Genomic DNA, 43,687 nt, shown 5'->3' with positions numbered 1-43,687 from the left:
AAAAAAGTAAAAAAACCGTTAAAATGGTAACTTTATTAGCTTAATAAATGAAATAAGAGAGATTATGGCACTATTAAATATACTAGTTTATCCCGATGAGCGCTTAAAAATTATTGCGAAACCGGTGGATGTTGTTGATGATAAAACACGTGAAATTATTGATGATATGTTTGAAACAATGTATCACCAAGAAGGTATTGGTTTGGCGGCAACGCAAGTAGATATTCATCAGCGAATCATTACAATTGATATTGAAGGTACAAAAGAAAATCAATATGTACTTATTAATCCTGAAATTGTTGAAAGTTGTGGTGAAACAGGTATTGAAGAGGGATGCTTATCGTTGCCGGGAATGCGTGGTTTTGTACCTCGTAAAGAGAAAGTAAAAGTGAAAGCATTAGATCGTCATGGTAAGGAATACACTTTAGAAGCTGATGGTTTGTTAGCAATTTGTATTCAACATGAAATTGATCACTTAAATGGAATCGTTTTTGCTGACTATTTATCACCATTAAAACGCCAACGCATAAAAGAAAAATTAATAAAATGGCAGAAGCAGCTCGCTAAACAAAAATAATTTTTTAGTAGCCCACGTTAAAAACGTGGGTGTTTTGATTCATAACGTAGAACATTATCCAATTTATCATGAAACCATTGAATATCATTTTTGCTGGAACACCTAATTTCGCGGCAAAACATTTGCAAGCCTTACTTGACTCTCATCATAATGTAGTTGCTGTGTACACTCAGCCAGATAAACCTGCTGGGCGTGGCAAAAAATTACAGGCTAGTGCTGTTAAGCAATTAGCCGAACAGTATCAACTACCTATTTATCAACCTAAATCACTGCGTAAATCTGAAGCGCAAGCTGAATTAGCTGAATTACATGCTGATGTAATGGTTGTTGTGGCTTATGGTTTAATTCTACCAAAGGTTGTTTTAGAAACGCCCCGTTTAGGTTGTTTAAACGTGCATGGTTCTTTGTTACCTCGTTGGCGTGGAGCGGCCCCCATTCAACGTGCTATCTGGGCGGGTGATACACAAACAGGTGTGACGATTATGCAAATGGATGAGGGGTTAGATACAGGTGACATGTTGCACAAAGTCTATTGTGATATCAGACCAGAGGAAACTTCAATTAGTTTATATAATAGATTGGCTGAGATTGCACCAAGTGCGCTTATTGATGTATTGGATCATTTAGAATCAGGTAAGTTTGTTGCAGAGAAGCAAGATGAGTTACAGTCGAATTATGCGGAGAAACTTTCTAAAGAAGAAGCGAAATTAGATTGGAGTCTATCAGCAAATATATTGGAACGTTGTATTCGTGCTTTTAATCCTTGGCCAATAAGTTATTTTTCTATAACAGATCAGCTTGGCAATGAGCAATTAATAAAAGTTTATCAAGCAGTCGTTTTACCACATGTTGATAAACCAGCAGGAACGATTTTAAGCGCAGATAAAAAAGGTATTCAAGTTGCCACCGCAGAAGGTGTGTTGAATTTATTGCGATTACAACCGGCAGGCAAGAAGTCGATGTCAGCACAGGAATTGTTGAATGGACGAGCTGAGTGGTTCACTGTAGGTAAGGTACTATAATGCAAAAGCGAGTAAAAACTGCTAAAAAACAGACCGCACTTTCAAGCCGTGCACTGGCAGCTCAAATCATCTTACAAGTTTTAGATCAAGGAAAATCATTATCCACGTTGTTGCCTGAGGTACAAAACCAAATCAAGCAGCAAGACTTACCTTTATTACAAGAAATTTGTTTTGGCATTTGCCGTGTATTACCTCGTTTAGAAAATATTATTAAGTTGATTGTTGATAAACCATTGAAGGGAAAAAAACGCATTGTACATTGCTTATTACTAGTTGGCTTATACCAATTACTTTATACCCGTATTCCTTCTCATGCAGCAGTTGATGAAGTGGTTAATGCAACGAGTACCCTTAAAGTCGAGGGGTTTCGAGGTCTAATTAATGCAGTATTACGTCGCTTTTTACGAGAGCAACAACATTTTTTAGCACAAGTCGATAAACATTGGCAGACATTACATCCTGAATGGATAGTAAATCGTTTGAAAAAAGCTTATCCAAATTGGCGTGATATTATTGAAGCCAATAATCAAAAGCCGCCAATGTGGATCCGTGTTAATCAGCAACAGAGTGATACAACAAGTTATCGTGCTTTATTAGCAGAACAGGGTATTGATACTTTTAGTGCAGATAATCCTTGCGCACTACGTTTGGCACAGCCTACCGCAGTCAATAATTTGCCTGCTTTCGCACAAGGGCATGTTAGCGTTCAAGATTTACATGCGCAGTGGTCTGCTATTTTATTGGCGCCACAGGACCATGAGTTGATTTTAGATGCTTGTGCCGCGCCAGGTGGTAAAACGACACATATTTTAGAACAAGCACCGAAAGCCCATGTTGTTGCTTTAGATATTGAAGAAAGCCGTTTGAAACGTGTACATGAAAATTTAGCGCGTATGCAACAGTCTGCGACAGTGATTTGCGGTGATGCTAGCCAGCCAGCACAATGGTTAGAACAGGTTGGCATTGTTGCGGGTAAAAGTGCGGTCCAATTTGACCGAATTTTATTAGATGCGCCTTGTTCTGCAACAGGCGTGATTCGTCGCCATCCTGATATTAAATGGTTGCGTCAAGAATCTGATATTGAACAGCTTGTGCTGCTACAAGCACAAATTTTACAAGCCCTTTGGGCAATATTAAAACCAAATGGAACTTTATTATATGCAACTTGCTCGGTGTTACCTGAGGAAAATGCATTACAAATTGGGCAATTTTTACAGGACAATGTAGATGCTAAATTAGAGCAATTGCCTTTTGCTTCTACAGAAAGCGCAGTTGGTTTTCAGTTTATTCCAACAGAAAACGGCGGCGATGGTTTTTATTATGCTAAATTAAGGAAGGTAGTTTAATTATGAATATCAATAAAGGGTCTTTTCCCAAAGTAGATGTGGTTATCTCTTGTTATAACGCAGAGAAAACGTTGATTCGAGCTGTTAATTCAGTATTAAACCAAAATGCGTTGAATCATCTTTGGATTGTAGATGATAATTCGACAGACAATACATTTAAACTGGCTAATCAAATTGCAGCACGATTTCCTGAGAAAGTCACCGTAGAAAAGCTATCACGCAATGGTGGGCTTGCGAAAGCGAGAAATTGGGGAGCATTACAAAGTAACGCAGAATTTATTGCTTTTTTAGACGCAGATGATGCTTATGAGCCAGAAGCACTAACGACAGCAAGTTGCGTATTTCATTTTCGACCAGAAACATCATTAGTAAGACTTGCTTTAAAACCAGTAGATTTAGCGGAACGTTATGCAGAACATCCTGATTTTAAGGACGCATGGGAAAATGTGCAGTTAGCATCTGCACGCAATGTGGTTTTTCGTCGCTTATTTTTATTAGCCTGTGGCGGTTTTCCACAAGAATCTTTGTTTCGCCGTTTAGGTGGTGATGATAGTGTTATTGGTAATGTCGTTGCAAAACTTGGTCGAGTTGCGACTTTATTTGAAGATGTTGGTGTTTTGCGTTATTGCGATGAAGGAATGCAAGAAGAGCGTTTGTTAGATGCCATATTATTTGGTAAAACACAAAGAACTGCAGGGCAAGATCATCTTGAAGTGGCAGAACAAATCACGGAAACCATTTGTGGTCAAGTTGAGCAGCTAAAACAGTATTTAAATACGCAAGAAGTCGGTGTTAAGCCATTGGTAATTGAGAGAACAGAATAATGAAAATCATCATTCTTGGTGCAGGGCAAGTTGGGACAACACTTGCTGAAAATTTAGTGAGTGAGGATAACGATATTACTTTGGTTGATAATCAATCACTACGTTTAGAAAATTTACAAAGTAAGCATGATTTACGTGTTGTGAATGGCTCGGCTTCTTCACCAAGAGTGTTACGCGAAGCAGGGGCGCAAGATGCGGATTTGCTAGTCGCGGTGACCAGTTCTGACGAAATTAATATGGTAGCGTGTCAGATTAGTTATACGTTATTTAATACGCCAACAAAAATTGCACGTATTCGTAATGCGGAATATTTACGAGAAAAAGATAAATTATTCCAGACGAATGTGTTGCCTATTGATCATATTATTTCACCAGAGAAATTAGTTACAGATGAGATTACGCGTTTGATTGATTATCCCGGTGCGTTGCAAGTAGCGCATTTTGCTGATGGGCGTATTAGTCTTGTGGTTGTAAAGGCATATTATGGTGGCCCATTAGTCGGTTATGCGATTTCTGCATTGAAAGATCATATGCCGCATATTGAGTGCCGTATTGTGTCTATTTTACGGCAAGATAAAGTGATTCGCCCACAGGGTTCAACTATCATTGAAGCAGGTGATGAAGTCACTTTTATTTGTGAAACAATTCACATTAAAGCGGTCATGAGCGAGTTACAACGTCTAGAAAAACCTTATAAGCGTATCATGATTGCTGGTGGAGGTAATATTGGTATCGGTGTCGCGAAACGTTTGGAGGGGCAATGCTCAGTAAAATTAATTGAACGTAATGCAGAGCGTGCAACCGCGTTAGCAGAAAAATTATCTAATACATTGATTTTTTGTGGTGATGCATCAGATCAATCTTTCCTCTTTGAAGAGCAGATTGAAAATATTGATGTTTTTTTATCATTAACCAGTGATGATGAAGCCAATATTATGTCTGCGTTATTAGCGAAACGCTTAGGTGCGAAAAAAGCAATGGTGCTTATTCAACGTATGGCATATATCAATCTTATTCAAGGTGGTACTATTGATATTGCAGTTTCACCACAACAGGCAACAATTTCAGCGTTATTAAGCCATGTACGTAAAGGAGATACTGTCAATGTTGCGTCATTACGACATGGTGTCGCAGAAGCACTCGAAATTATTGTTCATGGTGAAGAAGATTCATCACTCGTTATTGGTCGCAAAATTTCTGAGCTAAAATTACCTCAAGGGGCAATTATTGGTGCCGTTTTGCGTGGTAATGAAGTGATTATGGCAAAGAAAAATTTAGTGATTGAAGATAACGATCATGTCATTGTATATTTAAGCGATAAAAAATTTGTATCTGATATTGAAAAGCTATTTCAGCCAAGTGTATTTTTTATTTAAAGTAGAGTAAATACACTGTACAACAAATGAAAAGCTCCTATAATGCACGTTGATTCAAAGTAAAGTTTAGTGAGGAGTTTTTATGAGTTTTATTAAAGAGTTTCGCGAATTTGCGATGCGTGGTAATGTTGTTGATATGGCTGTCGGTGTGATCATTGGTGGTGCTTTTGGTAAAATTGTCAGTTCATTAGTTGGTGATGTTGTTATGCCAGTATTAGGTATTTTAACTGGTGGTGTTGATTTTAAAGATCTAAATATCGTATTAAAAGAAGCGGTAGGTGATGTACCCGCAGTGACGTTAAATTATGGTGCATTTATTCAAAACGTCTTTGATTTCATTATTATTGCTTTCGCCATTTTCCTAATGATTAAGGCATTGAATAAATTAAAACGTGAAACACCAGCAGAAGAAACGCCAGCTGAACCGCCAAAACCTTCAAATGAAGAAGTGTTATTAACAGAAATCCGTGATTTATTAAAAAAATAATTTCATTTACCGAGAAAAAATCTTCCCTTAGTGGAAGATTTTTTATTTTTACCACCAAATATCTTACCTTGTTTAGGCTACCCATTCCTTTTACAATAACGCCAATTCATTTCTAAGAGGCAAATTGATTATGACTGATTTACAAGTATTACAAGCTGAAACGCGCGAAATTATTACTGATTTATTAAATGATGGCAGTGATCCAAATGCGCTTTATATTATTGAACATCATATTGCACATCATGACTTTGATAAGTTAGAAAAAATAGCAGTAGAAGCATTTAAAGCAGGCTATGAAGTATCAGAAGCGGAAGAATTTGAAGATGATAATGGCAAAGTTATTTTCTGTTTTGATATTATTAGTGAAGTCGAATTAAAGCCCGAAATTATAGATGCTCAACAAAAAGAATTAATTCCATTAGTAGAAAAGTTTGCTGGTCTCTATGATGGGTGGGGAACTTATTTTGAAGATCCAAATGCGAGTGATGATGAATATGGCGATGATGGTGAATTTTTTGAGGAAGAAGATGACGCCTAAGCCTATCAAAATTTCATAAATTAAGACCGCACTTTTATACTTATTAAAAGTGCGGTTTTATTTTGGAACTATTTAGGGGTGATATTGCCTAATAAATGATTATTTTTAACTCTAATAAGGATATTTTATGAAATTAAAACATTTAACATTAGCATTATTAGCTTTACCTTTTGCCGTTTCTGCGAATGCAGAAAGTCAGCCAAGTAATATTGTGACTTTTAGTGCAGAAGTTGAAAGAGAAGTAAATCAAGATTTAATGCAAGTAGTCATGTTCACTCAAGAGGAAGGTAAAGACATTAGTTTATTAAATAAAAATGTGACAGAGCGTATTAATACCGCAATTGCTTTAGTGAAAAAGCAAAGTATTGTGCAAATTCAATCACAAGATCGTAATACACAAGTGCGCTATGGCAAAGATGGTAAACAAAATGGTTGGGTAAGCCGTGCTGAACTTGTTTTACAAAGTAAAGACTCTGTCGCACTTTCTAAATTGGTTTCAGAGTTAAACAACCAATTAATGATTGAAAAACTGTATGCTTCCGTTTCACCAGACACACTGACTGCATTGGAAAATGAAATGACAGAAGCGGTGTTACAAAAATTTGAGCAAAAAGCGAAAGTGATCCAAACCAGTTTAAAGAGTAAAGGCTATAAAGTCATCGAATTAAACATTGCTACGCCAGATCATTTTGTTCAATCACCACGTCCTTACTCTAATAAAATGATGCGTGCAAGTGCAGTCTCATATGCTGCAGATGAGATGGCACTTGAAGCGGGGAAAACCCAGATTCGCGCGCAAGTACAAGCGAAGATTGAATTAATCAATGATTAGCTTTCTAATGCTTCATATTTCTTATACAATAATCAAATTCATTTGTTAAAAAATCGGAGTAATAATGAAAGTTGCAAAAAATGTGGTGGTGAGTATTGCTTATCAAGTACGCACGGCAGATGGTGTATTAGTTGATGAGGCGCCAACAAACCAACCTTTAGAATATTTACAGGGTCATAATAATTTAGTCATTGGTTTAGAAAATGCATTAGAAGGCAAAGCAGTTGGTGATAAATTTGAGGTGCGTGTAAAACCAGAAGAAGGTTACGGCGAATATAATGAAAATATGGTGCAGCGTGTACCAAAAGATGTATTTCAAGGTGTAGATGAATTAGTCGTAGGAATGCGTTTTATTGCTGATACAGATATTGGTGCATTACCTGTCGTCATTACTGAAGTTGCAGAAAATGATGTTGTAGTAGATGGCAATCACATGTTAGCAGGTCAAGAATTGTTATTTACTGTTGAAGTAGTGGCAACTCGTGAGGCTACATTAGAAGAAATTTCGCATGGACATATTCATCAAGAAGGTGGCTGCTGTGGTGGACACCATCACGATAGTGATGAAGACGGACATGGTTGTGGTTGTGGCAGTCATCATCATGAACATCACCATCATGATCACGAAGGTTGCTGTGGTAATGGTGGATGTAAACACTAATTTTGACTCTGAAAAAAAAGAACCGCACATTAAGTGCGGTTCTTTTTTTAGCAATTTTGAGCAGTTTAGCTTTGCTTTTTCAATATGGCATAAAGCTCATCTTTCAAACGCAATTTCTCTTTTTTTAAATTTTCTACTTCTATCGGTGTACCAAGTTCAATATGGGATTCAATATTTTTAATCCGTTGATCCAACTCATTATGTTTATCAAATAAACGACTAAAATGGGCATCTTCAATTTTTAATTTAGAAATCAAATCACGAAATTCTGGAAACATAGGCGCTCCTTATAGCGTTGTAGTATAAAAAGTACTTACCTCCCCATTATCTTATCGAAATTTGCTCAAAATAAATGTGTTGAAGATCACAAATTTAAAGACAATGTGTGATACGTATTTTGTTTAATAGTGCATCACAGCATTGGTCTAAAAGTTGATAAGTTTGCGCAAAATTTTTGCTATACCAAGGATCAGGGATATGGTCATAGCCTAAATCAGGACAGAGATCAGTAATTTTGAATAATTTCTCTGGATGATGGCCAAACATGATCTCGAGATCCTGTAGATTGAGATCATCCATTGCAAGTAAATAATCGAAAAATTGCCAATTTTCTGACCGCACTTTTTTACTTCGAAAACCAGTGCTATCAATCTTATGTAGATCTAAGATCTCTGTGGTACCACAGTGCATATCTTCGCCACTATGCCAACCTGAGGTTCCTGCACTACTGGTTTTAATCGCATCTTGTAAGCCTACTCGTTTAATTTTCTCTCGCATGACAAACTCTGCCATTGGAGAGCGGCAGATATTACCTAAACATACAAATAATATATTGATTGTCATTCTACTTCCTTTATCTCTTTATAATTTGCCGCAGGCGTTTATTTTATTGCAATTAGAATATAATTCGGCTCTATTCAATCGAATAGAGCCGAATTTATTGTACTTTCTAGCAATAGTTAGCCATTACCATTGGTAGCCCGCACCAATACTTCCACCAAAGTCACCGCGAGAATTCGTATTACCTGTTAATTTAATGATAACTTTACCATTATCAGAAATACGTGACATACCTAGTGCAACCGCATTTTCACCTTTATAGGTACTAGTGGCGATAGCAACCATGCTCTTACCTGGAATATAAGCTTGTGGTAGACCAGCCACCGCATTCGCACCAGCAATACCTGCGCGGAGTTTTCTGTCTACATTATTAATACGCTTATCCAATGCATTGTAGTTATTGCCTTGTTGATTAATCTTCTGGCTAAGTTCATGTAACTGGCTGCCATTTACTGCATCTGTACTTGTTGCAGAAACGTCACCTTTCGCAAGCCCACTGATCTTATTACTTGTTGCATCAACTTTAATATTGCCAGCTTGTAAGCCTGATTCATTAATCGTGACACTTGGACCGACTTTAATTTCTTTGAACTCAACATTGTCTTTTGTTGCAACTTCATAGATCGTCTGCCCATTAGCCCCTAGGGTTGGCGTCACGGTCATGTTTTTGCCAGCAGAAACTTCATTGCGACTTGCTTTAATTGCATCACTAATATTGTTCTTACCTGTACCGCCAATATTCGCATTTGTATAAGTACCAGTTGTAGGATCATAGGTTGTATTGCCACCAATGATATTTTTCACACCTTCAGCTTGTGCAAATAATTGGCTACCATTAACGGCATCTTTACTATTTTGTGATACATCCCCATTTGCAACATTGGCTACTTTTTGGTTACCCGCATTAATACCTGTTTTACTGATGCTTGGGCTATTGTCAACTTTAGAGCCATCGTCATTGACGAAAGTTAAACCATTACTATCGATTTTCGTACCACCTGCAACAGCGCTATCGAATTTCACGTCTTTTTTGGTTGCAACCGTGTAAGTTTTGCTACCATCAGCCGCAGTTTCTGTAGTGACTTTAATATTATCACCTTCTACAACAGTTGTTTTAGAGGCTTTTGCTGTTGCATTAACTGCTTTGATTGCATCATGAATATTATTGGCACCAGTATCGCCAATATTTGTCATAGTTAAAGTGCCATTTTCAAATTTAGCATCACCACCCAGAACATTCGCAACTTGATCTACTGCTTTACTTAGCTGTTCTTCAGTTGCTGCCCTCCCTTTTTTGCCAAAATCTGGTGAGGTCAATTCTTTATTATCTAATCCAGTAATATCATTAGTATTTTTATCAATTAGTACACTGCCAACAGTAGTTTTATCAAAGTTGACTTCTTTAGCCGTGGCAACAGTGTATACTTTATTACCATCGGTTCCTACGGTTTCTGTAACAACGATGTTATTACCTTGAACCACTTCAGTTTTAGCGGCTTTTGCTGTGTTATTGACGGATTGAATAGCTTCATGGATAGTCCCTTTACCAGTACCACCAATGTTTGACATTGTTAATGTACCAGCAGTATCCCCTGTTTTAACAATTGCAGCATCTCCACCTAATACATTGGTGACTAAAGTATCACCAACATGCCCTAGTGTATTTAGCGCTAAATATAACTGACTACCGTTAATTGCATCGGTGCTATTTTGGGTGACACGACCTGCTGCAACATTAGTAATTGTACGTTCTGCACCTGCTTTACCAACACTTACCGTTGATGTAGGCGTAGTACCAGCAAAGCCAGAATAAGTAAAACCATTCACTGTTGCTTGGGTTGTTGCTATTGCATCGGCTGTTTGTGAGCCACTGCCAAGAGCTACTGCATCTTTATGATCTGCAATAGCATCTTGACCCAATGCTATTGAGCTTTGTTTTTTAGCTTTCGCCTTTTGTCCTAAAGCAATAGCCCCTGCACCGTCTGTTAAACTGCCGCCATCAAAGCCTGTTTCTGCTTCTGAACCAAATGCTAATGAAAAAGCCGCACGGGTATGAGCTTTCGTCCCAAGTGCAATAGAACTACCTGCGTTTTCAGTTGTTTTTGCTTCAGAACCAAAAGCAATGGCTTGATAGCCTTTTGCATTTGAATTATAACCAATAGATATTGCTTGTGCTTTGGTATCAGATTTAGCACCAGCTCCTAAAGCAATTGCGCTAGCATAATGTGCCTCAGCCTTTGTACCAATAGCAATAGCATCTTTCGGATTTTCATATTTGCCATTTTGAGCTTGTTGTGCAATAGCTTTGGCTTCAGTACCAATAACGATAGCTGAATATGCACCATATTTTTTGCCATCCGCACCAGTTAAGCTTGAAGCCTCTGCTTTTGTACCTAACACAATTGCACCGCTTGCATCTGCTTTAGCGCTATCACCAATTGCAATATTGGCTGTTTCGCCACCTATTGCTTGAGCGTTATAACCAATAGCCACCCCTTTGACTGCATTAACTTGAGATTTGTCACCGACAGCAACGGAACTAGTACTGATTGCTGTCGCGGAAGCTTCAGAACCTAACGCTGAACTACGATATCCCTGTGCATTACTTTTATAACCAAGAGCAGTTGTACCGCCAGCTGAGGCTTTAGAATATGTCCCTACAGAAATAGATGAGTCAGAAGAGCTTTTCGCGCCATCACCAATAGCGATTGATGATTTACCTGTTGCATGAGAGTCTTGACCGCCAGCAAAAGAATTTGAGCCGGAAGCTTCAGCTTTTTGACCAATCGCCGCTGAATTTACGCCATTTGCAGAACTATATGCACCAATTGCGACAGAGCCTAGACCCGTATCACTAATAGTTGTACTGCGACCAATAGCAATAGCATTGGTTGCTTGTGTTTTGGAATCTTGACCAATAGCGATACCATCATTTTGAGAAGCAAGTGCAGATTTACCTAATGCAATAGTATTATTGATTACTAGTTTTTGATTAGCATCTGTGCCACGACCTGCGTGTTTACCAATCGCAATATTGTTAACACCTTTAATGTTTTGCCCAGCTTCAATTAAGGCGGCAAAGTTATCGTGACCTTCCACATTTTGCCCCGCACGACTTGAGATGGCGATGTTTGTATTACCTTTGGTATTTTTACCTGCGCCATTACCAAAAGTAATATTTTCTGTACCAACAATTCCTTCACCAGAGTCTTTACCAATAGATACTTGCATACGATTGTTGTTTGATTTATAGCCAGCTTTATTACCGATAAAGACGGCGTCTGTCGCTGCAACGATAGCATCAGTTGTTTCTGTTGATAATTTCAGCACCCCAGAATTGTAACCAATAGCAATTGTTCCTTGTCCCGCTGCTTTAGCATTTCTACCAACTGCAACTGTATCTGACTTAGTAGCGTGTGCGCCATTACCCATCGCAATAGCATAATGATCAGAGGCGATTGTTTTAGTTGATTCTGTTGAATTCACAGTACCACCAATTGCTATTGAGGAAGTTCCAGTTGAAATGGAATTGCTACCAGTTGCGACAGAACCTGAACCGCTTGATTTAGCACCATTACCTGTTGCAATAGTTTGACTACCTAATGCTTTTGCTTGTTGTCCTATTGCCACAGCGGCTAGCTGAGTTGCTAATGCTCGATGACCTAATGCCACAGTATTGCTAGCATCGACATAATATTTGCCATCGTTATTTTGTTTTATATTAAATTGACTTGGCGTGAAACTTTTGTCTGCGGTTTTAGCTGATTGAACTGCTTCATCTGCATTAGCATAAGTACCCATGATCACATTATGTGTACCTGATAATCGTTCACCTGCACTAGTACCTAATGCGGTATTGTTATTTAATCCTTTACCACCTCTTAAAGCACCATCACCAATTGCAATATTTCTTCCTTGTTGAGCTACTTCAATTTGATTTGCGCCAGCTTGGCGACCAATCGAAATATCCCAATCACTATTAGCTGCTGCATCTTGACCTATAGCAATTGCTTGGTTGTCTAATGCTTTTGCATTTGCACCAATAGCTATCGAGGCAGTATTTTTTGTTTGGCTATTTATACCCATCGCAACATTACTTTCCCCTTCATTAGTTGCTTTGGAACCAATGACTACAGATTTAGCTGGTTTATTATCTATTTTATCAATGGTTTTTGTTGCTTCATCACCGCAAACAACACTTAGACTTGTTTTATCAAAAAAACAATAATTACCAACATCGCCAGTTATAGAATGTTTGTTACCTAGCACATCCACAGCTCCAACCTGTCCACTGACGAATAACAAAGATGCAGTAACTGTTGTCAAAGTAAGACTAACACCGCTTACTCCATTGACTAGTCCTGTTTTGGCTGATGCGCTTTTTCCACCAGATTTTGCTAATTCTGAGACAACGATCCAGCTTTGAGTAGCCGTGTTCCATAATGTACGATAGATTTTATTCATTTATTTCACCTGTGATTTCTATTAGATATATTGAGAATCGAAAAATTCTCATTTATCTAGTGGTTATAATCCCTATTTGGTACAGCTATGGAAACAAGGATGTGTAAAGTAAACTTGATTATTAATTTTACGATGGTTATTAATTAATCACTATCTTTGCTATGTAAAGTTGTGAAAAGATGTAATTAAATTGTTAAAATACCGTAAAGATCGTATTCATCTGCCTGCGTAATTTGGACTTGAACAAACTGTCCAACTTTAATCTCCATTTGCTCTGGGTTTTCAATATAAACAACACCATCAATTTCTGGCGCGTCTGCCATCGAACGTCCAATGATGTCTTCTTCATCAATTACATCGATTATTACAGTTAATATTTTGCCTACTTTTTGTTGTAGGCGTTGTGCTGAAATTTGTTGCTGTAATTGCATAAAGCGATGGAAGCGTTCTTCTTTGACCTCCTCTGCAACTTGATCTGGCATATCAGTAGCAACAGCACCTTCTACAGGGCTAAATTTAAAACAGCCCACGCGATCAAGTTGCGCTTGTTCTAAGAAGTCTAAGAGTAATTGGAAATCTTGTTCAGTTTCACCTGGGAAACCCACAATAAAAGTGGAACGTAACGTGAGATCTGGACAAATCTCGCGCCATTTTTTTATGCGTTCTAATGTGCGATCAATCGAACCTGGTCTTTTCATTGCTTTTAAGATTTTTGGGCTTGCATGTTGTAGCGGAATATCTAAATAAGGCAGAATTTTGCCTTCTGCCATGAGTGGGATCAGGTTATCAACATGCGGATAAGGATAGACATAATGTAAACGTACCCATACGCCTAATTTGCCAAGCTGTTCACATAGGCTAATTAAGTTGTTCTTAATTGGCATACCATTCCAGAAAACAGTTTTATTTTGATTTTCTTTGCTTTGGTCGAGTGAATAAGCAGAGGTGTCTTGCGAAACAATCAAAATTTCTTTTACGCCAGCATCGACAAGTCGTTTCGCTTCATCTAAAACTTGTGTAATGGAACGGCTATCTAAATCGCCACGCATAGAAGGAATAATGCAAAATGTACAACGATGATCACAGCCTTCAGCAATTTTTAAATAGGCATAATGTTTTGGGGTTAGCTTTACTCCTTGTTTAGGTACAAGATTAACATAAGGGTTGTAGTCTGGTTTCGGCACATACTTATGCACTTGTGTCATTACAGCCTCATAACTGTGGGGACCAGTTACTTCTAAGACTTTAGGATGGACTTCACGGATACGATCTTCTTTTGCGCCCAAGCAGCCTGTTACAATGACTTTGCCATTTTCTTCTAACGCTTCGCCAATCGCCTCAAGTGATTCCTGTACAGCACTATCAATAAAGCCGCAAGTATTAACAATGACTAAATCCGCGTTTTCATAACTTGGAATAATGTTATAACCATCTGCACGTAATTCGGTGAGAATGCGTTCAGAATCGACTAAATTTTTAGGGCAACCGAGGCTAATAAAACCAATATTTGGTAAAGAAGATGTCATAAAAAACTCTCAACATATTCATGAAATTGAAAAAATAAAACTATTGTACAGAATTTGCATACAAAAGGCGATAAAGTATCCAAAAAAAGCTTGAATTGTATAGAAAAAGAAGAAAAGCTAGTCAAAGTGCGGTCGATTTTTGCTAAATTTTGTCGACATAAAAAATGAAAAAAACGCTTGGTATTTAACCAAGCGTTTAGCAATGAAATAGTGATTTTTAAACCAGTAATGCTGCCGCTTTCACTACAACTTCAACAGCATTTTTTTCTACATTTTTTGCTGTTTCCTCATTTGGGATTTCTTGCTGTGTACGATTTACAATCGCACCTGCAACCATACCTGCACGCAAGCCTAAAGCAGAACACATAGTAAATAAAGTAGCAGATTCCATTTCAAAATTCATCACATTGAGATCTTGCCATTGTTGTAATGAACCTTGGAAGTGACGATAAACTTTACCGCTATAAGTATCGTAACGCTCTTGACCTGGGTAGAATGTATCTGAGGCTGCAGTAATACCTACATAGACTTTTTGATTGGCACATTCTATCGCTGCTTTGTAAAGTGCAGTAGTACATTCAAAGTTTGCGACGGCCGGATACTCCATTGGTGCAAAATGTAAGCTCGCACCATCTAAACGCACTGCACCAGTTGTGACTAAAATATCACCCACATTAATATGTGGTTGAATTGCCCCTGTAGTACCAATACGTAAGAAGGTGCGAACACCTAATTGTGCGAGTTCTTCAACTGCGATAGACACTGAAGGACCACCAATCCCTGTTGAACAAACTACAACTGCTTTATCTCCGATATAACCAAGCCAAGAGGTGAATTCACGTGTTGAAGCTAAAAATTTTGGACGTTCTAATAAACTGGCAATTTTTTCAACACGTTCTGGTGCACCAGGGGTGATGGCTAATGTTGCACCTTCTAACATAGCCTTGGTTAAACCTAGATGGAATACTTCTGACATAATCTCTCCTTATCATTATGCTAGGGTTTAATATCACGCAAAATGGGATTTTGCATTGAAATTAAGGTTTCAGTAGATTGGATTTCATCAATTAACTGAATTTTTGTGGCTAAGACAGAATGTAATTCTGCGATAGTGTGGGTCATGACTTTAATAAAAATAGAGTAGTTACCTGTAGTATAATAAGCTTCGACAACTTCGTCGAATCCTTCTAATTTTTTTATTACTTTCTCATAATCTTTTGCACTTTTCAGAATAATGCCAATGAAACAGCAAACATCATAACCCAATTTTCGTTCATTAATACGTACTTTAGTTCCTTCAATAATACCGGCTTGACGCATTTTCTCAACGCGCACATGAATCGTACCTGGACTCACGCCAAAGTTTTTTGCCATTTCAGCATAAGGTGTGCGTGCATCTTTAGTGAGTACACGTAAAATTTGCTGATCAAGATTATCAATGTTGTGCATAGTCTACCTTTTTAGAATTTATTTAAAAAAATGCATATTATATTTGATGAGATTTATATTATATCCCTTTTTTGCAAAAATGTATTGAGTTGTATGCCCATAATATTAAATAATATCCAACAATTTTGATGTAGATCTATTTTTAAGGTATCGAAAATGAAGAAATCATTTATTTTACAGCAACAAGAAATTAGCTTCGCGAAGAACACATTCACAGAAAAATTAGCAGAACATTTAGGTATTGTTGAAGTTCAAGGTCCTATCCTAAGTCAAGTTGGTAATGGTATTCAAGATAATCTTTCAGGTGCAGAGAAAGCAGTACAAGTAAATGTGAAACAGATCACAGATGCGACTTTTGAAGTGGTTCATTCGTTAGCCAAATGGAAGCGTCATACTCTTGCGCGTTTTAATTTTGCCGAAGGAGAAGGGTTATTTGTGCATATGACGGCATTACGTCCAGATGAAGATTCATTAGATCAAACCCATTCTGTTTATGTGGATCAGTGGGATTGGGAAAAAGTAATTTCTGAACAGCAGCGTAATATTGAATATTTAAAAGAAACGGTGAAATCAATTTATGCCGCAATGTTAGAAACAGAAGATGCAGTGAGTCAAAAATTTGGTTTGGCTAAGTTTTTACCCAAAGAAATTAAATTTGTACACAGTGAAGAATTAGTGCAACGTTTTCCAAATATGAATGACAAGGAGCGTGAAAATGCGATTTGTAAAGAGCATGGTGCGGTGTTCTTAATTGGCATTGGTGGTAAGTTATCAGATGGGAAACCACATGATATGCGAGCACCAGATTATGATGACTGGACCACGCCATCAGAAGGCGAATATAAAGGTTTAAACGGTGATATTTTAGTTTGGAACCCAGTTTTAGAACGTGCTTTTGAGCTTTCCTCTATGGGGATTCGTGTCGATGAAACAGCATTACGTAAGCAGCTTGCTTTAACGAAAAATGAAGATCGTCTTCAATTTGATTGGCACCAAGATTTAATTAACGGACGTTTACCATTGTCCATTGGTGGTGGTATTGGGCGTTCTCGTTTGGTGATGTTGCTACTACAGAAAAAGCATATTGGGGAAGTACAGTCCAGTGTTTGGCCGAAGTGGGTCATGGAAGAGTTTGAGAATATTCTGTAACCTATTAACTAGATGAGTAAAAGTGCGGTGGATTTTTTGAAAATTTTCACCGCACTTTTTGTTGAAGCACGTTGATTAAGCTAGGCTTCCACAAAGCTTAAAGCAGTTTCTACAACTTTTAAATCAGCTCCAGTTTTATGTGCATTTTCACTTAAATAGCGTCGCCATTGTCTTGCACCTTTGCAATGTTGAAATGCGCCAAGCATATGGCGGACAATGTGATTTAAATACACACCTTGACTTAATTGTTGTTCAATATAAGGAAACATTTTTTCTACCGCTTCTCTTGGCGTGACAATTGGGCTGGTTGGATCAAATAATGCTTGATCAATATGACCTAATAAGCTGGGATTTTGATAAGCTTCACGTCCTACCATCACCCCATCCATCTGCTGCAAGTGTTGTTGTATTTCTTCAATCGTTTTAATACCACCATTAATGCTCATAAATAAATGAGGAAAATCTCGTTTTAGCTGATAAACCCGTTCATAATCTAATGGTGGAATTTCGCGATTTTCTTTTGGACTTAGTCCTGATAACCAGGCTTTACGTGCATGAATAATTAATTCTTGGCAACCAGCTTTATGTACTTTTTGTACAAAGTCACATAAAAATTCATAGCTATCAAGATTATCAATGCCAATACGTGTTTTTACTGTAACAGGAATCTCTACTACTGCTTGCATCGCATTCACACATTCAGCAACTAAATCGGCTTTTGCCATTAAACAAGCACCAAACATGCCATTTTGAACGCGATCAGAAGGACAGCCTACATTTAAGTTGATTTCATGATAGCCTCGTGTTTCAGCAATTTTTGCACATTGTGCTAATTGGACGGGATCACTGCCACCTAATTGTAGTGCAACGGGATTTTCTGTGAGAGAAAATTCGAGATGGTCATATTTAGCATGAATAATTGCACCTGCTGTCACCATTTCTGTATACAGTAAGGCATGGCGACTAAATTGGCGGTGAAAATAGCGGCAGTGGCGTGTTGTCCAATCAAGCATTGGAGCAACAGAAAAGCGTCCACGATAAAAGTGCGGTTGATTTTGGCTCATTTTTGTTCTTCTTTGGTTTCTTCTTGAATTCGTTGGCGGAAACGTGCTGCCGCAAAATGATAAAAAGGTTTAGGATGAAATTGGCGTGAAATAATGGACGAAACTAAACAACAAATCAATAACCAAAATAACACGGGTTGGCAACCAGTCATTTCCATGACAACTACACTTGCCGTGACAGGTGATTGCGTAGCACCAGCTAAAAAGCTCGCCATACAGAGTAAAACTAATAGGCGTTGATCCACTATACCGCCAGTCAATGACCAGATTTGTGCACCAATTCCCGCACCTGTTGTTAAAGCCGGTGTGAAAATACCACCTGCGATACCAGTCCAATAAGTTGCTACAGTGGATAGTAGCTTTAACATGCCTAATTCAGTAGGTGTTTCAGCACCATCTAATGCATTGGCGACAACATCATAGCCTGTGCCATAGCTTTTACCTTGTGTGTAAGTGCCTAATGTAGCGAGTAACAAGCCTAGAAAAAGAGCAACATAAATTGGGTGACGACGAATCCAACCACGTATTTTCGTAGGTGATATTCCTGCTAAACCTTTGGCTAACAAACGAGCAAATACTCCACCGAGTATACCGCAAACAGAACCACAAAGTGCAACCCATAAAAACATATAAGGTACGCTAGTTTCGCCATGATACTGTGGGAAGTAGGGATTATTACCTTCTATTGCAACTAAGATAAAACCTGATGCTAATACGCCTAACAGTACACGGCGTTCCCAACGTAACAAAACACCTCGCCCTAGTTCTTCAATAGCAAAAATTACACCTGCAAGTGGCGCATTAAACGCAGCAGCTAAACCCCCTGCGGCACCTGTTGCCATTAATTCATTTGCACTGAGTCCATTGAATGCAACACCATGTTTACGACAAAAATTACCCCAAGCTAACATAACGGCAGCACCAACTTGGACAGAAGGTCCCTCACGCCCAACGGAAGCGCCAATCAACATGGCTAAAAATGTGAGTGGGATTTTCCACAGTGTTTGCCAAAATGAGATAAGACGACTTTTATTAGCACCATGAGGTAAACTTATTGAGGCAATGACTTGTGGGATACCACTACCTGCCACATAGGGCGTATATTTTGCCGTAAACCAAGTGAGTAATGCTAACCCACAAGGCAGCACAACCCAAACTGCTATTGGATATTGAGCAGACCAGTGGGCATTCCATTCCAGCCCAAGATCGGCAAATTTTGCAAATCCTAATGAAAATAGTGCAACTAATGCGGCACCAATTAATAAACAAGTAAACTCTAAACTTTTACGTGAAACACGATGGGTTTGGCGTAGTTTTTTGTGTAAAACATACCGCACTTTTGCTTTAAAACTGGTCAATGATGACATAGTTAATGTGGTGAAATAAGGAAAGGAAGTACAAATTATAACTTGAAATCATGCGTAACTGAATAGACTTTAAACATAAGCGCATGTCATCGATGTATGAGGGTAAAATATTCTTTGCAAACTATTTAAAGTGGATTTTCTTCATTATGATTGAGAAAAAGACTTGCAAAATGCGGTCGATTTCAGTAAAATTCGCGGGCTTTCTCACTGAGAAGCCGTTTAATGTAATCATTTATTAAACGAGTATTACTAAGTAATACATAAAATGTTTCCGATTGGGAAACTAAAACAGGTTAACTTGCACCCCTTTTCGTTTTTTGAAGTAAGAAAAGTGTTGGTGTTAGTTTTTTATTAGCTAAATTTTGATTGGAGCTCTGGTCTAATGCAGAACCAAAGAATCCGTATCCGCTTAAAAGCATTCGATCATCGTTTGATCGATCAGTCTACTGCGGAGATCGTAGAAACAGCTAAACGTACTGGTGCACAAGTTCGTGGTCCAATTCCGTTACCAACTCGTAAAGAGCGTTTCACTGTGTTGATTTCTCCACACGTGAACAAAGACGCGCGTGATCAATACGAAATTCGTACTCACAAACGTTTGGTTGATATTGTTGAGCCAACAGAAAAAACTGTTGATGCATTAATGCGTTTAGATCTAGCTGCCGGCGTTGACGTGCAGATTAGCCTAGGTTAATTAAGAGGTTATTACAATGATTGGTTTAGTCGGTCGTAAAGTTGGTATGACTCGTATCTTCAATGAAGATGGCGTTTCAATTCCAGTTACTGTTATCGAAATTGAAGCCAACCGTGTGACTCAAGTTAAAACTGTAGAAACAGATGGCTATTCTGCAATTCAAGTTACCACTGGCTCTAAAAAAGCAAGTCGTGTAACTAAGCCAGAAGCTGGTCATTTCGTGAAAGCAGGTGTTGAAGCTGGTCGCGGTTTATGGGAATTTCGTACTACTGAAGGTGAAGAATTCACTTTAGGTCAAGAAATTAATGTTGACATCTTCGCGGATGTTAAAAAAGTTGATGTTACTGGTACTTCTAAAGGTAAAGGTTTTGCTGGCGGTGTAAAACGTTGGAATTTCCGTACTCAAGATGCTACACACGGTAACTCTTTATCACATCGTGTACTTGGTTCTATTGGTCAAAACCAAACACCAGGTCGTGTGTTTAAAGGTAAAAAAATGGCTGGACACTTAGGGGCTGAGCGTGTAACCGTTCAATCACTTGAAGTTGTTCGTGTTGATGCTGAGCGTAAATTACTATTAGTGAAAGGTGCCGTTCCTGGTGCAACTAATAGTGATGTTATCGTTAAACCAGCAGTTAAAGCATAAGTCAGGAGATAGAGATGGAATTACAAGTTGTAGGTGCAAACGCACTAACTGTTTCTGAAACTACCTTCGGACGTGAGTTCAACGAAGCATTGATTCACCAAGTTGTTGTTGCTTATGCAGCAGGTGCTCGTCAAGGCTCTCGTGCACAAAAAACTCGTGCTGAAGTGTCTGGTTCAGGTAAAAAACCTTGGCGTCAAAAAGGTACAGGTCGTGCGCGTTCGGGTGATATCAAATCACCAATTTGGCGTTCAGGTGGTGTAACTTTCGCAGCGAAACCACAAGATCACAGCCAAAAAGTGAACAAAAAAATGTACCGCGGTGCAATCAAGAGCATTCTTTCTGAACTTGTTCGTCAAGATCGTTTAGTTGTTGTTGAGAAATTTGAAGTAGAAGCACCAAAAACGAAAGTTTTAGTACAAAAATTAAAAGAATTAGCACTTGAAGATGTGTTAATTATCACAGCAAACTTAGACGAGAACCTATTCTTAGCCGCACGTAACTTATACAAAGTCGATGTACGTGATGTGCAAGGTATCGATCCAGTCAGCTTAATCGCATTCGATAAAGTTGTTGTCACTGTTGATGCTGTGAAACAAATTGAGGAGATGTTAGCATGATTCAACAAGAACGTTTGCTAAAAGTGTTAAAAGCACCACATGTCTCTGAAAAAGCAACAAATAACGCTGAGAAGTCTAACACTATCGTTTTCAAAGTGGCTTTAGATGCAAATAAAGTTGAAATTGCTAATGCTGTTGAGCAATTATTTGAAGTGAAAGTGGATTCTGTTCGTACCGTTGTAGTGAAAGGTAAAACTAAACGTCACGGTGCAAGAATGGGACGTCGCAGTGACTGGAAAAAAGCTTATGTAACTCTTCAAGAAGGTCAATCACTTGACTTCGTTGAAGGTGCAGAGTAATTCGGAGGAGTAGAAGATAATGGCTATCGTTAAATGTAAGCCGACCTCCGCTGGTCGTCGTCACGTTGTTAAAATCGTGAACCCTGAATTACATAAAGGGAAACCTTACGCACCACTTTTAGATACTAAATCTAAAACCGGTGGACGTAATAATTTCGGACGTATTACTACTCGCCATATTGGTGGTGGTCATAAACAACATTACCGTTTAATCGATTTCAAACGTAACAAGTTAGATATTCCAGCGGTTGTTGAGCGTCTAGAATATGACCCTAACCGTTCTGCAAATATTGCTTTAGTGCTTTATAAAGATGGTGAACGTCGTTATATCTTAGCACCTAAAGGTTTATCTGCAGGCGATACGATCCAAGCTGGTGTAAATGCGCCTATTAAAGTTGGTAATGCATTACCAATGCGTAATATTCCAGTGGGTTCAACTGTACATAATGTTGAATTAAAACCTGGTAAAGGCGGTCAAATCGCGCGTTCTGCTGGTGCTTATGTACAAATTATCGCTCGTGAAGGTAACTATGTTACATTACGTCTTCGTTCAGGCGAAATGCGTAAAGTATTAGCTGAGTGTACAGCAACCATTGGTGAAGTTGGTAACTCAGAACATATGCTTCGCGTATTGGGTAAAGCAGGTGCTAACCGCTGGAGAGGCGTACGTCCAACAGTTCGTGGTACAGCAATGAACCCAGTAGATCACCCACACGGTGGTGGTGAAGGTCGTAACTTTGGTAAACACCCAGTAACACCTTGGGGCGTTCAAACTAAAGGTAAGAAAACTCGCCATAACAAACGTACTGATAAATTCATCGTACGTCGTCGTGGTAAATAATATTAATTAATAAAGAGGATAAGCCATGCCACGTTCTCTCAAGAAGGGTCCTTTCCTTGACCTACACTTGTTGAAGAAGGTAGAGAAGGCGGTGGAAAGCGGGGATAAAAAGCCAATTAAAACTTGGTCCCGTCGTTCAATGATCATTCCATCAATGATCGGATTGACCATCGCAGTCCATAATGGTCGTCAGCACGTTCCTGTTTATGTATCTGATGAAATGATCGGTCATAAATTAGGTGAATTTGCACCGACTCGTACTTACCGCGGTCACGCTGCGGATAAGAAAGCTAAGAAGTAAGGGGTAAAAGATGGAAACTATTGCAAAACATCGTTACGCTCGCACTTCAGCGCAAAAAGCTCGCTTAGTTGCGGATTTAATTCGTGGTAAGAAAGTTGCTCAAGCATTAGAAATTTTAACTTACACTAATAAAAAAGCTGCGGCTCTAGTGAAGAAAGTGCTTGAATCAGCAATTGCTAATGCAGAGCACAATGACGGTGCAGATATCGATGATCTTAAAGTAGCGAAGATTTTCGTAGATGAAGGTCCAAGCATGAAACGTGTTATGCCACGTGCTAAAGGTCGTGCAGATCGTATTTTAAAACGTACTAGCCACATTACAGTGGTTGTGTCAGATCGTTAATAAGTAGAGGAATAGCAATGGGTCAAAAAGTACATCCACATGGTATTCGCCTAGGTATCGTTAAGCCTTGGAGCTCTACTTGGTTCGCGAATACACAAGATTTCGCCGATAACTTGGATGGCGATTTCAAAGTACGTAAATTCTTAAATAAAGAATTAGCGAATGCTTCCGTTTCACGCATCACTATTGAGCGTCCAGCGAAAAGCATCCGTGTCACAATTCACACAGCTCGCCCAGGTATCGTTATCGGTAAAAAAGGCGAAGATGTTGAAAAATTACGTAACGCAGTTGCGGCTATCGCAGGCGTTCCAGCACAAATCAACATTGCTGAAGTGAAAAAACCTGAATTAGATGCAAAATTAGTTGCAGATAGCATCGCTTCTCAATTAGAACGCCGTGTCATGTTCCGTCGTGCGATGAAACGTGCAGTACAAAACGCAATGCGTTTAGGTGCTAAAGGTATCAAAGTTGAAGTAAGTGGTCGTTTAGGTGGTGCAGAAATTGCACGTTCAGAATGGTATCGTGAAGGTCGTGTGCCTCTACATACACTACGTGCGGACATCGACTATAACACTGCAGAGGCTCATACTACATACGGTGTAATCGGTATTAAAGTATGGATCTTTAAAGGTGAAATTCTCGGTGGAATGGCTGCAATCGCGCAACCAGAACAACAACCTGCTGACAAGCCTAAAAAGGCTACACGCGGCAAAGGTCGTAAGTAAGGAGAATCGCTAGATGTTGCAACCAAAACGTACAAAATTCCGCAAAGTCCACAAAGGTCGTAACCGTGGTATTGCAGCAGGTACAGAAGTAAGCTTCGGTACCTTCGGTTTGAAAGCAGTTGGTCGTGGTCGTTTAACAGCTCGCCAAATTGAGGCAGCACGTCGTGCGATGACTCGTGCAGTTAAACGTCAAGGTAAAATCTGGATCCGTGTATTCCCAGATAAACCAATTACTGAGAAACCATTAGAAGTCCGTATGGGTAAAGGTAAAGGTAACGTTGAGTACTGGGTAGCCTTGATCCAACCGGGTAAAGTACTATATGAAATGGATGGTGTGTCTGAAGAGATCGCAAGAAATGCATTTGCATTAGCAGCTGCTAAATTGCCAATTAAGACCACTTTCGTAACTAAGACGGTGATGTAATGAAAGCTCAAGAACTACGTAACAAAAATGTTGAAGAGCTGAATGCTGAGTTAGTGAACCTTTTAGGTGAGCAATTCAAATTGCGTATGCAAGCAGCCACCGGTCAGCTTCAACAAACCCATCAGTTAAAACAAGTGCGTCGTAGCATTGCGCAAGTAAAAACTGTACTAACCGAAAAGGCGGGTGAGTAATGACTGATAAAATTCGTAGCGTGCAAGGTAAAGTTGTAAGTGACAAAATGGACAAATCGTTCGTTGTTGCAATTGAACGCAAGGTTAAACACCCACTTTATGGTAAGTTTATCCGTCGCACAACAAAGTTACACGTGCATGACGAGAACAATGAAGCTCAAGTTGGTGATGTAGTAGAAGTGCGTGAATGCCGCCCTATCTCGAAAACTAAATCTTGGACTTTAGTTCGCGTTGTTGAAAAAGCAGTAATTTAATTATTGTAATTAATCGAAAAAGGCCGTACTTATAAAAGTGCGGTCTTTTTTTAGATAAAATTCTAAGCCTACCTAGGTTATTCTTAGCATTTTAATTCGTTTCCAGAAAATAGCGCTAAGAAAAAATGAATAATCTTTTTCATATTCAAAACTTAGGAATAATAGTGTGTTTGCTTTTATAAAAAGTTGTAAAAATTAGACCGCACTTTTACTGCAACTAGATGTTCTAGAGGTTGCTTTCATTATAGTGCGATGATAAACGGTCACTCTTATCTTTATCAACAAGGAGTTATTATGAAAAAATTAGTACTAACAACATTGTGTATTGCTGCGTTAGGGCTTACTGGCTGTGCAAACGAGGGTTCTCGTGTCGTTGCACCAACTTCAACACAGGCTGCTGCAACAGCAAGTACTTATCAAGGCGTAAAATCAGTCATTTCAGTAGGTAAATTTGATAATAAATCAAGTTTCCAAAATGGTGTTTTTTCAGATGGTCCAGATCAGTTAAGTAACCAATCTAAAACAATTTTGATTTCCCATTTACAACAAACAGGACGTTTTTCTGTTGTAGATCGCACTAATATGAGTGAAATTGCTTCTGAAGCAAAAATTAAGGGGCAGAGACAAAAATTAAAAGGGGCTGCTTATGTAGTTACGGGTGATGTGACTGAATTTGGTCGTAAAACAGTCGGTGATCATCAGCTATTTGGTATTTTAGGGCGTGGTAAAGAACAAATTGCATATGCAAAAGTGACTTTAAATGTAGTAAATGTAGTCACTTCAGAAGTAGTTTATTCAGTACAAGGTGCGGGAGAGTATAATTTATCTAACCGTGAAGTACTCGGTTTTGGTGGCACAGCCGGTTATGATGCAACTTTAAATGGCAAAGTGCTTAATTTAGCGATCCGTGAAGCTGTAAATAACTTGGTTAATGGTATTGAAGCAGGTCGTTGGTCCCCTGTTAACTAAGGAATAATGATGAAAAAGATTTATTTTGTCACTGTAATTTTAAGCGCTGTATTTTTAGCTGCCTGTTCTTCACCTAAAAAGCATGATTTGTATTACTGGGGTAACTATTCTGATGTTGTATACAGCCATTACAATGAGGAAGGGGACTTTGCAAAGCAAGAAGAAGCATTAAATCAGATTATTGCACAAGCAAAAGAAAAGAATAAACCTGTAGCGCCAGGGGTTTATGGGCATTTAGGATTAGCTTTACTAAAGCAAGGTAAACAAGCAGATGCAAGTGTTGCTTTCCAAGAGGAGCAACGTTTGTATCCAGAAAGTGCGACTTTTATGCAGTATTTACAACGTAAGAAATAGGGATAAGTAAAATGAAAAAATTAATAATTCTTCTTGCGAGTTTTATCCTATTAACAGGTTGTGCAAATGAGAAAGTCGCATCTTATGATTATACTGCGTTTAAACAGAGTAAACCAAAATCAATTTTGATGGTAATGCCTGTCAACAATTCAGTGGATGTAAAGGCTGATACCAGTGTATTAGCTCGTGCAACCTATCCATTAGCTGAACGTGGTTATTATGTTTACCCTGTTGCTTTAGTTGATGAAGTGTTTAAACAAAATGGATTAACTGATGGTAATTTAATTCGCAGCGCCCAATTGAAAAAAATGCATGAGATTTTTGGTGCAGATAGTATTTTTTATATCAATGTGAATGAATATGGTACGAGTTACAAATTAATTGATAGTGTGACTACAGTTTCCTTGGAGGGTAAATTAGTCGATTTAAAAACAGGTCAAACGCTTTGGGAAGGGATGGGATCTTATACACAAGGGGCAAGCAATAGTAATGATGGTCTTCTAGCTGCTTTAATTAAAGCCGCTGTGACTCAACTCATTGATACAACGAAAGATAAAGGGTATCAAGTTGCCTCTCCAGCCATGAGCAATCTTGTTTATAGAGGTAAAAATGGCGGTTTACTTGTTGGGCCAAAGCATCCAGCCTATGAGCGCTCAGAAAAATAGAAATTAGTGGTTTGTTTTAAACTGAATCGAAAATATAAGCCAGGAAGATTTTTTTCTTGGCTTTTTTGTAACAAAACAGACAGAAAATCGACCGCACTTTTTACACTATCTACAATCCTACTATAACAAACTAAGCAATGGTGAATACGAAGAATAAAAAAGAAGCTTGAGCTAAATTTTATACAAAACTACTTACATATTTACGTAAACTACTTGTTTACTATGTCTCATTTTTTAAAAGGTAGTTTTTATTAGTTTGGTGGCTATTAATAGCTTATAAATTGCAATCTATTTTTATAAATTTTACCTGACAAGAAACGAGAAAAGTATCTTGTTTTTCTTTGATGAATTGTGCTACAATCCGCATCCTATTTACATTAGGTAAATAGGCTCGTCCCGAAAGGGTTTTATTAATTTTAGCGGAGTACTAAGATGATCCAAGAACAGACTATGCTGGACGTTGCTGATAACTCAGGCGCTCGCAGTGTAATGTGTATCAAGGTTCTAGGTGGATCGCACCGTCGTTACGCTGCTATTGGTGATATCATCAAAATTACTGTGAAAGAAGCAATTCCACGCGGTAAAGTTAAAAAAGGTGATGTATTAAAAGCAGTTGTTGTGCGCACCAAGAAGGGTGTTCGTCGCCCAGATGGATCAGTCATTCGCTTCGATGGTAATGCATGTGTAATTTTAAACAATAACACAGAGCAACCAATCGGTACTCGTATTTTTGGACCGGTGACTCGTGAACTTCGTTCTGAGAAGTTTATGAAGATTATCTCTTTGGCGCCAGAAGTACTGTAAGGAGAAGTGACAAATGGCTGCAAAAATTCGTCAAAACGATGAAGTAATCGTGCTTGCTGGTAAAAGCAAAGGTAAGCGTGGTAAGGTAACTCAAGTGTTACCAAACGGTAAAGTGATTGTTGAAGGTGTAAACATTATTACTAAACATGAAAAACCAGTTCCTGCATTAGGAAAAGAAGGTGGTTTAGTGAAGAAAGAAGCTCCAATTGATGCATCAAATGTAGCGATCTTTAACCCAAAAACAAACAAAGCAGACCGTGTAGGTTTTAGATTTGAAGATGGTAAAAAAGTACGTTTCTTCAAGTCTAACAATGAAATTATTTAACAAACTGGAGTAATGCGATGGCGAAACTGCATGATTACTACAGAGATCAAGTAGTGAACGAATTGAAAGAAAAATTCAACTACAAATCTGTCATGCAAGTCCCACGAATCGAAAAGATAACCCTAAATATGGGTGTGGGTGAAGCATTGACCGATAAGAAGTTGCTAGATAATGCAGTAGCAGATTTAGCAGCGATTAGCGGTCAGAAACCTTTGATTACAAAAGCACGCAAATCTGTTGCAGGCTTTAAAATCCGTCAGGGATATCCAATCGGTTGTAAAGTAACACTACGTGGTGAGCGTATGTGGGAGTTCTTTGAACGTTTAATTACAATTGCTGTTCCACGTATTCGTGACTTCCGCGGTTTAAGCGCGAAATCATTTGATGGTCGTGGTAACTACAGCATGGGTGTGCGTGAGCAAATCATCTTCCCTGAAATCGATTATGATAAAGTGGATCGTGTACGTGGTTTAGATATTACTATTACTACTACAGCGAAAAGTGATGAAGAAGGTCAAGCGCTACTTGCTGCCTTTAATTTTCCATTCCGTAAATAAGGCAGGTTATTATGGCTAAACAATCAATGAAAGCACGTGACGTAAAACGTGTAAAACTAGCTGAAAAATTCTATGCTAAACGTATGGAATTGAAACAGATCATTTCTGATGTAAATGCCTCTGACGAAGATCGTTGGAATGCGGTATTAAAGTTACAAACTTTACCACGTGATTCTAGCCCAAGTCGTCAGCGTAACCGTTGCCGCCAAACAGGACGTCCTCACGGTGTTCTTCGTAAGTTTGGTTTAAGCCGTATTAAGGTGCGTGAAGCTGCAATGCGCGGTGAGATCCCAGGCCTTAAGAAAGCGAGTTGGTAATTTACCACTTTATTTTGGAATCGGAGTAAAAATACATGAGTATGCAAGATCCAATCGCAGATATGTTGACTCGTATTCGTAACGGTCAGGCTGCGAACAAAGTTGCGATTAGTATGCCTTCATCCAAGCTAAAAGTGGCAATTGCCAATGTATTAGCTGAAGAAGGTTATATCGAAAGCGTTAAAGTTTTAGATGGTGTTAAACCAGAATTGGAAATTACTTTAAAATATTTCCAAGGCAAACCAGTTGTAGAAAGTATTCAACGTGTTAGTCGCCCAGGTCTACGTATTTATAAGCGTAAAGATGAATTACCAAAGGTAATGGGTGGTTTAGGCGTTGCAGTTGTTTCTACATCTAAAGGTGTGATGACTGACCGTGCAGCTCGCCAAGCGGGTTTAGGCGGTGAGATTATCTGTTACGTAGCTTAATAGAGAGGTAGGAAAATGTCTCGTGTTGCAAAAGCACCTGTTAGTATTCCTGCCGGTGTTGAGGTAAAACTCGACGGTCAGCTATTAACAGTTAAAGGAAAAAATGGCGAGTTATCTCGTACCATTCATGACGCAGTTGAAGTTAAACAAGATAATAACGAATTAACCTTCTCTCCACGTGAAGGTATCGTTGGAGCTGATGCTCAGGCAGGTACTGCGCGTGCATTAGTTAATGCAATGGTTATCGGTGTTACTGAAGGCTTCACTAAGAAGTTACAATTGGTGGGTGTTGGTTATAGAGCACAAATTAAAGGCAATGCAGTTGCTTTAAGTTTAGGTTTCTCTCACCCTATTGAGCACGTTTTACCAGCAGGTATTACAGCGGAATGTCCATCTCAAACTGAAATTGTGTTGAAAGGTGCAGACAAGCAATTAATCGGCCAAGTTGCTGCAGATATTCGTGCTTATCGCCGTCCTGAGCCTTATAAAGGTAAAGGGGTACGTTACGCTGATGAAGTGGTACGTATCAAAGAGGCTAAGAAAAAATAATTAAGGTAACACTATGGATAAGAAATCAGCTCGTATCCGTCGTGCAACGCGTGCACGTCATATGATGAAAGAGCAAGGTGTAACACGTTTAGTTATTCACCGTACTCCACGTCATATTTATGCACAAGTAATTGCACCGAACGGTTCAGAAGTTCTTGCCGCTGCTTCAACTGTTGAAAAAGTAATTAGTGAGCAAGTGAAATATACCGGAAATAAAGATGCAGCAGCAGTAGTAGGTAAAGTTGTTGCAGAAAGAGCATTAGCGAAAGGCGTCAAAGACGTTGCTTTTGATCGTTCTGGTTTTAAATATCATGGTCGTGTCCAAACTTTAGCGGACGCTGCCCGTGAAGCTGGTCTACAGTTCTAATAGAGGTAATTTCAGATGGCAAACATCGAAAAACAAGCTGGTGAACTGCAAGAGAAGCTAATCGCGGTAAACCGTGTATCAAAAACAGTTAAAGGTGGTCGTATCATGAGCTTTACTGCATTAACTGTAGTAGGCGATGGTAATGGTCGCGTTGGTTTTGGTTATGGTAAAGCGCGCGAAGTTCCGGCAGCGATCCAAAAAGCGATGGAAAAAGCACGTCGCAATATGATCAATGTAGCTTTAAATGAAGGCACATTACAGCATCCAATTAAAGGTTCTCATACTGGTTCTCGTGTATTTATGCAACCAGCTAGCGAAGGTACAGGTATTATCGCGGGCGGTGCAATGCGTGCAGTATTAGAAGTTGCAGGTGTACGTAACGTTCTTTCTAAAGCATACGGTTCAACTAACCCAATTAACGTTGTTCGTGCAACTATTGATGCACTTGCAAATATGAAATCACCAGAAATGGTTGCTGCAAAACGTGGCAAAACCGTTGATGAAATCTTGGGGTAATTGATAATGGCTAAAACTATTAAAGTAACTCAAGTACGTAGTTCTATCGCTCGTTTACCGAAGCATAAAGCTACACTGCGTGGTCTTGGTCTTCGCCATATGCATCATACTGTTGAGTTAATCGATACTCCAGCGGTACGTGGTATGATTAACCAAGTTTCATACATGGTTAAAGTGGAGGAGTAAGAGAATGCGTTTAAATACTCTATCACCAGCTGAAGGTGCAAAGCATAGCGCTAAACGTTTAGGTCGCGGTATTGGTTCTGGTTTAGGTAAAACAGGTGGTCGTGGTCACAAAGGTCAAAAATCTCGTACTGGCGGTGGTGTTCGTCGCGGTTTCGAGGGTGGTCAAATGCCTTTATATCGTCGTTTACCAAAATTTGGTTTTACTTCAATGAAGTCAGCTGTAACAGCTGAAGTTCGTTTGAATGAATTAACTAAAGTTGAAGGTGGCGTAGTTACCTTAGAATCTTTAAAAGCAGCTAATGTACTTACTAAAGATATTCAATTTGCTAAAGTCATTTTAGCAGGTGAAGTAAAAGGTGCTGTGGTTGTTCGCGGTTTACGTGTAACTAAAGGTGCTAAAGCAGCAATTGAAGCTGCTGGCGGTTCAGTTGAGGAATAATAAATAAATGGCTAAGCAACCAGGTTATCAAAGTAGAAGTACTCAAAGCGGTACAGGTGAACTTAAAAGCAGATTATTATTTGTGTTAGGTGCACTTATCGTTTTCCGTATTGGTTCTTTCATTCCGGTTCCTGGTATTGATGCGGCCGTGTTAGCTCAATTAATTGAACAACAAAAAGGCACCATCATTGATATGTTTAACATGTTCTCTGGTGGTGCGTTGAGTCGTGCGTCAATTTTTGCGTTAGGTATCATGCCTTATATTTCGGCATCGATTATCATTCAACTATTAACGACGGTTCATCCTGCACTTGCAGAATTGAAAAAAGAGGGCGAAGCTGGGCGCCGTAAAATTAGTAAGTACACTCGTTATTCAACTTTAGTACTTGCAACTTTGCAGGCTGTTGGTATTTCAACCGGTCTTCCAAATATGTTACCTGGACTAGTACCTAATTTAGGCTTTAGTTTTTATTTTACTGCAGTAATCAGCCTTGTTACAGGAACAATGTTCTTAATGTGGCTTGGTGAGCAAATTACAGAACGTGGTATTGGTAATGGTATTTCTCTAATTATTTTTGCAGGTATTGTTGCAGGTTTACCATCAGCGATTGGTCAAACTATTGAGCAAACTCGCCAAGGTCAAATGCATCTATTAGTTCTCTTATTGATCGCAGTTATTGTCTTTGCAGTTACATATTTTGTTGTCTTTGTTGAGAGAGGACAAAGAAGAATTAAGGTTGAATATGCTAAGCGCCAGCAAGGTCGTCAGATTCTTGGTGGCCATTCAACTCACTTACCATTAAAAGTTAATATGGCAGGTGTAATTCCAGCAATTTTTGCATCAAGTATTATTTTATTCCCTGCTACATTAGTGCAATGGTTGGGTGAAGGTTCTAGCTTGGAGTGGTTAACTAAATTATCTATGTTACTACATCCTGGTCAGCCTTTATATTTGCTTGTTTATGCTGTAGCAATTATCTTCTTTAGTTTTTTCTATACTGCAATGCAATATAATCCTCGTGATACAGCGGATAATTTGAAAAAATCTGGTGCATTTATACCAGGAATTAGACCAGGTGAACAAACATCACGTTATATTGATAAAATTATGACACGCTTAACATTAATTGGCGGTCTATATATCACATTTGTGTGTTTAGTTCCTTACGTTATGACATCAGCTTGGAATGTACAGTTTTATTTTGGTGGTACTTCTTTACTGATTGTTGTAGTGGTGATTATGGATTTCATCGCTCAGGTTCAAAGTCATTTAATGTCAACTAAATATGAATCTGCGTTGAAGAAAGCAAACCTTAAAGGTTTCGGACAATAATTTGTCCATTAAATAAAAGGGATAAGCAATGAAAGTTCGTGCTTCCGTTAAGAAATTATGTCGTAACTGTAAAATTGTTAAACGTGAAGGTGTTGTTCGTGTCCTTTGTAGCGACCCTAAACATAAACAACGTCAAGGTTAATTGATATTTTTTCTTGCAAAGAACCAGTTGAGCAGTTATACTGCTCAGCTCATTTATGTCCTTGACACTTTGTTTGAGTATCCTGAAAACGGGCTTTTCAAGATCAAAGTGTCAACTTAGTTAAATAATAGGAGTGCATAGTGGCCCGTATTGCAGGCATTAACATTCCTGATCATAAACACACTGTAATCGCTTTAACTGCAATTTATGGTATTGGTAAAACTCGTGCTCAAGCTATTTGTGCAGCAACGGGTATTGCTGAAGATGTTAAGATCAGCGAATTGTCTGAAGAGCAGATTGATAAACTGCGTGACGAAGTTGGTAAATTTACCGTTGAAGGTGACTTACGTCGTGAAGTAACACTAAACATCAAACGTCTATTAGACTTAGGTTGTTATCGTGGTTTACGTCATCGTCGTGGTTTACCGGTACGTGGTCAACGTACTAAAACTAATGCGCGTACCCGTAAGGGTCCTCGTAAGCCGATCAAGAAATAAGTCGGGGTAAGGTAAAATGGCTAAAACACCAGTTCGTGCACGTAAACGTGTAAAAAAACAAGTTGTAGATGGCGTAGCGCATATTCACGCATCTTTCAATAATACAATCGTTACCATTACTGACCGTCAAGGCAACGCTCTAGCATGGGCTACTGCTGGTGGTTCAGGTTTCCGTGGTTCTCGTAAATCTACCCCGTTTGCTGCACAAGTTGCGGCTGAACGTTGCGCTGAAGTTGTAAAAGAATTCGGCTTAAAGAACTTGGAAGTTATGGTGAAAGGACCAGGTCCTGGTCGTGAGTCTACTATTCGTGCATTAAATGCAGCGGGTTTCCGTATTACGAATATTACTGATGTGACTCCGATTCCTCATAACGGTTGTCGTCCACCGAAAAAACGTCGTGTTTAATGGCGTCATAGGATAGTTGGAGAAAGAAAATGGCAAGATATTTGGGTCCTAAACTCAAGCTAAGCCGTCGTGAAGGCACTGACTTATTCCTTAAGTCAGGTGTGCGCGCGATTGAATCAAAATGTAAAATTGATACCGCTCCAGGTCAACACGGTGCCCGTAAGCCGCGTTTATCTGACTATGGTAGTCAATTACGTGAAAAACAAAAAGTTCGTCGTATTTACGGTATCTTAGAACGTCAATTCCGTAATTATTATAAAGAAGCAAACCGCTTAAAAGGTAATACTGGTGAAAACTTACTGGTATTATTGGAAGGTAGATTGGATAACGTTGTTTATCGCATGGGCTTTGCTGCAACTCGCGCTGAAGCTCGCCAATTGGTGAGTCATAAAGCGATTGTTGTAAATGGTCGTGTTGTTAATATCCCATCATTCCAAGTTTCAGTTAATGATGTAGTTGCTGTTCGTGAGAAATCTAAAAAACAAGCACGTATTAAAGCATCATTAGAGTTAGCAGAACAAAGAGAAAAACCGACTTGGTTAGAAGTTGATACTGCTAAAATGGAAGGTGTGTTCAAACGTGTTCCTGAACGTTCTGATTTATCAGCAGACATTAACGAACATCTGATCGTTGAGCTTTACTCTAAATAATAAATAGTTAAAGCTTAGAAGCAAAGAGAGGATAAAATGCAGGGTTCTGTTACAGAATTTTTAAAGCCACGCTTAGTTGATATTGAGCAAATTAGCTCAACTCATGCTAAAGTGATCTTAGAACCGTTAGAGCGTGGATTCGGCCACACTTTAGGTAATGCATTGCGTCGTATTCTTCTATCTTCAATGCCAGGTTGTGCTGTGACTGAAGTAGAAATTGAAGGCGTATTGCACGAATACAGCAGTAAAGAAGGTGTTCAGGAAGATATTCTTGAAGTACTTCTAAACTTAAAAGGCCTAGCGGTTAAAGTTCAGAATAAAGATGATGTATTTCTGACACTAAACAAATCTGGAATTGGCCCTGTTGTTGCAGCAGACATCACCCATGATGGAGATGTTGAAATCGTAAATCCTGAGCATGTTATCTGTCATTTGACTGACGAAAATGCATCAATTAATATGCGTATTCGTGTTCAACGTGGTAGAGGCTATGTACCAGCATCAGCCCGAGTACATGCGCAAGATGAAGAAAGACCAATTGGTCGTCTATTAGTAGATGCATGTTATAGTCCAGTTGATCGTATTGCTTATAATGTTGAGGCAGCGCGTGTTGAACAGCGCACTGACTTAGATAAGCTAGTGATTGAGTTGGAAACTAATGGCACTATTGATCCAGAAGAAGCAATTCGTCGTGCAGCAACAATTTTAGCAGAGCAACTAGATGCATTCGTTGATTTGCGTGATGTTCGTCAACCAGAAGTTAAGGAAGAAAAACCAGAATTCGATCCGATTCTGTTGCGTCCTGTTGATGACTTAGAGTTGACAGTTCGTTCTGCTAACTGTTTGAAAGCAGAAACAATTCACTATATCGGTGATTTAGTACAGCGTACTGAAGTTGAGTTATTAAAAACGCCTAATCTCGGTAAGAAATCTCTTACTGAAATTAAGGATGTTCTTGCTTCGCGCGGCTTATCACTAGGTATGCGCCTTGAGAATTGGCCACCAGCAAGTATTGCTGAAGACTAGTTTGGTCATAGGTTAAAGATTTTTCTGAGAAGGATAAGGTCATGCGCCATCGTAAGAGTGGTCGTCAACTAAACCGTAATAGCAGCCATCGCCAAGCGATGTTCCGTAATATGGCAAGCTCTTTAGTTAGTCACGAAATTATCAAGACTACATTGCCAAAAGCGAAAGAATTACGTCGTGTAGTTGAACCGTTAATCACATTAGCAAAAGTAGATAGCGTTGCAAATCGTCGTTTAGCTTTTGCTCGTACACGCAACATCGAAACTGTTGCTAAATTATTCAATGAATTAGGTCCACGTTTTGCTCAACGTGCAGGTGGTTACACCCGTATTTTGAAATGTGGTTTCCGTGCAGGCGATAATGCACCAATGGCTTATATTGAGTTAGTTGATCGCCCAGAAGTAGCAACTGAAGAAGCTGCTGCAGAATAATGATTTAGATAAGTTGATTTTGTAACTTATATTTTTTAGATAAAACCCACTGATTCTAATTAGTGGGTTTTCTTTTTTGTTCTGGTTTCAATGGATTATATTTGTCATTATTTATTGTTAAACTACCAGACTACCGATTTTATGAATATAGTTAGGGCTAGTAAGATTAATAACTGAAGAAATATAGTAAAACTTTCGAAAAGTTGACCGCACTTTCTTTGAATTAAGTTGTTTTTAAGCAAATGAGATACAGTGTACTCTTGTTTGGAATGGAACGGGAAACAGGAAGGTAAATTGATGATCTTTAGCGATCATCAATTCCCATCAGTAAATATTGTCCATTTATATCACACAAACTACGAAAGCCAACGTTAGTAACTTGGTAATTATACTCATTAATCATATTACTATAGTCAAAATTTTCATGATGATGACCATGAAAGATATGTCGTACATTCATTTTATGTGCAAGTTCATTTAACACTGTAAAACCTGATGGGTGTGGTTTAGGCGCTTCATGGCAAATTAAAATATCAGCTTGCATTTGTTCTAATGCTTCGATATCTGAAGGAAAGATAGACGTTCGATGACGTAACGGAATTCCGCCTCGCCAAATTTTTTCTTGTGAACAATATTGGCAATAATGAATAGGATCAAAAAAGAGCGGTTTGTTTGGCGGCATCCAAATTTGACCTCGAAATACACCACCTAAACCAGCAATACGTTTACCCTGAATTTCTACTACTTTGCCATGTAAGTTGCGTGATTGCCAGTTACTTTCCCAGATTGACTCGAATGCAGAGACGGTTTTACTATCATGATTGCCATGGATGAACCAAAGATCACAATATTGTGATAATTTCTTGAGTTCATCGGGCGTGGTGAGCTGTAAGTCGCCTAATATAATAAGTGCAACATTTTGTTGTGTTTGAATAAAAGGATATAGGTGATCAAAATTGCCATGTGGATCACCTGCAAATAAAATCATGCGTCTTCCTCAAAAATGGATTGTATCCCATGTTCACTTGTGAGTGTTGGCAATTCTTCTTCGTTTAGAATTTTTTCAACAATTTTTTTCACTTGATTATAGCGTTCTAAATAACTTGGTGATTCAATTTCAATGTAAGATACATTGTATTTATCAAGTAATTTTTTTAATAATAATTGGAAACGTTGACGTTGTTTTTGATTGCCTAAGCTACGTAAGCCATCATCAACCCATTTCGTATTATTGTTGAGTAAAATAGTGACATCAAAGGGATATTCCTTGATCATCGAATCTAGAAATGGATGTGCTTTGCCTTCATATTGAATACAAAAGGCTTGAGTCGTAATAAAATCAGTATCAATGATGGCAACTTTATGTGCGTGACGTACGGCGTAGTCAATGTAACGTTGATGACCTAATGCCATTTGTGGATAATCGGAATATTGCATTGCTTGTTCATCGCCACCTAATTTTTCAAAAACAAATTCACGTCCATATTCCCAAGCTGATGTGGTATTAAACACAGTTGCCAGTTTATTGACGAGCACTGTTTTACCACTGCTTTCACCTCCTAAAATTGCAATTGTTTTAGCAAAGAAAGGACGTACTTCTTTAGGAATAAATTTCCAATAGTGGAATGGATTGTTGCGAATTTTTGTAGCGGATACATTAAAGAATTGGCGTTCTGGGTCAACTAATGTGACTTCCAAACCTAAATATTTTTCATAAGGCGCTTTATCTTGTACTTCGCTACTAAAGACAATGCTTGGGGTGAAGTTTTTTTCTTTGAAAAGCAGTTTAACTTGTTCTGCCCAAGCTTCCCAGCCGTTTGGATAGCTTGGAATTCCATCTTCAACCAGATGATGAATAAAAATTTGGTTTTTCTGATATTTGAAAATTTGTTGCATCCAACGTAAGCGATCTTGCACTGTTGGCATACGTTTCATTTTACTATCATAGAACAGTTTTAAATCTCTTTCTGTATCACTACATACAATAATGTGGATTTCATCTACTTTACTGAATGCCTCATAGATCATATTAATATGACCTGTATGAACAGGATAGAATTTGCCGAAAATTACACCTACTTTCTTATTATTTGGTTCAGTAATTTGTAGCACTTTATGCAACGCACTCAGTTTTGTAGCACTTGGATTTTTTATTTTTCCACTTACCAGTTGATTAAAGTAAGCACGTGTAATATTTGCTTGCTGACAAATATCATTCACTTTTAAATTTAATTGTTTGCGTTTTTGCTGTAAGTAAGCAAAAGAAGACATAATTTATTCCTTGTAATGATTCAGAAATTTTATCAAAACAGACCGCACTTTGATTTCCGCAATGTGCAATGCAAGTTAAGGTAATGCCTTTTGTTCTAATAGTGCATTGACACGTTGTTCTAGCTCAACAAGCTTTTCACGAGTACGCATTAGGACTTGAGTTTGTACATCAAATTCTTCACGAGTCACTAAATCTAATTTTGATAATTGCGCTTGTAGTGTTTGCTTAAGTTTTGCTTCTGCATCTTGACCTAAATCTTTAATTCCTTGTGGTAATGAATCTTGGATTTGTTGTATAACTTGCTCTATTTTTTTAGGATTTAGCATAATGACCTCATATTAGGGAAAATTTTGTCTATTGTATGTAATCTTGTTGCAAATAAAAACATTTTTTCAAGATTAAGTTTGCGTTATACTATGCACGCATTCTCAGGGCAGGGTGAAACTCCCTACCGGTGGTAAGTGCCTTAGCATAAGCCCACGAGCGTTTGTTATTTATGTAAATAACAAAGTCAGCAGATTTGGTGTAAATCCAAAGCCGACAGTATAGTCTGGATGAAAGAGAATAAGCAGGTTTTGTGATCAAAACCTGTCTTTTTTGTTTGTTTAAGATTTTCTTAGCCACATAATTTTTCTCATCAGCCCTGATTCTGGTATCTAAATATCTCTATATTTCAAGGAATTTACTATGAATCAGTCAATTTTATCTCCTTTTGGTAACGCAGAAGCGCGTGTTGTTGCTGCTATTGAGGCTTTTAAACAAGGTCATGGCGTTTTAGTATTAGATGATGAAGATCGTGAAAATGAAGGGGATTTAATTTTCCCAGCAGAAACGATCAATACTGAGCAAATGACCATGTTGATTCGTTATGGTAGTGGCATTGTTTGCCTCTGCTTAACAGACCAATTATGTCAAGCGTTAGATTTACCACCCATGGTACAGGATAATACAAGTGTTAATAAGACGGCATTTACCGTGACTATTGAAGCAGCAAAAGGTGTTGCAACAGGTGTATCAGCTAAAGATCGTGTGACGACAATTAAAGCTGCTGTTGCAGATGGCGCAAAACCAAGTGATTTAAGTCGTCCGGGACATATTTTTCCATTACGTGCTGTAGAAGGAGGAGTATTAAGTCGTCGTGGTCATACTGAGGCCTCTGTAGATTTAGCGCGTTTAGCAGGTTATAAAGGTGCAGGGGTTATTTGTGAGATTACTAATGATGATGGCTCAATGGCACGCGCACCTGAAATTGTTGACTTTGCACACAAGTTTGGTTTTCCTGTTGTGACTATTGAAGATTTAGTGGCATATCGTCAAAAATATAATGTGTAGTTTGTACGTAAGCTAATGAAGATACCTGTGTAAACATCGTTAACACAGGTATTTTGCATTAAGAAGACTAATAAATACCAAACAGGCTGAATAGTGTAATTACAACAATTGTTGCAACAATAGGCAGAATGAATGATGTCATCGCGATTTCTAAATAGGAATCGCGGTGTGTCATACCCGTATTGCTTAATAATGTTAATACTGCGCCATTATGTGGCATAGTATCTAAACCACCTGAAGAGAGTGAGGCAATACGGTGTAATGCTTCTGGTGAAATACTCGCTTGTTTAGCAATTGCGAGGTATTTTTCACCTAATGCTTCCAGTGCGATTCCCATTCCACCAGAAGCTGAGCCTGTTGCGCCAGCTAAGATGTTTACTGCAACAGACAGTGAAATAAGTGGGTTTCCTGGTACGTTTAAGATCATTGCTGTTAAATGTTCAAAACCCGGTGCGATACGTACGACGCTACCAAAACCAACAGCCGCGGCAGTATTAATAATGGCACCTACAGCACCATTTGTACCTTTGCCAATTGCTGGAATAAAAGTGGTGCGTTTGTTTAAATTCAAGATAATTACTAACGCAATTCCTGCTAGTAAGGCAAGTACAATATTTTTAGGATCACCATTTTTTAGCCCAATTAATTCAGGAACAAAATTAAGCACAACAATGACACTGATTAATGGCAGAATGGCTAATAGAGCTGAGGGTAGATTTGTTTGATTATCGTCAGCAGAATTTTCTACTAATGGTTCAATAAAATATTCTCCATTTTTTGCATATTTTCTACGACGCATTTCTAAATAAGCTACACCACCAAAGAATAAGATTGCTGCTGCAATTGTACCCATAATTGGTGCAGCCATTGCACTTGTACCGAAGTAGGCTGTTGGAATTAAGTTTTGAATTTGTGGAGAGCCGGGTAATGCTGTCATTGTAAAGGTAAATGCACCACAAGCAATGGTACCTGGTATAAGACGGCGAGTAATATTGGCTTCTTTAAAGACAGCGAGCGCTAATGGATAAACTGCAAAAACGACAACAAATAAACTCACACCGCCATAAGTAAGTAAAGCACAACCTAATACAATAGAAGCGATAGCACTTTTGGCGCCTAGCATTCGAGTTAACCAGATCGCAATTGATTTTGCCCCACCAGTTACATCCATTAAATTACCAAAAATGGCACTGAGTAAGAATGCAGGAAACCAAGCTTTAACAAATCCAACTAAGCCTGTCATGTAGCTGCCTAAGTAAGCATCTAAGACATTTAAATCCCCTGTAAAAGCAACAACTGTTGCACAAAGAGGCGCAATCCAAACGATGGAATAGCCTCTAAATGCTAAAAACATCAGTAGTACTAAACCGATAAAAATTCCTAATAAACTGAACATGGTTTTCCCCTATGTAATTTAGCCACAATTGTTTACAACAATTGTGGCTAAAGTTGTGCTTGATTAGCCTGCCGTCCAACCGCCGTCGACGGTTAAGCAGGAACCTGAAATAGATGCTGCGGCATCAGAACAGAGGAACTTAACAAACTCACCAATATCAGCAGGCTCAATTAAACGTTTCACTGCTGCCTTTTGTAGCATAATTTTGCTGATGACATCAGTTTCTGAAATATTATGATGAGCGGCTTGATCGGCAATTTGTTTGTCAACAAGTGGGGTTCTTACATAGGCAGGACAGATTGAATTCACAGTAATACCATACGGTCCACCTTCAAGCGCCGTTGTTTTAGTCAAGCCTGATAAACCATGTTTGGCAGATACATAAGCAGATTTAAACTCAGAAGCAACGACACCATGAATAGAATTTAAGTTAATGATACGTCCCCACTGATTTCTTTTCATATATGGCCAAGCGTATTTTGTTAATAAAAATGGTGCTGTTAGCATGAGGTTAATCATGAAATCCCATCTGTCTTCTGGGAAATCTTCAACTGGGGAAACGGTTTGAATGCCTGCAACATTGACTAGAATATCTATACTGCCAAATGTTTTTACAGCATGATCTACTGCAAGTTTACAAGATTCGCGTTTTGATAAATCCGCAACAACATAGGTTGCTTGTAATTTTTCAGCTTGTTTTTGCAGTAAAGTTTCGTTGATATCGACCATAACTACGTTAATGCCTTCTTGTGTTAACGTTTGGCTGACGGCAAGACCAATACCACTTGCTGCACCAGTAACTAATGCAACTTTGTTTTTTAACATAGTGACTCCTGAATCCATATAGGAATATGATACCCGCAAAAGTGCGGTGAGTTTGATGAGAGTTTTGCACCTTATCTGCCTAAGCGAATACATAAGGTGCAATTGGGGTGATATAGTTATATGCGCTCAATAACCATCGCAATACCTTGACCGCCACCGATACACAGTGTTGCTAAACCTAAGGTTTTGTTCCTTGCATGTAGTGCATGGATAAGTGTGACCAGGATGCGTGCACCGCTAGTACCGACAGGGTGACCTAATGCAATGGCGCCACCATTAACATTGACTTTTTCTGGATCAAAACCAAGCTCTTTACCTACAGCAAGGAATTGTGCGGCAAAAGCTTCATTGGCTTCAACCAAGTCAATGTCATTTAAGCTCAAGCCTGCTTTAGCAAGAGCTTTTTGTGAAGCGGGTACTGGACCCATTCCCATGATTTCTGGTGCAACTCCACCACTTGCATAACTTTTAATACGAGCCAAAATAGTTAAGCCTAGTGCTTTTGCTGTTTCTTCTTCAACAATGACTAATGCTGCTGCACCATCATTGATACCAGACGCATTCCCTGCAGTCACTGTACCTTCTTTATCAAATGCGGGACGAAGAGCTGATAAACCTTCTAACGTTGTTTCTTTTTTTGGGAATTCATCTGTATCAAAAAGTATTTCTTTTCGTTTCACTTTAACAGTTACAGGAACAATTTCATTTTTAAATGCGCCAGATTCGATTGCGGTAACAGCTCTACGTTGTGATTCAAGTGCCATTGTGTCTTGTTGTTCACGTGTAATGTCATATTTTTTGGCGACATTTTCAGCAGTGATTCCCATATGGTAATGGTTTTCAGCACAGACTAAAGCATCTAATAAAATGACATCATTAAGCTGTCCATTGCCTAAACGATGTCCCCAACGTGCTTTAGCATCTAGTAAGTAAGGGGCTTGGCTCATATTTTCCATACCACCTGCGACGATGATATTAGCATCGCCTGCACGAATTGCTTGCGCGGCGAGAGCGACTGTTTTTAAGCCTGAACCACAGACCTTATTCACAGTGTAAGCTGTCACATTTTGTGAAATTCCGCTGTGCAATAAGGCTTGGCGAGCAGGGTTTTGTTTTTGTCCGGCTTGTAACACTTGACCCATGATGACTTCGTCAACAGCAGCGATATCAATCCCTGATTTTTCAATTGCTGCCTTAATGGCAATAGTTCCTAATTCCACCGCACTGACATTTGATAGACTTCCATTAAAATTACCAATTGGTGTGCGTACTGCACTTGCTATAACGACATTTTTCATAACCTCTCCTTTGTTTTAAAATACTGTTAATCCAATAATAAATATCACACTTGAGAAAATGAGCGCAGTCATACAGTAGCCCATAATATCTCTCACACCTAGTCCAGCAATGGCAAGTGCTGGTAATGCCCAGAAAGGTTGTGCCATATTCATCCATTGTTCTCCATAAGCGATTGCCATCACTGATTTTCCTAAGTCCGCATCCAATGCTTGTGCTGCTGCAAGTACATAAGGACCTTGAATTACCCAGTGACCACCACCTGAGGGCACAGCAAAGTTGATAAATGCAGAGCTGAAGAACGTCATTAATGGGAAAGTTTCTTTAGTAGAAACGTTGATAAAGAATTCTGTGATTAATCCACCTAATCCAGAATGTTCCATCATTAACTGGATACCTGCATAGAATGGGAATTGGACCAAAATACCTGCGGTGCTACCTGCTGCGGCTTTGACTGCACGCATATAAGCCATTGGTGTTTTGTGTAGTAGTACCCCTGCGACTAAGAAGATGAGATTGACGGTATTGATCGTGATATTGAAGCCTTTATCCATGAAGTATATGACTAAGTAACCAATACCAAATACGCCAATAACCCAACTTAATATACGGCTTTCTTCCAATTTTTCAGAGGGCGGTGCATCTTTCGAAAGGGTTTTTTGGTAATCAGCTTCTTCTTTTAAAAGATCTGGATCAACCATAACAACTTCATTTGGCTTAGGCACCATCATTTTAGTCAGGAATGGTA

General features: G+C 38.7%; 57 protein-coding genes and 1 riboswitch (1 of these 58 running past the window's edge). Of the genes, 42 read left to right on the top strand and 15 right to left on the bottom strand.

All coding sequences use genetic code 11. The features are described from left to right. The first annotated feature begins 64 nt into the window (after positions 1–64). The 9 genes from def to slyD all read left to right on the top strand — a co-directional run bounded on the left by def (position 65) and on the right by slyD (position 7,663). The gene (def, locus tag C0975_RS10465) at positions 65–577 is read left to right on the top strand and encodes a peptide deformylase (RefSeq protein ID WP_101776324.1); all 513 of its coding nucleotides are present in this window, start codon (positions 65–67) and stop codon (positions 575–577) included. A 68-nt stretch (positions 578–645) separates the two neighbouring features. Continuing rightward, positions 646–1,599: a methionyl-tRNA formyltransferase gene (fmt, locus tag C0975_RS10460; protein WP_101776323.1), complete on the top strand. Its 954-nt coding sequence runs from the start codon at positions 646–648 to the stop codon at positions 1,597–1,599. Further along, positions 1,599–2,945 (top strand): 16S rRNA (cytosine(967)-C(5))-methyltransferase RsmB, encoded by a 1,347-nt coding sequence (gene rsmB, locus C0975_RS10455; protein ID WP_101776322.1) that lies wholly within the window; start codon positions 1,599–1,601, stop codon positions 2,943–2,945. Before fmt ends, rsmB begins: the two co-directional genes overlap by 1 nt. Continuing rightward, positions 2,945–3,769 (top strand): glycosyltransferase family 2 protein, encoded by an 825-nt coding sequence (locus C0975_RS10450; RefSeq protein ID WP_101776321.1) that lies wholly within the window; start codon positions 2,945–2,947, stop codon positions 3,767–3,769. Before rsmB ends, C0975_RS10450 begins: the two co-directional genes overlap by 1 nt. Further along, positions 3,769–5,145, top strand: a complete 1,377-nt coding sequence (gene trkA, locus C0975_RS10445) for a Trk system potassium transporter TrkA (protein WP_101776320.1) — start codon at positions 3,769–3,771, stop codon at positions 5,143–5,145. The genes C0975_RS10450 and trkA overlap by 1 nt, the downstream gene beginning before the upstream one ends. Before the next feature lie 82 nt (positions 5,146–5,227). Next, entirely contained in the window at positions 5,228–5,632 is a 405-nt protein-coding gene (mscL, locus tag C0975_RS10440) for a large-conductance mechanosensitive channel protein MscL (protein ID WP_101776319.1), read from the top strand. A 130-nt stretch (positions 5,633–5,762) separates the two neighbouring features. Continuing rightward, complete coding sequence (gene rraB, locus C0975_RS10435; RefSeq protein WP_101776318.1) at positions 5,763–6,170, top strand: ribonuclease E inhibitor RraB; 408 nt, start codon at positions 5,763–5,765, stop codon at positions 6,168–6,170. 127 nt (positions 6,171–6,297) lie between these two features. After that, complete coding sequence (locus C0975_RS10430; protein ID WP_101776317.1) at positions 6,298–7,002, top strand: SIMPL domain-containing protein; 705 nt, start codon at positions 6,298–6,300, stop codon at positions 7,000–7,002. A gap of 64 nt (positions 7,003–7,066) precedes the next feature. Continuing rightward, positions 7,067–7,663: a peptidylprolyl isomerase gene (slyD, locus tag C0975_RS10425; protein WP_101776316.1), complete on the top strand. Its 597-nt coding sequence runs from the start codon at positions 7,067–7,069 to the stop codon at positions 7,661–7,663. 65 nt (positions 7,664–7,728) lie between these two features. On the opposite strand, the gene C0975_RS10420 is transcribed toward slyD, so the two are convergent. The 6 genes from C0975_RS10420 to asnC all read right to left on the bottom strand — a co-directional run bounded on the left by C0975_RS10420 (position 7,729) and on the right by asnC (position 15,942). Further along, the gene (locus C0975_RS10420) at positions 7,729–7,941 is read right to left on the bottom strand and encodes an HP1242/YdcH family protein (protein WP_101776315.1); all 213 of its coding nucleotides are present in this window, start codon (positions 7,939–7,941) and stop codon (positions 7,729–7,731) included. Between the two features lie 94 nt (positions 7,942–8,035). Then, positions 8,036–8,506 (bottom strand): low molecular weight protein-tyrosine-phosphatase, encoded by a 471-nt coding sequence (locus tag C0975_RS10415; protein WP_101776314.1) that lies wholly within the window; start codon positions 8,504–8,506, stop codon positions 8,036–8,038. 123 nt (positions 8,507–8,629) lie between these two features. Then, positions 8,630–12,967, bottom strand: coding sequence for a YadA-like family protein (locus C0975_RS10410; RefSeq protein WP_101776313.1), 4,338 nt, complete (start codon positions 12,965–12,967; stop codon positions 8,630–8,632). A gap of 185 nt (positions 12,968–13,152) precedes the next feature. Further along, positions 13,153–14,493 (bottom strand): 30S ribosomal protein S12 methylthiotransferase RimO, encoded by a 1,341-nt coding sequence (gene rimO, locus C0975_RS10405; protein WP_101776312.1) that lies wholly within the window; start codon positions 14,491–14,493, stop codon positions 13,153–13,155. Between the two features lie 217 nt (positions 14,494–14,710). After that, positions 14,711–15,469, bottom strand: coding sequence for a uridine phosphorylase (gene udp, locus C0975_RS10400; protein ID WP_101776311.1), 759 nt, complete (start codon positions 15,467–15,469; stop codon positions 14,711–14,713). Positions 15,470–15,489: 20 nt separating this feature from the next. After that, entirely contained in the window at positions 15,490–15,942 is a 453-nt protein-coding gene (gene asnC, locus C0975_RS10395) for a transcriptional regulator AsnC (protein ID WP_101776310.1), read from the bottom strand. A 156-nt stretch (positions 15,943–16,098) separates the two neighbouring features. Between asnC and asnA the strand changes: the two genes are divergently transcribed. Continuing rightward, the gene (gene asnA, locus C0975_RS10390; protein ID WP_101776309.1) at positions 16,099–17,091 is read left to right on the top strand and encodes an aspartate--ammonia ligase; all 993 of its coding nucleotides are present in this window, start codon (positions 16,099–16,101) and stop codon (positions 17,089–17,091) included. An 80-nt stretch (positions 17,092–17,171) separates the two neighbouring features. On the opposite strand, the gene dusA is transcribed toward asnA, so the two are convergent. Both dusA and C0975_RS10380 read right to left on the bottom strand, forming a co-directional pair. Beyond that, complete coding sequence (gene dusA / locus C0975_RS10385; RefSeq protein WP_101776308.1) at positions 17,172–18,155, bottom strand: tRNA dihydrouridine(20/20a) synthase DusA; 984 nt, start codon at positions 18,153–18,155, stop codon at positions 17,172–17,174. Further along, the gene (locus tag C0975_RS10380) at positions 18,152–19,522 is read right to left on the bottom strand and encodes a chloride channel protein (RefSeq protein WP_101776307.1); all 1,371 of its coding nucleotides are present in this window, start codon (positions 19,520–19,522) and stop codon (positions 18,152–18,154) included. Before C0975_RS10380 ends, dusA begins: the two co-directional genes overlap by 4 nt. A 382-nt stretch (positions 19,523–19,904) precedes the next feature. On the opposite strand from C0975_RS10380, the gene rpsJ reads away from it, so the two are divergent. From rpsJ to rplQ, 31 genes are all read left to right on the top strand, one after another. Beyond that, a complete protein-coding gene (rpsJ, locus tag C0975_RS10375; RefSeq protein WP_001181005.1) occupies positions 19,905–20,216 on the top strand; it encodes a 30S ribosomal protein S10 in 312 nt (103 codons plus the stop codon). A 16-nt stretch (positions 20,217–20,232) separates the two neighbouring features. Further along, a complete protein-coding gene (gene rplC / locus C0975_RS10370; RefSeq protein ID WP_101776306.1) occupies positions 20,233–20,862 on the top strand; it encodes a 50S ribosomal protein L3 in 630 nt (209 codons plus the stop codon). Positions 20,863–20,876: 14 nt separating this feature from the next. Next, positions 20,877–21,479 (top strand): 50S ribosomal protein L4, encoded by a 603-nt coding sequence (rplD, locus tag C0975_RS10365; protein ID WP_101776305.1) that lies wholly within the window; start codon positions 20,877–20,879, stop codon positions 21,477–21,479. Then, a complete protein-coding gene (rplW, locus tag C0975_RS10360) occupies positions 21,476–21,778 on the top strand; it encodes a 50S ribosomal protein L23 (protein ID WP_005724030.1) in 303 nt (100 codons plus the stop codon). Before rplD ends, rplW begins: the two co-directional genes overlap by 4 nt. A 19-nt stretch (positions 21,779–21,797) precedes the next feature. Next, positions 21,798–22,619, top strand: a complete 822-nt coding sequence (gene rplB, locus C0975_RS10355) for a 50S ribosomal protein L2 (protein ID WP_101776304.1) — start codon at positions 21,798–21,800, stop codon at positions 22,617–22,619. A gap of 25 nt (positions 22,620–22,644) precedes the next feature. Continuing rightward, complete coding sequence (gene rpsS / locus C0975_RS10350; RefSeq protein ID WP_005539416.1) at positions 22,645–22,920, top strand: 30S ribosomal protein S19; 276 nt, start codon at positions 22,645–22,647, stop codon at positions 22,918–22,920. 10 nt (positions 22,921–22,930) lie between these two features. Then, positions 22,931–23,263, top strand: a complete 333-nt coding sequence (gene rplV, locus C0975_RS10345) for a 50S ribosomal protein L22 (RefSeq protein WP_050692961.1) — start codon at positions 22,931–22,933, stop codon at positions 23,261–23,263. Positions 23,264–23,280: 17 nt separating this feature from the next. Further along, positions 23,281–23,988 (top strand): 30S ribosomal protein S3, encoded by a 708-nt coding sequence (gene rpsC / locus C0975_RS10340; protein WP_101776303.1) that lies wholly within the window; start codon positions 23,281–23,283, stop codon positions 23,986–23,988. 13 nt (positions 23,989–24,001) lie between these two features. Beyond that, entirely contained in the window at positions 24,002–24,412 is a 411-nt protein-coding gene (rplP, locus tag C0975_RS10335; RefSeq protein WP_005717925.1) for a 50S ribosomal protein L16, read from the top strand. Next, positions 24,412–24,603 (top strand): 50S ribosomal protein L29, encoded by a 192-nt coding sequence (gene rpmC, locus C0975_RS10330; RefSeq protein ID WP_005706394.1) that lies wholly within the window; start codon positions 24,412–24,414, stop codon positions 24,601–24,603. The genes rplP and rpmC overlap by 1 nt, the downstream gene beginning before the upstream one ends. Beyond that, a complete protein-coding gene (rpsQ, locus tag C0975_RS10325) occupies positions 24,603–24,857 on the top strand; it encodes a 30S ribosomal protein S17 (protein WP_101776302.1) in 255 nt (84 codons plus the stop codon). The genes rpmC and rpsQ overlap by 1 nt, the downstream gene beginning before the upstream one ends. Before the next feature lie 294 nt (positions 24,858–25,151). Further along, entirely contained in the window at positions 25,152–25,826 is a 675-nt protein-coding gene (locus C0975_RS10320; protein ID WP_101776301.1) for a CsgG/HfaB family protein, read from the top strand. Between the two features lie 9 nt (positions 25,827–25,835). Next, on the top strand, positions 25,836–26,180 hold the full coding sequence (locus C0975_RS10315) for a DUF4810 domain-containing protein (RefSeq protein WP_101776300.1): 345 nt from the start codon (positions 25,836–25,838) through the stop codon (positions 26,178–26,180). Between the two features lie 11 nt (positions 26,181–26,191). Next, positions 26,192–26,845 carry a DUF799 domain-containing protein gene (locus C0975_RS10310; RefSeq protein WP_101776299.1) on the top strand — a complete coding sequence of 218 codons (654 nt, stop codon included), beginning with the start codon at positions 26,192–26,194 and terminating at the stop codon, positions 26,843–26,845. Between the two features lie 432 nt (positions 26,846–27,277). Beyond that, positions 27,278–27,649: a 50S ribosomal protein L14 gene (rplN, locus tag C0975_RS10305; protein WP_005548786.1), complete on the top strand. Its 372-nt coding sequence runs from the start codon at positions 27,278–27,280 to the stop codon at positions 27,647–27,649. Positions 27,650–27,662: 13 nt separating this feature from the next. Beyond that, a complete protein-coding gene (rplX, locus tag C0975_RS10300; RefSeq protein ID WP_032093964.1) occupies positions 27,663–27,974 on the top strand; it encodes a 50S ribosomal protein L24 in 312 nt (103 codons plus the stop codon). Positions 27,975–27,991: 17 nt separating this feature from the next. Next, complete coding sequence (gene rplE / locus C0975_RS10295; RefSeq protein WP_005764312.1) at positions 27,992–28,531, top strand: 50S ribosomal protein L5; 540 nt, start codon at positions 27,992–27,994, stop codon at positions 28,529–28,531. An 11-nt stretch (positions 28,532–28,542) separates the two neighbouring features. Further along, the gene (gene rpsN, locus C0975_RS10290; protein WP_078239490.1) at positions 28,543–28,848 is read left to right on the top strand and encodes a 30S ribosomal protein S14; all 306 of its coding nucleotides are present in this window, start codon (positions 28,543–28,545) and stop codon (positions 28,846–28,848) included. Between the two features lie 35 nt (positions 28,849–28,883). Further along, complete coding sequence (gene rpsH / locus C0975_RS10285; protein WP_005724020.1) at positions 28,884–29,276, top strand: 30S ribosomal protein S8; 393 nt, start codon at positions 28,884–28,886, stop codon at positions 29,274–29,276. A 15-nt stretch (positions 29,277–29,291) separates the two neighbouring features. Beyond that, the gene (gene rplF, locus C0975_RS10280; RefSeq protein WP_101776298.1) at positions 29,292–29,825 is read left to right on the top strand and encodes a 50S ribosomal protein L6; all 534 of its coding nucleotides are present in this window, start codon (positions 29,292–29,294) and stop codon (positions 29,823–29,825) included. Between the two features lie 13 nt (positions 29,826–29,838). Then, the gene (rplR, locus tag C0975_RS10275; RefSeq protein ID WP_101776297.1) at positions 29,839–30,192 is read left to right on the top strand and encodes a 50S ribosomal protein L18; all 354 of its coding nucleotides are present in this window, start codon (positions 29,839–29,841) and stop codon (positions 30,190–30,192) included. Positions 30,193–30,207: 15 nt separating this feature from the next. Continuing rightward, positions 30,208–30,708 carry a 30S ribosomal protein S5 gene (gene rpsE, locus C0975_RS10270; protein ID WP_005764304.1) on the top strand — a complete coding sequence of 167 codons (501 nt, stop codon included), beginning with the start codon at positions 30,208–30,210 and terminating at the stop codon, positions 30,706–30,708. A 6-nt stretch (positions 30,709–30,714) separates the two neighbouring features. Further along, positions 30,715–30,894: a 50S ribosomal protein L30 gene (rpmD, locus tag C0975_RS10265; protein ID WP_005543631.1), complete on the top strand. Its 180-nt coding sequence runs from the start codon at positions 30,715–30,717 to the stop codon at positions 30,892–30,894. A gap of 4 nt (positions 30,895–30,898) precedes the next feature. Next, positions 30,899–31,333, top strand: coding sequence for a 50S ribosomal protein L15 (gene rplO, locus C0975_RS10260; RefSeq protein ID WP_101776296.1), 435 nt, complete (start codon positions 30,899–30,901; stop codon positions 31,331–31,333). 7 nt (positions 31,334–31,340) lie between these two features. Beyond that, complete coding sequence (secY, locus tag C0975_RS10255; RefSeq protein ID WP_101776295.1) at positions 31,341–32,666, top strand: preprotein translocase subunit SecY; 1,326 nt, start codon at positions 31,341–31,343, stop codon at positions 32,664–32,666. A gap of 28 nt (positions 32,667–32,694) precedes the next feature. Then, the gene (gene rpmJ / locus C0975_RS10250) at positions 32,695–32,808 is read left to right on the top strand and encodes a 50S ribosomal protein L36 (RefSeq protein ID WP_005548767.1); all 114 of its coding nucleotides are present in this window, start codon (positions 32,695–32,697) and stop codon (positions 32,806–32,808) included. Positions 32,809–32,948: 140 nt separating this feature from the next. Then, positions 32,949–33,305 (top strand): 30S ribosomal protein S13, encoded by a 357-nt coding sequence (gene rpsM, locus C0975_RS10245; protein ID WP_005717912.1) that lies wholly within the window; start codon positions 32,949–32,951, stop codon positions 33,303–33,305. A gap of 16 nt (positions 33,306–33,321) precedes the next feature. Then, complete coding sequence (gene rpsK / locus C0975_RS10240; RefSeq protein WP_005701868.1) at positions 33,322–33,711, top strand: 30S ribosomal protein S11; 390 nt, start codon at positions 33,322–33,324, stop codon at positions 33,709–33,711. A 29-nt stretch (positions 33,712–33,740) separates the two neighbouring features. Beyond that, on the top strand, positions 33,741–34,361 hold the full coding sequence (rpsD, locus tag C0975_RS10235; RefSeq protein ID WP_049214876.1) for a 30S ribosomal protein S4: 621 nt from the start codon (positions 33,741–33,743) through the stop codon (positions 34,359–34,361). Positions 34,362–34,397: 36 nt separating this feature from the next. After that, positions 34,398–35,387: a DNA-directed RNA polymerase subunit alpha gene (locus tag C0975_RS10230; RefSeq protein WP_101776294.1), complete on the top strand. Its 990-nt coding sequence runs from the start codon at positions 34,398–34,400 to the stop codon at positions 35,385–35,387. A 41-nt stretch (positions 35,388–35,428) separates the two neighbouring features. Then, complete coding sequence (rplQ, locus tag C0975_RS10225) at positions 35,429–35,818, top strand: 50S ribosomal protein L17 (RefSeq protein ID WP_032855573.1); 390 nt, start codon at positions 35,429–35,431, stop codon at positions 35,816–35,818. A gap of 304 nt (positions 35,819–36,122) precedes the next feature. Here rplQ and C0975_RS10220 read toward each other — a convergent pair whose 3' ends face one another. From C0975_RS10220 to ubiK, 3 genes are all read right to left on the bottom strand, one after another. After that, entirely contained in the window at positions 36,123–36,806 is a 684-nt protein-coding gene (locus C0975_RS10220) for a metallophosphoesterase family protein (protein WP_101776293.1), read from the bottom strand. Continuing rightward, positions 36,803–38,089 (bottom strand): multifunctional transcriptional regulator/nicotinamide-nucleotide adenylyltransferase/ribosylnicotinamide kinase NadR, encoded by a 1,287-nt coding sequence (gene nadR, locus C0975_RS10215; RefSeq protein WP_101776292.1) that lies wholly within the window; start codon positions 38,087–38,089, stop codon positions 36,803–36,805. The genes C0975_RS10220 and nadR overlap by 4 nt, the downstream gene beginning before the upstream one ends. 75 nt (positions 38,090–38,164) lie before the next feature. Continuing rightward, positions 38,165–38,416, bottom strand: coding sequence for a ubiquinone biosynthesis accessory factor UbiK (ubiK, locus tag C0975_RS10210; protein ID WP_101776291.1), 252 nt, complete (start codon positions 38,414–38,416; stop codon positions 38,165–38,167). A 94-nt stretch (positions 38,417–38,510) separates the two neighbouring features. Continuing rightward, positions 38,511–38,660: riboswitch (FMN riboswitch) on the top strand. Between the two features lie 117 nt (positions 38,661–38,777). Between ubiK and ribB the strand changes: the two genes are divergently transcribed. Beyond that, positions 38,778–39,422, top strand: coding sequence for a 3,4-dihydroxy-2-butanone-4-phosphate synthase (gene ribB / locus C0975_RS10205; protein ID WP_101776290.1), 645 nt, complete (start codon positions 38,778–38,780; stop codon positions 39,420–39,422). Between the two features lie 67 nt (positions 39,423–39,489). Here the strand turns inward: ribB and C0975_RS10200 are convergent, their stop codons facing one another. The 4 genes from C0975_RS10200 to C0975_RS10185 form a co-directional block, all read right to left on the bottom strand. Continuing rightward, a complete protein-coding gene (locus tag C0975_RS10200) occupies positions 39,490–40,818 on the bottom strand; it encodes a GntP family permease (RefSeq protein ID WP_101776289.1) in 1,329 nt (442 codons plus the stop codon). Between the two features lie 63 nt (positions 40,819–40,881). Next, positions 40,882–41,643, bottom strand: a complete 762-nt coding sequence (locus C0975_RS10195) for a 3-hydroxybutyrate dehydrogenase (RefSeq protein WP_101776288.1) — start codon at positions 41,641–41,643, stop codon at positions 40,882–40,884. A gap of 116 nt (positions 41,644–41,759) precedes the next feature. Continuing rightward, positions 41,760–42,941 (bottom strand): acetyl-CoA C-acetyltransferase, encoded by a 1,182-nt coding sequence (locus C0975_RS10190; RefSeq protein ID WP_101776287.1) that lies wholly within the window; start codon positions 42,939–42,941, stop codon positions 41,760–41,762. 15 nt (positions 42,942–42,956) lie between these two features. Then, on the bottom strand, positions 42,957–43,687 hold the 3' portion of the coding sequence (locus C0975_RS10185) for a TIGR00366 family protein (RefSeq protein ID WP_101776286.1). 592 nt of this gene lie beyond the right edge of the window; the window shows 731 of its 1,323 coding nt (coding positions 593–1,323); its start codon lies beyond the right edge, outside the window; its stop codon occupies positions 42,957–42,959.

It is taken from the genome of Pasteurella oralis, from assembly GCF_002850605.1.
GTDB lineage: Bacteria > Pseudomonadota > Gammaproteobacteria > Enterobacterales > Pasteurellaceae > Pasteurella > Pasteurella oralis.
The sequence above is the reverse complement of the archived record's forward strand: the minus strand, read 5'-3'. Positions and strand labels throughout refer to the sequence as shown.

What these genes read in the sequence shown, in the direction of transcription:
- def (WP_101776324.1), top strand. Translation starts at nt 65, where the DNA reads ATGGCACTATTAAATATACTAGTTTATCCCGATGAGCGCTTAAAAATT.
- fmt (WP_101776323.1), top strand. Translation starts at nt 646, where the DNA reads ATGAAACCATTGAATATCATTTTTGCTGGAACACCTAATTTCGCGGCA.
- rsmB (WP_101776322.1), top strand. Translation starts at nt 1,599, where the DNA reads ATGCAAAAGCGAGTAAAAACTGCTAAAAAACAGACCGCACTTTCAAGC.
- trkA (WP_101776320.1), top strand. Translation starts at nt 3,769, where the DNA reads ATGAAAATCATCATTCTTGGTGCAGGGCAAGTTGGGACAACACTTGCT.
- mscL (WP_101776319.1), top strand. Translation starts at nt 5,228, where the DNA reads ATGAGTTTTATTAAAGAGTTTCGCGAATTTGCGATGCGTGGTAATGTT.
- rraB (WP_101776318.1), top strand. Translation starts at nt 5,763, where the DNA reads ATGACTGATTTACAAGTATTACAAGCTGAAACGCGCGAAATTATTACT.
- C0975_RS10430 (WP_101776317.1), top strand. Translation starts at nt 6,298, where the DNA reads ATGAAATTAAAACATTTAACATTAGCATTATTAGCTTTACCTTTTGCC.
- slyD (WP_101776316.1), top strand. Translation starts at nt 7,067, where the DNA reads ATGAAAGTTGCAAAAAATGTGGTGGTGAGTATTGCTTATCAAGTACGC.
- C0975_RS10420 (WP_101776315.1), bottom strand. Translation starts at nt 7,941, where the DNA reads ATGTTTCCAGAATTTCGTGATTTGATTTCTAAATTAAAAATTGAAGAT.
- C0975_RS10415 (WP_101776314.1), bottom strand. Translation starts at nt 8,506, where the DNA reads ATGACAATCAATATATTATTTGTATGTTTAGGTAATATCTGCCGCTCT.
- C0975_RS10410 (WP_101776313.1), bottom strand. Translation starts at nt 12,967, where the DNA reads ATGAATAAAATCTATCGTACATTATGGAACACGGCTACTCAAAGCTGG.
- rimO (WP_101776312.1), bottom strand. Translation starts at nt 14,493, where the DNA reads ATGACATCTTCTTTACCAAATATTGGTTTTATTAGCCTCGGTTGCCCT.
- udp (WP_101776311.1), bottom strand. Translation starts at nt 15,469, where the DNA reads ATGTCAGAAGTATTCCATCTAGGTTTAACCAAGGCTATGTTAGAAGGT.
- asnC (WP_101776310.1), bottom strand. Translation starts at nt 15,942, where the DNA reads ATGCACAACATTGATAATCTTGATCAGCAAATTTTACGTGTACTCACT.
- asnA (WP_101776309.1), top strand. Translation starts at nt 16,099, where the DNA reads ATGAAGAAATCATTTATTTTACAGCAACAAGAAATTAGCTTCGCGAAG.
- dusA (WP_101776308.1), bottom strand. Translation starts at nt 18,155, where the DNA reads ATGAGCCAAAATCAACCGCACTTTTATCGTGGACGCTTTTCTGTTGCT.
- C0975_RS10380 (WP_101776307.1), bottom strand. Translation starts at nt 19,522, where the DNA reads ATGTCATCATTGACCAGTTTTAAAGCAAAAGTGCGGTATGTTTTACAC.
- rpsJ (WP_001181005.1), top strand. Translation starts at nt 19,905, where the DNA reads ATGCAGAACCAAAGAATCCGTATCCGCTTAAAAGCATTCGATCATCGT.
- rplC (WP_101776306.1), top strand. Translation starts at nt 20,233, where the DNA reads ATGATTGGTTTAGTCGGTCGTAAAGTTGGTATGACTCGTATCTTCAAT.
- rplD (WP_101776305.1), top strand. Translation starts at nt 20,877, where the DNA reads ATGGAATTACAAGTTGTAGGTGCAAACGCACTAACTGTTTCTGAAACT.
- rplW (WP_005724030.1), top strand. Translation starts at nt 21,476, where the DNA reads ATGATTCAACAAGAACGTTTGCTAAAAGTGTTAAAAGCACCACATGTC.
- rplB (WP_101776304.1), top strand. Translation starts at nt 21,798, where the DNA reads ATGGCTATCGTTAAATGTAAGCCGACCTCCGCTGGTCGTCGTCACGTT.
- rpsS (WP_005539416.1), top strand. Translation starts at nt 22,645, where the DNA reads ATGCCACGTTCTCTCAAGAAGGGTCCTTTCCTTGACCTACACTTGTTG.
- rplV (WP_050692961.1), top strand. Translation starts at nt 22,931, where the DNA reads ATGGAAACTATTGCAAAACATCGTTACGCTCGCACTTCAGCGCAAAAA.
- rpsC (WP_101776303.1), top strand. Translation starts at nt 23,281, where the DNA reads ATGGGTCAAAAAGTACATCCACATGGTATTCGCCTAGGTATCGTTAAG.
- rplP (WP_005717925.1), top strand. Translation starts at nt 24,002, where the DNA reads ATGTTGCAACCAAAACGTACAAAATTCCGCAAAGTCCACAAAGGTCGT.
- rpmC (WP_005706394.1), top strand. Translation starts at nt 24,412, where the DNA reads ATGAAAGCTCAAGAACTACGTAACAAAAATGTTGAAGAGCTGAATGCT.
- rpsQ (WP_101776302.1), top strand. Translation starts at nt 24,603, where the DNA reads ATGACTGATAAAATTCGTAGCGTGCAAGGTAAAGTTGTAAGTGACAAA.
- C0975_RS10320 (WP_101776301.1), top strand. Translation starts at nt 25,152, where the DNA reads ATGAAAAAATTAGTACTAACAACATTGTGTATTGCTGCGTTAGGGCTT.
- C0975_RS10315 (WP_101776300.1), top strand. Translation starts at nt 25,836, where the DNA reads ATGAAAAAGATTTATTTTGTCACTGTAATTTTAAGCGCTGTATTTTTA.
- C0975_RS10310 (WP_101776299.1), top strand. Translation starts at nt 26,192, where the DNA reads ATGAAAAAATTAATAATTCTTCTTGCGAGTTTTATCCTATTAACAGGT.
- rplN (WP_005548786.1), top strand. Translation starts at nt 27,278, where the DNA reads ATGATCCAAGAACAGACTATGCTGGACGTTGCTGATAACTCAGGCGCT.
- rplX (WP_032093964.1), top strand. Translation starts at nt 27,663, where the DNA reads ATGGCTGCAAAAATTCGTCAAAACGATGAAGTAATCGTGCTTGCTGGT.
- rplE (WP_005764312.1), top strand. Translation starts at nt 27,992, where the DNA reads ATGGCGAAACTGCATGATTACTACAGAGATCAAGTAGTGAACGAATTG.
- rpsN (WP_078239490.1), top strand. Translation starts at nt 28,543, where the DNA reads ATGGCTAAACAATCAATGAAAGCACGTGACGTAAAACGTGTAAAACTA.
- rpsH (WP_005724020.1), top strand. Translation starts at nt 28,884, where the DNA reads ATGAGTATGCAAGATCCAATCGCAGATATGTTGACTCGTATTCGTAAC.
- rplF (WP_101776298.1), top strand. Translation starts at nt 29,292, where the DNA reads ATGTCTCGTGTTGCAAAAGCACCTGTTAGTATTCCTGCCGGTGTTGAG.
- rplR (WP_101776297.1), top strand. Translation starts at nt 29,839, where the DNA reads ATGGATAAGAAATCAGCTCGTATCCGTCGTGCAACGCGTGCACGTCAT.
- rpsE (WP_005764304.1), top strand. Translation starts at nt 30,208, where the DNA reads ATGGCAAACATCGAAAAACAAGCTGGTGAACTGCAAGAGAAGCTAATC.
- rpmD (WP_005543631.1), top strand. Translation starts at nt 30,715, where the DNA reads ATGGCTAAAACTATTAAAGTAACTCAAGTACGTAGTTCTATCGCTCGT.
- rplO (WP_101776296.1), top strand. Translation starts at nt 30,899, where the DNA reads ATGCGTTTAAATACTCTATCACCAGCTGAAGGTGCAAAGCATAGCGCT.
- secY (WP_101776295.1), top strand. Translation starts at nt 31,341, where the DNA reads ATGGCTAAGCAACCAGGTTATCAAAGTAGAAGTACTCAAAGCGGTACA.
- rpmJ (WP_005548767.1), top strand. Translation starts at nt 32,695, where the DNA reads ATGAAAGTTCGTGCTTCCGTTAAGAAATTATGTCGTAACTGTAAAATT.
- rpsK (WP_005701868.1), top strand. Translation starts at nt 33,322, where the DNA reads ATGGCTAAAACACCAGTTCGTGCACGTAAACGTGTAAAAAAACAAGTT.
- rpsD (WP_049214876.1), top strand. Translation starts at nt 33,741, where the DNA reads ATGGCAAGATATTTGGGTCCTAAACTCAAGCTAAGCCGTCGTGAAGGC.
- C0975_RS10230 (WP_101776294.1), top strand. Translation starts at nt 34,398, where the DNA reads ATGCAGGGTTCTGTTACAGAATTTTTAAAGCCACGCTTAGTTGATATT.
- rplQ (WP_032855573.1), top strand. Translation starts at nt 35,429, where the DNA reads ATGCGCCATCGTAAGAGTGGTCGTCAACTAAACCGTAATAGCAGCCAT.
- C0975_RS10220 (WP_101776293.1), bottom strand. Translation starts at nt 36,806, where the DNA reads ATGATTTTATTTGCAGGTGATCCACATGGCAATTTTGATCACCTATAT.
- nadR (WP_101776292.1), bottom strand. Translation starts at nt 38,089, where the DNA reads ATGTCTTCTTTTGCTTACTTACAGCAAAAACGCAAACAATTAAATTTA.
- ubiK (WP_101776291.1), bottom strand. Translation starts at nt 38,416, where the DNA reads ATGCTAAATCCTAAAAAAATAGAGCAAGTTATACAACAAATCCAAGAT.
- ribB (WP_101776290.1), top strand. Translation starts at nt 38,778, where the DNA reads ATGAATCAGTCAATTTTATCTCCTTTTGGTAACGCAGAAGCGCGTGTT.
- C0975_RS10200 (WP_101776289.1), bottom strand. Translation starts at nt 40,818, where the DNA reads ATGTTCAGTTTATTAGGAATTTTTATCGGTTTAGTACTACTGATGTTT.
- C0975_RS10195 (WP_101776288.1), bottom strand. Translation starts at nt 41,643, where the DNA reads ATGTTAAAAAACAAAGTTGCATTAGTTACTGGTGCAGCAAGTGGTATT.
- C0975_RS10190 (WP_101776287.1), bottom strand. Translation starts at nt 42,941, where the DNA reads ATGAAAAATGTCGTTATAGCAAGTGCAGTACGCACACCAATTGGTAAT.